The sequence below is a fragment of the Bacillus sp. 01N45 genome, assembly GCF_056399205.1.
The window spans coordinates 173,015-229,176 of sequence record NZ_JBFTQW010000004.1 but is presented as its reverse complement, the minus strand read 5'-3'; the positions used below and the strand labels follow the sequence as shown (position 1 = coordinate 229,176).

Sequence of the window (56,162 nt, the reverse complement as noted above, 5' to 3'; positions counted from 1 at the left end):
GGTATTGCAAAAATAGCCCTTGGCCAATGATGCATTTGTAAATGCAATCTTCTCCACGCTTGGCATATGTAACTGGCGACACTTGCATACATAAAACCACTGTAAAGTGGAACTCCAAAAATTTTTGAATACGCCTCTTCCGGATAACTCCACGAACCGAAATGTACTTTATATATTTCTAGTAAAAGCCCGATAAGGTGAAAAACAGTAATTACTTTTAGTTCGTCTTTTGTTTCAAGTCCAGTTTTGTACATAATCCACTGCATAAGAAGACATACGATGAGTATGAAATCATAGCGGTATAACCCTGGGATAGAAATGATTTTTGATAGGGCTAGTGTTAAGAAAATAACGACTGGGAATAAACAGGATAATGCTTGCTCGTAAGTGAAGTGTAGTAGTTGTTTTATATAGAACATTGTGTCACCTTCGATGTTTTTGTTGGAAAACTCAAAATAATGACTAAGTATACTACAATTTAAAAAATAAGCCAGTAGTTTATTTTTCATGTATTTGTAAGTTTTAGAAAGGAATTGTAATAAGTATTTTAATATTTAACGAAGTAAAAAAATAGTTTGCTATTTAAAAAAAGTGGGGATATAATATCTAAATGAAAATGATAATTATTATCAGTAATGATTATAAATTAAAAATAATTATAAAAAACAACTGCATATAAAGGATGAAATGAAACATGTTACATAAGTTTGCTGTACATGCTGGCAATAATCGCTGGATACATATTAAGTTCATATGTTTCATGAGCTTAACAATTTTATGTTTAATCGGATCTATATTTTTAGCTATTGCATTCGGTGCAAAGGATATCCATTTGCAAACCGTATGGGCAGCGGTTTTTGATTATAATCCGAAATTAACGCAGCACCAAATTATTTATGAATTAAGGCTCCCAAGGGTAATTGGCGCAGCAGTTGTAGGAGCAGCTTTTGCAGTCGCTGGTGCTGTAATGCAAGGGGTAACACGAAATCCTTTAGCTGATGCAGGTGTGCTTGGTATAAATGCAGGTGCGATGTTTGTAGTAGCACTTAGTTTTGCCTTTTTCCCGCATATGCCGTATTCCTATTTAATGATTGTTTCCTTTATTGGAGCGGTTTTAAGTACAGTACTCATTTTTATTATCGGATCAGCAACATCAGGCGGATTAACACCAATGAGGTTAACGATTGCAGGGGCAGTTATGGCCGCACTTTTGCATTCGTTAAGTTCAGGTGTCGCGATTTATTATGACTTAAGTCAAGATTTAGCTTTTTGGTACGCTGGTGGTGTTGCAGGCGTTAAGTGGGAACACTTGAAATTTCTAGTTCCTATTATTCTCATAACAATTCTTTTTGCTACAGTGATAGGGCGGTCTATTTCACTCATATCAATGGGGGATGACGTCGCTATAAATCTAGGAGTAAAAACGAACCGAACGAGAATACTAGGGATGATTATAGTAGTCATTCTTGCCGGTGTATCTGTTTCAGCTGTTGGTTCCATTGGATTTGTAGGACTTGTTATTCCGCACATCGCTAGAAAATTAGTTGGTGTGAATTATCGGCTTATTATTCCTATGTCAGCATTATTAGGAGCTATGTTATTAGTTTTAGCTGATTTAGGAGCAAGAACAGTAAATCCTCCTAAAGAACTTGCGATAGGGATTATGGTAGCTCTTGTTGGAGTTCCGTTCTTCCTCTATATAGCACGTAAAGTTGGGAGTGAGCTATAAGTGAAGAATCTTTTTAACACAGATAAAAAGAGGGCTATTACTGTAACTACAATTTTCGGATGTATAAGTATCGCTGTAGTTTTGATTAGCTTAAATACAGGTACACTGAGTATTGCACCATTCAAAGTAATTCAAACGCTTTTTGGCTATGGTGATTTTGAGAGTGCAACCGTGCTATACGATTATCGTATGCCAAGAATTATAATTACAATGTTAGCTGGTATTGGCCTTGGGATTTCCGGTGCGATTTTGCAAGGGTTATCACGTAATGCACTTGCAGACCCTGGTATTTTAGGATTACATTCAGGTGCATCTTTCGGGCTAATTATATTCGTTACTTTCTTTCATTCTATTGATGAGAATGCATCGATTTTAATACCGTTATTTACATTTGGCGGGGGAGTACTAGCTGCATTTTTAATTATTATACTTGCGAGTGATCGATCAAAAGGTTTACTTCCTATTAGAATTATTCTCGTTGGTATTGCTGTTTCAGCTGGCTTTAGTGCGATTTCGTTATTTTTCTCCCTCAAGTTAAATGATGAGACGTATACATTCGCTTCTAGATGGTTAGTTGGTAACGTGTGGGGAAGGGATTGGATTCATGTCCTTGCATTATTACCTTGGATTTTCATACTAACCCCGTATGCATGGCTAAAATCTAAAACGTTAAATGCATTGTCACTAGGTGATAGTGTGGCAGCAGGACTTGGTGTTTCTGTTCAAAAAGAACGGTTACTCCTTTTAGCTACAGCGGTTGGATTATCTTGCGCGAGTGTATCGATGGCAGGAGGGATTGGTTTTATCGGTTTAGTTGCTCCGCATATTGCAAGAAAGTTAGTAGGTACTACGTATCAACATTTCCTTCCACTAGCTGGCATTATCGGAATGATTGTTTTAGTACTAGCAGATACGATAGGTCGTTCTATATTCGAGCCAAATTCTATTCCAGCTGGTGTAGTAGTGGCAGCTTTAGGAGCACCGTATTTTCTTTATTTACTTACAAAAACAAAATAAATACTTCAAAGAGGAGAACATATGAAAAAGAAACTTACTATTTTATTTAGCATGATGTGTATTTTAGTATTAGCAGCATGTGGTCAAACGAAATCTAATGAAGAGGCAACGAAAAAAACGGAAAAAAGTAATGAGCCGAAAATCGCTTCTATGTCCATTCATTTAACGAATAATTTACTGGCATTAGGAATTACACCTGTAGGCTCCGTTATTGGTGGAGATTTAAAAGATTTCTTACCGCATGCAAAAGAGCAGTTGAAAGATACGAAGAAACTTGGTGTTGTAACGGATCCGAATATGGAAGCATTACTTCAATTGAAGCCAACTGACATTTATGTGGATGAAAAATACGCGGGCAAAGATTTAGCGAAATACGAAAAAATTGCAAAAACACATTCTTTCAATTTAGATGAAGGTACGTGGAGAGATCAGTTAAAACAGGTTGGTAAACTTGTAAACCGTGAGAAAGAAGCGGATACATATATTCAAGATTACGAAGAGCAATCAAAACGAGTAAAAAGTTTAATAGATAAAGAATTAGGTAATAACGAAAAAGTAATGGCAATTCGTGTTACTGCAAAAGAATTACGTGTATTTAGTACGAAAAGACCGATGGGACCAATTTTATTCCAAGACTTAGGATTACAACCTGCAAATGGTGTAGAGAAAATTGATGGAAATCGTCCTTTCGAAGTCATTTCACAAGAAGTATTACCTGACTTTGATGCAGATGCTATTTTCGTTGTTGTAAATAGAGACGATAAGGCAAAAGCTGCATTTAAACAACTTCAAGAAACACCAATTTGGAAAGACTTAAAAGCTGTTAAAGGAAAGCACGTATACATTATTAATGACCAACCATGGCTTGACTATTCTGCTTTAGGTAACAAGATGGCAATGGATGAAGCAGAGAAAATGTTTACGAAATAATATCGATTCGTCGTTAGGAAGATCCTCTAAATTTTGAGGGTCTTTTATTATTGTTAGAATAAATGAAAAATTATACAATGAATGTAATTTAATGTAGAGGAGATGTGCCAATGTCAGCGCTTATTGTAAGTATCCCGTGTATAAAGCAGTTTATAGAATAAGGGGATAAATAGGCTAAAATAAGTATCCCCGTTATTAAAAAAGTGGGAGTTTGAAATGACAATGAATCTTTTTCAAAATAAAACGATTAAATTATCAGTTATGAGAGAAAACGACGCTGAAGTAATGGCTAAATGGCAAGAAGATAGTGAGTATTTAAGAAACGTCGATACAGATATAGCATTTCCGCAATCGTTACATGAAATAGCGAGTGATGGGCTATTAAAGGGACGAAGATCGAATAGTGTTTCTTTTATGGTAAGGACAGTTCAAGATGATCGCTTAATTGGTTTTGTTGCAATTCATGGCATAGAGTGGAATAACAGAATGGGTTTATTAGCCATTGGTATAGGAGATGCAAATGATAGAGGGAAGGGATATGGAAGAGAAGCGATCCATCTTATCTTAAAATATGCTTTCTATGAATTGAATTTGCACCGCGTTGGTCTTGATGTTATTTCTTATAACAAAGCTGCTATTGAGTTGTATAAAAAGATGGGGTTTCAGATGGAAGGTTGTATGAGAGAAGCGGTTCAAAGAGATGGGAAGTGTTTTGATCGTATCATTATGGGGATATTAAGGGATGAATGGATGGAGCTGCAAGGTTAGAAAGTACATTCGAAATTATATATGTAGTATGCAGGAGATATAATGATAATTGGCGAAAATTTACAGTGTGTTGATTGAATTTATAAGGAGTATGAAAAATGAATTTAGAAAAAAGTAAACCAGTAAATGAAGAGGTCGCTGAATTGAAGGAACTAATTAAAGAATTACACGGAAGTGTACATCAACTTCAAAGTGAAGTGCAGCAACTAAGGCACGAAAGACCAGTTGTTGAAGTGCGAAAGGGTGTTCAACTATCACCAACAATCGTTGGACAAATTGGTGGTATGATTTTAGGTGGTTTAGCAATTATCGGTATATTTTGGTGATGAAAAAAAGGTTTGAAGCATAGTGCTGCAAACCTTTTTTATTTGACGATATAATTTCATGCAATACAACTTTTACATTAAATAACGTAAATATATGTAAGCATGCAATACAACTTTTACATTAAATAACGTAAATATATGTAAGCATGTGATAACAATAGCGCAATGATTGTTAACGGTAAACCAATTTTTAAGAAGTCCATATACGAGAAAGCATGTCCTTCACGTTTTGCAATACCAGCAACGACTACGTTTGCGGATGCTCCGATTAATGTTCCGTTTCCTCCTAAGCAAGCTCCAAGTGATAACGCCCACCAGAGTACTTCAATTTGCGGAGAATCAACAGATAATCCGAGTCCTGTAGCTAAGTCTTGAATAAGCGGGATCATCGTTGCGACAAAGGGGATATTGTCAATTGTCGCAGATGCGATGCCTGATACCCACAAGATAAGTATCGCAGCGAAACCGATATCGCCATTTGTTACGTCGAGTACTTCTTTTGCTAGTGAAGAAATAAGTCCGATATCAATTAACCCGCCAACGAGAACGAATAGTCCAGCGAAGAAGAAAATGGTTACCCATTCAACGTGGGCAAATACATCTTCAATATCGTGTTCTTTTACTCCAATTAGCATAAGAAGTGTAGCGCCTGTCATCGCGATAACCGCAGCGTCTACATGAATAATCGAATGAAGTACAAAGCCTAAAATAGTTAGTCCTAAAATTGAAATGGATTTTAAAAGGAGGCTTTGATCTTTAATATAATCTTTTTCGTTCAATGCCATTAATATTTTAATTTGCTCAGGTGTTGTTTTTAGTTTGTTGCGATACATGAAGTAAATAATACCAAGTGTAACGATAGAGATAATGATTACGATTGGAGCTAAGTTTAGTAAAAAGGCATTAAAGTCTAAATGCTTATTTGCTGATCCGATCATAATGTTCGGTGGGTCACCGATTAATGTTGCTGTTCCACCTATATTTGAAAATAGTACTTCTGAAATCAAATAAGGAACAGGGTTTACTTTTAAAATACGTGTAATGGACAGTGTAACAGGAACGATTAGTAGAACGGTCGTTACGTTGTCCAAAAAGGCAGAACCGACAGCAGTTAATAGGGATAGTAATAATAAAATGCGGATTGGTTTTCCACCAGCTGCCTTCGCTGCTTTAATGGCCACAAATTCAAATACGCCTGATTGACTCGTAATATGTACGAGAATCATCATCCCAATTAAAAGGGTAATCGTTTCCCATTGAATATGTGATGTGAAAGCAGTATGTAAATCTACAACTCCAAAAATAATCATAATAGCAGCGCCGAATAGTGCGATTACAGCACGATTCAATTTCTCAGAAATAATAAATCCGTACGTGATTAAAAATACGGCAATTGCAAAATAATATTGCCAATTTGCTACTTCATGTGCTGATTGTTCCAATCATGTCACCTTCTTTAAAGTATATATTCAATTGTCAAAATGTATCTCGCTGCATAAATACGGGATAAAATATATTGTAGCAAATTCAAAAAAGAAAGAAAACTATTTAACAAAGTGAAGGAAAAAATATATTTTTTACATATCATATAAAAAATATAAAAAACACAGTGCAAATTATTAGGAAAAGTGGGCGTTGTCCTCTAATATAGAGATAGCAATTTACATTATTTTTGCGTAAAATGGTTTAAAGAGGTGAATTCCGATGGAAATAGTAAAAGATAGTTCTCTTATTCAAAATGAAATTGAACGTTTTGTAAATAAAGATGTATATATTCATTTAGAAACAACGAACGGAGCGTATGCGTCACACTTTAACGAAAAGATGATGACAGTTGGAGCATTCATTCGAAATGCAATTATTCGCTTTGAACGTGGGAAGATTACTGGAACAAATCCATACCGAGTTGGTTTGAAAATGGATCATGGCTGGGTATATGCAGAAGGTATTACGCACTGGGAAGTAGACGATAAAGAGCGTTTATTACTTGCAGGGCATGATAACCAAGGCCGCTTAGCAGTTGCACTTGAGTTAAGCTTAACGCCATTTAAGTAAGAAGGAGGGAAACTTATGGAGAGACATGTACTTGTTGTATTTCCGCATCCAGATGACGAAGCATTTGCTGCTGGAGGAACAATTCGCTTATTAACAGATCAAGGAGTACCTGTAACGTATGCATGTGGTACTTTAGGACAAATGGGACGTAACATGGGGAAAAACGTATTCGCTAACCGTGAAACGATTCCAAATATCCGTGAAAAAGAATTAAAAGATGCATGTGAAGCGATGGGAATTCAAGATTTAAGAATGCTTGGTTTCCATGATAAAACGTTAGAATTTGAAGATGTTGATTTCGTTGCAGATAAAATTGAAGCAATCATTCAAGAAGTAAATCCATCTCGAATTATTACATTTTATCCAGAGCACGGCGTACATCCAGATCATGATGCATTTGGCCGCGCAGTTGTTCGCGCTGTATCACGTATGCAAAAAGAAGAGCGTCCAGTCATTCATGCCGTTGCGATTACGAGAAATCGCGAAGCTGTATTAGGTGAGCCGGATGTTGTAAATAATATTAGTGAAGTATTCGAGCATAAATTAGCTGCACTAGGTGCGCATCGTTCACAAACAGAAGCGATGTTAGAAGAAACACACGTAAAAATCAAAAACAAAGATGCAGCAACATTAAAATGGCTGCAACTGGAACAATTTTGGACTTATAAATGGGAGTAGGCTAGAAGGGGACCTTCTAGTAGCTCTTACATAGAAAAAGCACCGTCATTTGGACGGTGCTTTTTTAGTGAATAACTTTTAATTTCCGCTATTTGCGAGCAGATTTCACTTTATCCCGCATTAACGGGCAGTAAGCCTACCACCTGGAAATTCAGAAAAAGCAAAGAAGGTAGGTGGAGGCGGACTGCCCGTAAAAGCCCGATTGGTTCAACTAATAATCAGTGGGGATGAACAAAACCCACACTGATTAAAGTTTCACTTTATCTTGTACTCCATTCTTTTGTAAATTCATCATGGTATGCTTCGCTCCAATGGTATGGCTGCAACTCTTTTAACGGTTTGAAAATGATATCTTGTTTAGAATTTGTAATGGCGCATAGTACTTCTGGTCCCCAATAAAATAAACGTTCTTGGCATACACCACAAGGTGATAATACTTTTAATTCAGAATGCTCATTTTCCCTTGCAAGACAAATAGAATGTGTAACTTTCTTATGAAATTTATGTGCTTCTAAAATTGCACCTGTTTCCATACAAAGTTCTGTTGAAGCGTTTATTACGTCAGGGGCCACACTTGTATAAATGGATCCATCTTCTACACGGATTGCTGCAGCTCCGCCCCAATTATGTGGATATCTTTGGTCAATTAAATTTTTCACTGCATCATATAATTGTTGTTCAATGCTCAATTGTATGTCCTCATTTCTGTTTAATTTTCGATTCAATGACTGTTATTTTTTTAGTAATACCGTTAAAAAAGAATAGTCACTCAATTTTAAACTATAAATGCAAGAATTACTTTTCATCTGCATACTTTTCCTCTAAGGCAATTAATAGAGGAATTGATATAGTTACAAGAATGATTAAAGTGGTTATAAAAGATTTAGAAAGAGCAAAAGAACCTTCGATTAAAGGTGATAAAAACTTGAATGAAAGTATACTTGTTATTAAGGAAACTACTAAAAAGCTAAAAAGAGACACATTTTTATTTTTGATAGATGTTTCTATAAAATCTTTAAGACAGCTTATGACGACAAATATAGTTAATATAATAAGAGAAATAAAATAATGTGTTAAATTTGTCATACTAATAGTAGGACCGTCTATTATGTAAGCAAGTAACTTAGATACTAACATACCTCCAAATAATAAAATAATAAAAGCAAGTAATCCTTCCGATGTATAAGTGCTGAAATTATCTTTCTTGTTAAAGAGTTTATAATTCAGAGTAGATTGGCTTATTTGCATTAGGAATAGGATAATAATCCACACATAATATACAATTGGTAATTCTCCTGAGAATAGAGCGATCAGGAAATTTATTACTGTCCTTAAAATTTCAATCATTACGAAAGGCCTCCTGTTTGCAAGCTTTACGACATTAAAAATGCTGGTCTATCGCTTGATAATTAGAACTATTAATTCAAACTATTTCTAATTATTCCATAAAAAGGTGGTAGCTTCAAGTTATCTTTTTAACAAAGCTTCCAAGGCTCAACACTAGAAAAAGAAACGCAATATGTAATATAATTGAAAAAGTATATATTAAAATTAATGTTAATATTACCCTCCTATAAGTATTAACATACGTAATTGAGGTGTTTTCTTTGTTGTTTTATGATCGAATTTCTATAATGGCCCCTCCTGTTCCGTAGCTAAGGAAAGTCTTTTTATTTCTGAGATTTTCAAAGTTATAGGAGGGTATGAAAAATGAAAAAAGTCTCAGTACCATCACTTTTGTTAATGATCATTCTTGTCGCATTTCCGCAAATTAGTGAAACGATTTACACACCGTCTTTACCTGACATTTCAAAGGAGTTACACGTAAGTAATAATGAGGTACAGTTAACACTTAGTGTGTATTTTGCTGGATTTGCTTTAGGTGTATTTTTTATTGGATGGTTATCAGATATAATTGGCCGTCGCCCGGCAATGTTATTTGGAATTGTCGTATATGGCGTTGGGAGTTTCTTATGCTTTATTGCAAATTCCATTGAAGTTTTATTGCTAAGTCGTTTTATTCAAGCGTTTGGAGCAAGTGCTGGCTCTGTTGTTACACAAACGATTCTTCGTGAAAGTGTAGAAGGGCATAAGAGGCATGTTATGTTTGCTCAAATCTCGGCAGTCATTGCTTTTACACCAGCGATAGGGCCGTTAATTGGTGGTTTTCTTGATCAAATGTTTGGATTTAAAACCGTATTTTTAAGTTTAGTAGTTATGAGTATCGGGATTTTTCTGTATACGTTTGTTTCCCTTCCCGAAACAAAAACGGACTCAGTAACGAATAAAATAAATGTATTTTCTGTTTTAAAACGGTTAATTACAAATCCGAAAGTAGTAACATATGGGTTATTAATTGGAGGAGCGAATGGTGTTTTATTTAGCTATTATGCAGAAGCGCCGTTTATCTTTATTGAATACTTTCAGTTATCGCCTAGTATGTATGGACTTCTAGGAATTGTTGTTGCTTCCGCTTCTATTATTGGAGCCAAAGTTTCTAAACGATTGCTTGCCACGTATAAACCAGAGAAAATTATATATATCGGTTGTCTTGTAATGACAGGAGGAGCTATCCTTTTATCTGTTATTACGTTTGTTGGATCAAATCCGAATGTAATATATATGATTGTATTTTTAGTAGCGATGTTTATATTGCTATTAGGAATTGGGATAGCGTTACCTAACTGTTTAAGTTTAGCGTTAGTAGATTTTCAAGATGTCATTGGTACAGCCGGAGCTTTGTTTAGCTTAGGGTACTATGTAATTGTAACGATGACAGTTTGGGGAATGAGTCAACTTCATACGGGCTCGTTACTGGTGTTGCCACTTTATTTTCTGGCTATTGTAGTTATCATGATGGTGTTTACTAAAGTGTTTATTTTAGGTAAACAAACTTCAAAAATGATTTAAATATGAAATGGTAAAAGAGTCTCGTTTTTTAATGAGACTCTTTTATATTTTATCCTGCTGTTTTGAGGCAGTAAGATTCCTACCTCAAAATTGGGCTGGACTAAAGAAATCAGTAGTTTATTAATATATTAAATTTCTGGTTAGTATATGAATCGGACGTGTGGGAAATTACGTTATCAACTATAAAGATTGAAGTACATGAGATGTGAAACCTAGGAAGAAATACTCTCCTCGGTTATTTATACTGTAATAATATTCATGCCGGAATCATATTGAATAGATGTATTTTATTGTTAATTTAGTTAAAAATTAATCAGACTTATGTATAATAATTTATTGAAAAAATAATTGAACTTTTCAGATAAATGAATTAATATAAGGTAAGTAATTTTAAGATTTATAGAATATTGGAAGATGAAAGGTTTTGAGAATTTTGTAAGAGGCAAAAAACGATTTTAGGATAGCTTTAAAGCTAGTGTAAAATGACGTTTGCTTCATCATTTTCAGGGCCTAAAGGAATTAGGGGAAAGCATCTTGTTTTAAAATGCGGCTATGAATCATCTAAGAGGGGGAAGTGAAGTGGCAAACAAAGAATTGAAAAGGGGTTTAGAAGCACGTCATATTCAAATGATTGCTTTAGGCGGAACGATTGGTGTTGGCTTGTTTATGGGATCAGCCAGCACAATTAAATGGACAGGTCCATCAGTAATGCTTGCGTATGCAATTGCAGGTATTTTTATTTTCTTCATTATGCGTGCAATGGGTGAAATGTTGTATATGGAGCCGAGTACAGGTTCATTTGCGACGTTCGGTCATAAGTATATTCATCCGTTAGCTGGTTATATGACAGCGTGGAGTAACTGGTTCCAGTGGGTTATCGTTGGGATGTCAGAAATTATTGCGGTTGGGGCATATATGCAATATTGGTTCCCGGACTTACCAGCTTGGATACCAGGTGTAATCGCAATGGTTATTCTTGGCGCAGCTAACTTAATTTCTGTTAAGTCATTTGGCGAATTTGAATTTTGGTTTGCGATGATTAAAATCGTTACGATTCTATTAATGATTATTGCGGGATTTGGACTTATTTTCTTTGGAATTGGTAACGGCGGAGAAGCAATTGGTATATCAAATCTTTGGTCAAATGGTGGTTTCTTTACAGGTGGTTTTTCAGGGTTCTTCTTTGCATTATCACTTGTAGTTGGTGCATACCAAGGTGTGGAATTAATCGGTATTACTGCTGGTGAAGCGAAGGATCCGAAGAAGACACTTACAAGAGCAATTCAAAGTACAATTTGGCGTATTTTAATTTTCTATATTGGTGCTATTTTCGTTATTGTAACTGTGTATCCGTGGGATCAATTAAGTACAATTGGTAGTCCGTTCGTAGCAACTTTTGCGAAGGTTGGTATTACGGCAGCAGCTGGACTTATTAACTTCGTTGTTATTACAGCGGCAATGTCGGGTTGTAATAGTGGTATTTATAGTGCGGGCCGTATGCTTTATACGTTAGGTGTAAATGGACAAGCGCCGAAATATTTCACGAAACTTTCTGGAAATGGTGTACCTTTATTCGGTACAGTTGGCGTAATTATCGGTTTAGCGGTTGGTGTTGTTTTAAGTTATATCGCACCGAAAAACTTATTCGTATATGTATATAGTGCGAGCGTACTTCCTGGTATGGTACCATGGTTCGTCATTTTAATTAGTCAAATTAATTTTAGAAAAGAAAAGGGAGCAGAGATGAAAGATCATCCGTTCAAAATGCCATTTGCTCCTGTTACAAACTATTTGACAATTGCCTTTTTAATTATGGTATTAATCGGAATGTGGTTTAACGATGATACACGTATTTCATTAGTTGTAGGTATTGTTTTCTTAGCTATCGTCACAATTAGTTTCTATGCTTTCGGAATAGGGAAACGACGTCCGTTAGATGTTCCAAATGATCAGGAGATTTCAAGTAAATAAAGATAGTAAAAAGTCCGATTTCTTATATGGAAATCGGACTTTTTATTATTAAAATTTCTCTAAAACGATTTTCCCAATTGTACTTCCGCTTTCAAGCAGTGCATGTGCTTTCTTTACGTTTTCAGCGTTAATTGGTGCGAATGTTTCATTTAGAGTAGTCTTTAAAATGCCTTCATCTAATAGTTCGCTTACTTTATTTAATAGTTCGTGCTGCGTGATCATATCGCCAGTTTCGTACATCGCTTTTGTAAACATAAACTCCCAAACGAATGTAGCACTTTTACTTTTTAAAATACCCATCTCAAGAGGGTGTTCATTTTCTACGATAGAGCAAATTTTTCCTTGTGGTTTAATGAGGTCACAAATTGCTTGCCAATGTTCATCTGTATTGTTTAAGCAGAAAATATAATCTACATCTTTTAGCCCAAACTCTAATATTTGATCTTGTAAAGGTTGGTGATGGTTAATGATATAATCGGCACCAAATTTTTCAACCCAGTGTATCGTTTCATTACGGGATGCAGTTGTGATTACATTCAGTCCAGCCCATTTCGCCAGTTGAATGGCAATTGAACCTACACCACCAGCTCCGCCGATAATTAAAATGTTTTTGAATGTATTCTCATCTTTCTTATTATAATCAATGCTTAAACGTTCAAATAAACCTTCCCATGCTGTAATAGCTGTTAAAGGAAGTGCTGCAGCTTCAGCATCATTTAACGTTTTAGGTTTCTTGCCAACGATTCTTTCATCAACTAGGTGGTATTCACTATATGTACCTTGTCTCGTAATACTTCCAGCGTAAAATACTTCGTCGCCTTCTTTAAATAACGTACAACCTTCGCCCGTTTGTACGACGACACCACTAGCATCCCAGCCAAGTATTTTCGCTACATCTTCTTTTTTATCTTTCGGAGAGCGAACTTTTGTATCAACTGGATTAACGGAAATAGCGTTAATTTTAACAAGTATATCTCTTCCTGTAGCAACAGGTCTTTCAACTTCAATATCAATTAAACTGTTTTCTTCTTCAATAGGTAAGTATTCATGTAAACCAATTGCTTTCATTTCTATTCCCTCCATTAAAGTAAGAGTTTTTCTCTTTTATTATAGTAGGTAAAGCGTCATTATGTAAAAAAGTTGAGTTCTTTCCATTTTGTAAAAGAGCTGTTTCAACTTCATTTAGAACTTTGTAACTGGCGAGCAACATCCATCACTCTGATTTTATAAGCGTCGGATGAGAGGTATACTTATTTTTCCAGTGTACCTTGCAATGAACAATACCAAGTGTTATATTATACTTGTAGTTATTAGTTATAAAACAGTACTAAATAATAAACAGTAGTGGATATCAATTAGAATAGGGTGAATGAATATTGAATGTACAATTTAAAAAAGGAGTTTTAGAACTTTGTGTTCTTGTCTTACTGGATAAGCAAGACCGTTATGGATATGAATTAGTTCGAAATATTTCCAATCGAATTGAAATATCAGAAGGGTCTGTTTATCCTCTTCTTCGAAGGCTAACTAAGGAAGAATATTTTACAACGTATTTACAGGAGTCTTCAGAAGGCCCTTCAAGAAAGTATTATACACTGACGGATAAAGGTAGAACGTATTTGTATCAACTTTTGGAGGAATGGAATGAGTTTTCACAAGGTGTCAATCAATTAATTAAAGAAGGTGTAGGTAATGACGAAAGATAAATTTTTACAACAATTAAATGTATCTCTAAAAAGGTTATCTGATAAAGAGCGTGCAGATATTTTAAAAGATTATGAAGAACATTTTACTTTCGGATTAGAGGAAGGGAAAAGTGAAGAAGAAATTGCAACTTCATTAGGCTCTCCAGCTCAAATCGCCAAAGAGTTATTAGCAGATTATCATATTGAGAAAGTAACAGCAAGTGCAACAACAGGAAATGTTTTTCGGGCAATTTGGGCAGTAATTGGATTAGGTTTTTTTAATTTGTTAATCGTGCTTGGACCTGCAATTACATTAGTGGCATTAATTTTTTCAGGATGGGTTCTAGGTATCTCATTTTTAGGCGCACCATTACTTGTTTTAGTTGATACGATTATACATCCAAATACATTCTTGCTATTTAATCTTTTTGTTTCTTTAGCGCTTTGTGGACTTGGATATTTCATTGTTATTGCTATGTTATTTTTAACGAAGCTAGCAAAGAATGGATTTGTTCGTTATTTAAAGTTCAATATAGCATTAGTAAAAGGTGGTTTAAAGCATGATAAATAAAAAGAGTCTTTCAATCATTGCAGGTATTATTTTCATTATTGGTATTATCGGAAGTTTATTCACTTATCGTTCAATTGCTGCAGTACCAATTTCAGAAGAAAAGGTCGTTAATAATAATAATGTGTCAAGCGTCATTATTGATACAAATAACGTTCGTGTTAATATCAATCCTACAAAAGATAGTAACGTGAAAGTAAAATTAGATGGCGAGGTTAATCCAAACGTAAAAAGAACATTAGCTACGGATGAGGAAGATTCAACGCTTCTCATTTCTTATAAAGAAAAACAACAGAGCTGGTTCAACTTTAATATTTCTGAAGTATTGGCTCCATTAACATTAAATGTGTATCTACCCGAAAAACAATATGATTCATTAAAAGTTTCCAATAATAATGGCTACGTTTCTGCTAAAAAACTAAACGCAACACATTTTAATATAAATACAAGCAATGGACATGTTGAATTAAGAGAAATCAATTCGCCAAAAATTATCGCAGAAGCAAACAATGGAATTATGGATTTCAAAGATGTATTGGCACAAAATATTCATGTGAAATCGAACAACGGACGAATAATGCTAGACCATGTTGAAGGTGAAATAGAGGGGCAAACTAAAAATGGAAGTCTTACTCTTAAAACGAATGAACTGGATCGAAATCTCAATTTTATGACTCATAATGGGAAAATTAATATTGAAACCGAAAAAGAACCAACTAATGTTCAATTTAATGTTTCTGTCGACAACGGCAGCGCGAATATCCTGAATAAATATAACGGGAATACGGTTATTGGAAAGGGAGAAAATATAATTAAATTAAACACACATAACGGAAATATTACAGTGAAAAACCAATAGCATATTACCTTTTATAATCTCAGCTCGTCGCACATAAAGAGCAATAATAAATAAAAAAGAACCGACTCCTTTTTTCAACATATAGGTAGTCGGTTTTTTTTTATGTAACCTTCGTTTAAGTGTGTATCCTTTTCGTATTTCAAAATACAAACAGTTGATTTATTACCCTGGATTCTTAGAAAAATAACGAATAATAATTAATAGTGTAAGGAGAATTTGTGAATGACTCAAAAATAATAGCTGAAACAATGAAAAGTGAGAAGGAGTTTATTTCTAGCAAGAGGAATTCTTTACTGTATTGTTTTATTCAAAACTAAATTTAAAGGTGGATACATAATGACAGTAAAGAAGCTTTATTTCGTCCCAGCAGGTCGTTGTATGTTGGATCATTCGTCTGTTAATAGTACATTAACACCAGGAGAATTATTAGACTTACCGGTTTGGTGTTATCTTTTGGAGACTGAAGAAGGACCTATTTTAGTAGATACAGGTATGCCAGAAAGTGCAGTTAATAATGAAGGTCTTTTTAACGGTACATTTGTCGAAGGGCAGGTTTTACCGAAAATGACTGAAGAAGATAGAATCGTGAATATTTTAAAACGGGTTGGTTATGAGCCGGAAGACCTTCTTTATATTATTAGTTCTCACTTGCATTTTGATCATGCAGGAGGAAATGGCGCTTTTATAAATACACCAATCATTGTACAGCGTGCTGAATATGAGGCGGCGCAGCATAGCGAAGAATATTTGAAAGAATGTATATTGCCGAATTTAAACTACAAAATCATTGAAGGTGATTATGAAGTCGTACCAGGAGTTCAATTATTGCATACACCAGGCCATACTCCAGGGCATCAATCGCTATTAATTGAGACAGAAAAATCCGGTCCTGTATTATTAACGATTGATGCATCGTATACGAAAGAAAATTTTGAAAATGAAGTGCCATTTGCGGGATTTGATTCAGAATTAGCTTTATCTTCAATTAAACGTTTAAAAGAAGTGGTGATGAAAGAGAAGCCGATTGTTTTCTTTGGACATGATATAGAACAGGAAAGGGGATGTAAAGTGTTCCCAGAATATATATAGTACAAAAAGTCATGAGCTTATTCGCTCATGACTTTTTCGTTTAAATGATTTTTTTAAATAAGTTATAAACTTTTTTAGAACTATCTTCATTTAATTGATAGTACGTAAGGTTTACATCATTAGGAGTATCTTGTTGAGCAATCATCACTTCGTTACTGTGATGGTCAACTACCCATATGAAATATTTTTTATAAGTCCCATCCTCGAAAGTAATCCACATATCACAGTCTATTAAATCTGATCCTTCTTCATCTAATGTTAATTTTCCTTTTTTGGCGGTATCCATACTGTTAATGAATGTTTTTAATTCATCTGTTTTTGTGAGAAAGATATCTTTTTTTGTTTTAATTGACTCGACATGTATATCTTTTATTTCCTGTTTCCCTAAAAAGACAGGGGGCCCATTTGGATCTCTTTGAGTTGAAATGATAGTAGCTTTCTTCTTTGGTTTATTTGCTGTATAGAAATCTTGAATAGATTTCCCAGAGTTGAAAAACCATGCGATTCCAAAAATAATCAATGCACTACCTAGCAGTAAAATGATTTTTTTAATAGAATATTCTCCTCTCTATCACTTCGTATGAAGAGCTTTTCTATTAATATATGATAGGGAAGCGTAAAGTATTATAATTGAACTTGTTTATTCTGCACAGTTTTAACAGGGCGATCTACGAGTAAATTGTAAGTGAGTCCGATTAGTACGAAAATGCCACCGACAACCTTTCCTATAGAGAGTTCGTGTGACAAGATGAAATCAATGATAGTCCCCGCAAATAATTGTCCGATAAAGATGAGTAACGTTAAATAAAATGCTGATATTTTAGGTGTAATATAGTTCGATAACGAGATGACGATAACGCCTACTAATCCGCCTAAGTAAACAGCGATAGGAATAGATTGCAACGTATGACTAGGAATGTACATTGAATCTGAACTGAAAATTAAAAATAACATAGAGAAAAATAATCCAGTAATATAATTAAAAAACGTACCTTCCCAATTACCGATTTTCGCTGCTAAATTTGCGTTAATAATTCTAGCAACAACGATAGAAACACCAGCTAAAATAGCGATAGTAATATATAACATTTTCTTGCCCCCATTAATAAATTGTCATGATTATAATTCCGGAAGAGATGAAACATAATCCAATTAGTTTTTTCTTTTCAAACTTTGCAACTTTCATTCCTAATAAGCCGAAATGATCAATAACGATGGAAGCAATGGATTGACCAAGTAAACTTAATGCGATCGTAATAGAGGCACCAAGGACGGAGAAACTTATATTATTAAAAAGGACAGTGAATACCCCAATCGCTCCAGCGCTATATAAAAAAAGCGGAATGCTTTTATCAAAATAAATTTTATTTTTGTTTATGATTAAAACGAAAATAACTGCAATTAAACCGACAAGGTGAATGACAACGCTTGCTGTATACTTGCCAATTAATTCAGATAAAATCCCATTCAATGGAAGCATAACGGCGATGAGCACACCAATAAAGACAGAAAGAAAGTTGTACAATGTAATATCCCCTTTAATTTTCATATTTGTAATGACTGTATCATGCTGAAATTGTGAATTACTATGACATATGTCATAGTGGAAGGGGGAAATTTTGATTACAATGGGGAGTAGTTGTAAAGGCGGGGGAACTATGAAGAAAATATGTAATTCTATTAAATTAACAAATTATATGAAAGAAAATAATATTGACTCCTTTTTTAGTAATGATATGAAACCATATATGGAACTAATATTTTTTAAAAAGAATGAGTTTATTTGTAGAGAGAATGAAGAGATAGATTATTTATTTTTCTTCGTTGAAGGAAAAGCGAAAGCGTTTAATACATTAAGTAACGGGAAATCTGTATTGTTATGCTTTTATGATAGCTTGCAGCTGTTAGGAGATGTGGAGTTAATTCATTCTCAAAAGACAGCTTCAAACGTACAAGTGATGGCAGATTCATATTGTGTTGGTTTGCCTTTAGGGAAAGTGAGAAATCAACTATTTCATGATGCGAAATTTTTACGATGTATTTGCGGATCGTTAGCACATAAGTTAAATCGGCTTTCAAAAAATAGTACAATTAATTTACTATATCCACTTGAAAATAGACTTGCGAGTTACATGTTAGCAGCAGGGGAACGAGCGGTGCAGCATGGAAATAGAATTGTATTTAGTGGGAATTTAACGGAAACAGCGGAATTGTTAGGAACGAGTTATCGTCATCTATTACGTACATTAAATATTTTTTGTGATAAAGAGATAATAAAAAAGAACAATGGTTGCTTCGAAGTAGTAAATGTGGATGTTCTGAGGGAATTGGCAGCAGATGTTTATAAATAATATATTAAAGTGGGGATTTAGATGAAAATAGCAATTATTTCAGATGTTCATGGAAATAGTCAAGCTTTGAAATCCGTATTAGAAGATATTGAACGTCGCAAGGTCGAAATGATAATTAATTTAGGTGATAGCGTCTATGGGCCGTTAGATCCTTTAGGTACAATTGAAATATTAATGAATAACGAGATGATACATATTAAGGGAAACTGTGATCGCATGCTTTGGGAACCTATACAAGAGCAGTCTGCTACACTAACTTTTGTCCGAAATCAATTAACAGAAAATCATATAGATTGGTTAAAACAACATCCTTTCCAATTCATTGTTGACGATATTTTATTTTGTCATGGTACACTAACTTCAGATGAGGTGTATTTACTAGAAGAAATGGACGAAAATGGTGCAGTATTAAAGAGTGAAAAAAATATAATGGATCAACTCAAAAATATAGAACAAAAAATAATAGTATGTGGTCATACACATATTCCTAGAGTTGTTTATTTAGCGAACGGAAAAATCATAATAAATCCAGGGAGTATAGGGCTTCCAGCGTACAAAGATGAATTACCCATTGTGCATAAAATGGAATCAGGAACTCCGCATGCAAAATATGTAGTGATAGAAAAGGTTTTGGGAGAATGGGTAATTGAACAAATTTCAGTTCCTTATAATTGGGAGGAAGCTGCTGAGTTAGCTGTTCAACAGGAAAGACATGACTGGGCACAGGCACTAAAGACTGGGAAGATAGAATGAAAGGGAGTTTACCCCTTTTTTTATTTTGAGTAAATATTGAATGATGTAAAAATAAAATGTTATGATTATGGAAACGTATGAATATATGAACAAGTATTCATACGTTTAGTGGAAGGAGGGATTAGAATGAAAGACTTAATTATTATTGGAGCTGGTCAAGCTGGATTAGCAATGGGATATTACTTGAAGCAAGAAGGATATAATTTTTTATTACTTGAGGCAGGAAACCGAATTGGGGATTCATGGAGAAACAGATATAATTCTTTACAGCTCTTCACACCGAGAGAATATAGTAGTTTACCAGGTATGGTAGTAAAAGGAGAAGGAAATGGATTTCCATGTAAAGATGAAATGGCAACATATTTAGAAGAATATGCAAGGCACTTTACATTACCGGTCCAATTGCAAACTGAAGTTTTTAAAATAAAGAAAGAAAAAGATATATTCGAATTACATACTCCTACAGAAATTTTACAATCAAAAAAGGTTGTTATCGCAACAGGTGGTTTTCAGCAACCGTACATCCCTTCATTTTCACAACATCTTTCATCGCATGTTTTTTAAATACATTCATCACAATATAAATCACCATCACAAATTCCTGAGGGGAAAGTATTAGTAGTAGGTGGCGGGAATTCAGGAATGCAAATTGCAGTAGAACTTGCAAAAACTCATGGAGTTACAATGTCTATTAGTCATCCTCTAACATTTTTACCGTTACGTCTTTTTAGAAAAAGCATTTTTAGTTGGTTAGAAAAATTGGGTTTACTGTATGCTGAATTAAATACAAAGAGGGGAAAGTGGTTTCAGAAGAGAAAGGATCCTATGTTTGGTTTTGAAGGCAAAGAACTTATTCGTAGTGGGGCAATTAAACTAGAGGGAAAAGTGGTTCATGCATCAGAAAATAGCATTATGTTTCAAAATGGTGGCACGTATAGTGCAGAAAGCATTATATGGTCAACTGGTTTTATTCAAAACTATAAATGGATTGAAATAGAAAAGGCAGTGAATGAGAAAGGATTTCCTAATCATGTAAAGGGAATAAGTCCCGTGAGAGGATTATATTATATCGGTTTGCCGTGGCAATCTCAAAGAGGCTCTGCACTTATTTGTGGTGTAGGAAAGGATGCATCATATTTACTTTCTGAGATCAAAAAAATAGATCAGTAGCAGCGACTACTGATCATCCATATGTACATGAATTAGGAGAGGTCAAACATTTATTAACTTTATTATAATTGATTTTCATAAGAATAAAAACTGAAAATTCTAATTTTATGTTGAGAAAGTTTTTTGTATCGAAATATATAAAAGAATAGGGGTTTTTAGTAAAAAGAAATATGATATTTATATTTTAATAAATTGTGATATAGTTTATAAAGAACAGATTACATAAAATGTTATTTTATTACATATAAAGTAAGGGGTAATGGTTGTGAAGTTTGATGATCAACGCCTACTAGGAGTACGATTAGGTTCTATACTTGTAACAGAGGAAAATCAATATTTAGTAATTAAGAAAAAAGATCATTATGCACTTTTAAATATACATAATTTAGAATGCACACATGTTGAAGTGCAGCTAGAACATATTGAAGAAATGTTGCAGGAAGATTTTCAAGAAAGTATAACGGAGATTATCGCACCAGAACATATAAAAATTGTTGCCAAAAATGTAATATAAAGAAAGAAGCTGGAAGGGAGAGCTTCTTTCTTTTCGTTAAAAGGATAACGTTTTTAACACGTCACCAATAATCCCTTCCATTTGATGAACGCCTAAGTCAGCGTTCGTCATTATCACAGCACCATTAACTCGGTATGGATAGCATATCATCATACATTGAAATCCAACGCCCCATCCAAGTGAATACATTTGTAAGTCTTTATTCGAATCATCTAGAAACACACCTAATCCAGTCCATTTTGAGCAACCTTGAGGAGAAATCATATCTTGTACTAATTTTTGAGAAAGTTTTAGTTTGCCCTTTCCTTGTAAGGAATGAATGATTTCAATTACTAAAGTTGATAAGTCTGTTGGTGTTGTCCAAATACCTGAAGCGGCTGCGAATGGATAAAATGGATACTTCTCATTTGTAACGGTGCCATCTTTATTATGCCCGCAAGCAAAGGCCTCCATTTTATTTATATCTTTAGTAGAGAATAGCATACTATTTTTCAGTTGTAGTGGATGAAAGATATATTCTTCAAGTAAAAGATTGAATGGTTTTCCAGTTATATCTTCAAGTAGTAGTTCAATAATACAAAAGTTTGCATCAGAGTAGTGAAATTCGCTTTCTGGTTTATAAGTTATTTCTATCGGTACTGGACAATATGATGTTTTACCGGCAAGGATTTCAGACATGTTTGGTCGCCCTTGTGCAAGTGTATAATGCTCAAAACTATTAGGAGGATCAATGATTCCAGATTGGTGGCTTAATAAATTTCGCAGGGTGACTTTTTTCTGTGAGGTAAATAGACTGGTAGGTATGTTCCAAGATGTGAGTCTATCATTTACGTCTTCATCTAAATGCACGATCTTTTGATCTGATAACGTTAGTACGAGCATTGTAGTGAAGAATTTACTAATAGAACAAGAATTGAATATGGAATTCGTAGTGACAGTTTTAGTTGTTCCAGATTCAAGTGTTCCGCAGGCAGTTGCTTCATCTAGTTTACCATCACGTATAACGGCAAGGCTTAAACCTTCAACGGAATATTGGTTCATTTTCTCGTATATAGTGTTACTTTTTAAGTTCATAGTGACTCCTTTCTTATGAAAGACAGAATATTAGTTCTATTATACAGTAGTTAATAGAGAGAATGAGAGAAAAAGAAAAAACTTCATCTTTTATCGATGAAGTTCTTTTAGTTAATTCGAAGTGAATGCTTTAAAAAATTTATCTCGGTACATGTACATTAGCCATGAGGTTGTTAGTAAATAAATAATGATTTGTTTGTTTTGAATTGGCGCATTGAAAACAAGCCAGCCAACGATATCAAATAATAAATGTAGTGCAATTGAAAGAACTACAAATTGTAGTAACGTCTTAAAAAATCTTTTCATAAAGTATCCCCCTAAAATAAAAGGTTTTATCAACAGTGTTGTATATTACTATTATACATTAAATGTGTTTCATGGTAAAATTTACATAAGTTAGTGAAATAAAACAAATGAAAGCTAATGAGGAGGAATAGTCATGGAATTTTGGATGATCATACCGATAGCGGTCTTTGGGTTTATTTATATTGCTGAAAAATTAAATAGAATCGAAAAGAAAACGGATGCACGTTTAAAGAGGATGGAAGATAGATTACAGCTAATTACGAAAGAAATGGGAATTATAGATAGAGAACCTGAAATTAATAAAGAGTTACGCCAGCTTATGGAAGAAGGAAAAACAGTTACAGCAGTTAAGAGAGTAAGAGAGGCTTTTGGGTTTTCTTTACTAGAAGCGAAGCAATATGTTGATAAATTATAAAAAAGATCATCCATTTGGTTGATCTTTTTTCAATGCACCATGCGTGTATTTACATAAGCAGCGATTATAACGTGGCCAATTATAATGATAGGAAATAAGATTTTGACATTAGGAGTAGTGAAGACACTACCAATTGTGGCAATAGCACCGGCAGTTAAATTATAAAGACCAACTATTTTTGATAACTTACCTTTATCTGGCACACGGCGTTCATTGAATCCTGATAAGAGCCAAGTGTATTGTTTAACTCCGATGAAATAGGCTAGTGCAAATGAAATAATTGCTAGTATGAATAATGATGGGGAAGCGAAGAGAGTCATTGAAAACACCTCCGTTAAAGGGTTATAAATAAATTATAGTATGAATGTTATAATTTAACAAAATATAAGTGTAATAGAAAACGGAGTATTTATCATGAAGGGAGATTAAGTATGAATATTGTGGAATTCCAGAGATATGTATTAAATTTCAGTAAAGAAAAAGGATTTCAAGAGACAACGATTGAAGAGCGAACGATGTATGCGATGGCGGAATTGGGTGAATTAGCGGAAGCTATATTAAAACGTGAATGGTAAGTGGAATATTAATGTGTAAAGATGGGGGATACGAATGAAAAAGAAGCTTATTATAGGAGGAGTCTTTACCTTAATTAGTGTAATGAGTGTTTTCGCTTATTTAGTCTTTCAAGGCATATTTATTCCGAATCAAATAAGTGCGGATAAGTATGAAATAAAAGGTGTAGATGTTGCGTCATACCAAGGAGATATAGATTGGAGAGAGTTGGAAAAGCAAAATATGAAGTTTGCGTTTATAAAGGCTACTGAAGGAAGCTCGTTTGTAGATAAGTACTTTTCGGAAAATTGGACGAATGCGAATAAGACAGGTATGCGCGTCGGAGCGTATCATTTTTTTAGTTTTGATAGTAAGGGTGAAACACAAGCAGAGCAATATATACGAACTGTTCCAAAGTATAAACAAGCATTGCCACCCGTAATTGATGTTGAGTTTTATGCTAACAAAAAAGATAATCCCCCTAAGCGTGAAGATGTTGTGAAAGAGTTGTCGGTCATGATAAAAATGCTAGAAAAACATTACGGTAAGAAAGTAATATTGTATGCAACTCAAGAGGCATATGATTTGTATATAAAGAATGCGTATCCCCAATGTGATATATGGATTCGTAGTGTCTTTACAAAACCGAGTTTATCTGACGAGAGAAAATGGACGTTTTGGCAATACACGAACCGTGGGAGATTAAATGGTTATAATGGAAAAGAGAAGTATATTGATTTGAATGTATTTTATGGTAACGAGGAAGAGTTTGAGAATTATGGAATAAAAGGTTAAGTTTTAAAGCGTACAAAATTTTGTACGCTTTTTTGTTACTTACATAAAAATATACAAGTAAAGATGGAACAAACATTTAAGATGAATTGTCTATTATAGGTAATAACTATTCCATTTGAAAGAAAGGGTGGAGAAAATGAAAAATACATTATTAAAAGTAGGGGTATGTGTTAGTTTATTAGGAACAATGCAATTTGTTAGTACAATTTTTTCTGTGAAAGCGGAACAAAAGCTAGAGCAAAAAGTAATAAAAAATGAGACAGGAACTATTTCAATTTCTCAGTTAAATAAAAATGTATGGGTTCATACGGAGTTAGGTTACTTTAACGGAGAAGCAGTTCCTTCGAACGGGCTAGTTCTTACTACTTCTAAAGGGCTAGTACTTGTCGATTCTTCTTGGGATGATAAGTTAACGAAGGAATTAATAGAGATGGTAGAAAAGAAATTTAAGAAGCGAGTAACGGATGTCATCATTACACATGCGCACGCTGATCGAATTGGCGGAATAAAAACGTTGAAAGAAAGAGGCATTAAGGCGCATAGTACAGCACTAACTGCAGAACTAGCAAAGAAAAGTGGATATGAAGAACCGCTTGGAGACTTACAATCCATTACAAATTTGAGTTTTGGAAATATGAAAGTAGAAACATTTTACCCAGGGAAAGGACATACAGAAGATAATATCGTCGTATGGTTACCGCAATACAACATTTTAGCTGGAGGCTGTTTAGTGAAATCTGCGGAAGCTAAAGATTTAGGGAACGTTGCTGATGCCTATGTAAATGAATGGTCCGCATCGATTGAGAATGTGCTGAAGCGATATGGAAACATCAATTCAGTAGTGCCTGGTCATGGGGAAGTAGGGGACAAAGGATTGCTTTTACATACATTGGATTTGTTGAAATAAGAAACTGTGGGAATATAAAAGCGAGGAGAAACAATTTTCTCCTCGCTTTCTTCTAGCTATATTTAAATGCGAAGCCATCAATTATGCCTGCATACGTTACTGAGATTTTAATTCCAAGTATACAAATACCAGTACCGTCATAATTGCTATAACAACATAAGTAATATCGAGCATTATAAGTGTTTTTAAAGTTTCAGTCATCCTAATTCACCCCTGGTATGAAAATATAACATAATCTCTTATCAATCAGATCAGAGATTATAGAGATAACAATGTATATGAAATTTATTAAGTAGTGTCTATATAAATATATCATATAAATAATGTAAGTAATGTTAAGGTAGTGTAAATGTATTGTAAATAAAGTGATTTTTCATAAAATATTTAATCAAAAAATTGATAGTTCTTCAAAATGAAAAGAAGCTATTCTTTCTGTTGCATAATAAAAAGAAAGAATAGCGTTTTTGTATGTCTATTTCTGTTTGCTTAAGAGATTTATAGTACGAAATTGTTCTTTCGTACTATGAACTAGAAAGTTAAATATGTGATTCAGCAATAGTCTAGCTATTTGAAAACTTGAACAACAGGGGTATGTAATGTTTTTTTGTGTCAATAAAAATATTATGTAAACAATATAAGTTGTCACAAATTTATACATATTATTGTGATTGATATCACATCTCTTTTCCTCAATGGGTATTATGCTTAGGTTGTAAGGAATGATTGGGAGAGGGTGGGATGATCATGTTTTGTTATCAATGTGAACAAACGCCAACAGGTGGATGTAAAGTGATGGGTGTTTGCGGTAAAAATGAAACAATTGCAAGTTTACAAGATACGATTGTGTTTGGGCTAAAAGGAATTGCAGCTTATCGTACGCATGCTGCTCAGCTAGGGTATACTGATGCATTTGTAGATGCTACGACGCAAGAAGCACTGTATATGACATTAACAAATTCCAACTTTAATGAACAAGAACATATTGATATGGCTATGAAAGTAGGGAAATCGGCTTTACGAGTAATGGAGTTATTAGATGAGGCGCATACGAATCACTTTGGTGTTCCAGAGCCTGTTCAAATTACGCAAAACCATGTAGAAGGTAAGGCAATTGTAGTTACTGGACATAATTTATTTGCGTTAGAAGAATTATTAAAACAAACAGAAGGAAAAGAAATTAATATTTATACGCATTCTGAAATGTTACCAGCACACGGTTATCCGCAGCTGAAAAAATATAAACATTTAAAAGGAAACATCGGTAAGGCATGGTATGATCAACGACGTCTTTTTGAAAAATTTACAGGTGCTATATTAGCGACAACGAACTGTGTTATGCCAATTAAAGGGTCGTACTCTGATCGATTCTTTTCATATGATATTGCAGGTTTAGAAGGTGTACAAAAAATTGAAAATGATGATTTTGCACCATTGATTCAAAAAGCGCTAGAACTTCCAGAAGTACATATGGAGTCGGATGAACAGTTAGTAACAGGGTTCCATCATAATACAGTATTATCATTAGCTCCTGAAATTATTGAGGCAGTAAAAGAAGGAAAGATTAAGCGTTTCTTTGTCATCGCAGGTTGTGATGCACCAGGAAAAGGCGGAGAATATTATCGTGAATTAGCAACGTCACTTCCGCCAGAAACAGTTATTTTAACGACTTCTTGCGGGAAATTCCGCTTTAATGATGTGGAGTACGGTGTTGTACCTGGTACAAAGATTCCGCGTTACATTGACTTAGGGCAATGCAATAATTCAATTTCAACAGTGAAAATAGCAGCCGCTTTAGCAGATGCTTTTCAATGCGAAGTGAACGAACTGCCAGTTAGTATTGTCCTATCATGGTTTGAACAAAAAGCGGTTGCCATTTTACTTGGGCTATTTAGTCTTGGTATTCAAGATATTCGCATCGGTCCAAAGGCGCCTGAATTTATTTCACCTGGCTTGCTTGATGTATTACAAGAAACGTTTGGTTTGAAACTGATTACAACTGCAGCAGAAGATATGGAAATGATTTTATCGTAACAAAAGAATGATCTGTCTTATTAAGAAGAAGAGCTAACCTATAGCGCTCCAAAACAAAAATGTAGAATATTTGTTTTGGGGTATTTTCTTTTCTTAGCGGGATAGGTAATAGTTGATTTTAGAAAAATATAAAAATCGAGTTGACATGTATAACTACTCAGTCATACAATGTAGGAGTAATAGGTGATACTGAGTAGTGTTGTTTCTCAAAATGTTTTCAGTAAACAATAGGTAAGAGCGGATTTTAGAAAAAATTTTAAAATCAGTTGACATCTATAGCTACTTAGTCATACAATGTAGTTGTAATAAGTAATACTGAATAGTGTGGTTTTACTCAAAAACTATTCAGTAAAAATTCGCCTTAGTACTCTGTGATACTGAATATAAGTCAGACAGAATAGGGGGTAAAGGAGGATCATAACATGGAAAATTTAACTGAAATGCTAAAAGGTTCACTGGAAGGGTGTGTGTTGGAAATCATTAGCCGCCGTGAAACGTATGGCTATGAGATTACCCGCCACCTGAATGATCTTGGGTTTACCGAAGTCGTAGAAGGGACGGTTTATACTATCCTCGTACGATTAGAAAAGAAAAAGCTTGTGAATATTGAAAAGAAACCATCAGATATGGGACCGCCTCGTAAGTTTTATTCATTAAATGAGGATGGCCGTCAGGAGCTTGAATTGTTTTGGAAAAAATGGGATTTTGTATCTTCAAAAATTAACGTCTTGAAGTCAAACTAGCCTCATAATATAAAATGTTCCGGCTCATATTTGGAGAGTTTCTTGTTCTGCTTTATAAAAAAGGAGGAAAATAAGATGTTGGAAATGTTTAAAAAATTAATTGGTGATAAAAAAGAGTACAAAATGATGATGGCACGTGTTGGAGCACTGCCAGAGGACTATCAGTTTGTGTTTAAGAAAATTCAAAACTACATGTGGAATTTCTCAGCGGGTAATGGAATGGATATGCTGCACATACAGTATGAATTAATCGATTTGTTTGAAGCAGGTGCAGCGGAAGGGAGACAAGTGCTTGACATTACTGGGGAGGACGTGGCATCCTTTGCTGACGAACTAGTGGCAAACGCTAAAACGTATGTCTCCAAGTATCGTGAAGATTTGAATGAAAGTATTATGAAGAAATTGAGAAAAAAATAAATGCAATTAGTAATACCGACTGATTAGCTGGTTACAAATGTGAATTGCCGCCATCGCTATTCAGTTATATTTTTAAACTGGTACTAAGTAATACAGATTATCAGTGATACTAAATAGAGGGTGTATGTAATCTAATTTTATAAGGGGGAAAAAGTATGAGCAATGCAGCGATTTCTATAAAAGGGTTAAAAAAATCTTTTAAAGATAAAGAAGTCTTAAAGGGAGTGGATTTTGAGGTGCAGCGTGGTGAAATTTTCGCGCTGCTAGGCTCAAATGGAGCTGGAAAGACGACAACGGTCAATATTCTTTCGACGTTAATGAAACAAGATGATGGTGAAGTGAGTATTTGCGGTTTTGACGTCCAGCGACAACCAGATCATGTTCGTCAAAGCATCAGTTTGACAGGACAGTTCGCAGCTTTAGACGGCATGCTTACTGGAAGGGAAAACTTGATAATGATCGCTAAGTTACGTGGTGTTTCCAATCCGGCACAAGTTGCTGATAATCTACTTGCAAGATTTAGCCTGACTGATGCGGCCAACCAGAGGGCAGACCAGTATTCAGGCGGGATGAAGCGCCGACTTGATATCGCGATGAGTTTGATTGGGGCGCCAGCAGTTATTTTTCTAGACGAACCAACGACTGGACTTGATCCGGAAGCACGGATCGAAGTGTGGGATACAGTCAAGGAACTTGCCGGCAGCGGCACAACGATTTTGCTCACGACTCAGTACTTGGAGGAAGCAGAACAACTGGCGGACCGTATCGCTATTTTGCATGGCGGAAAAATTATTACGACAGGTACTCTTACTGAACTGAAAGAGATGTTCCCGCCAGCAAAAGTAGAGTATATCGAGAAGCAGCCGACGTTGGAAGAAATTTTCCTTGCGATTATCGGTAAAAAGGAGGAGATGTAAATGAAAAGCAAAACAGGGGTATTACTAGGGCGCTTAATGCGTAATATTATGCGTAGTCCGGATACAATTATTACAGTAGCGATTACACCGATTATGATGATGCTATTATTTGTTTACGTATTTGGCGGGGCTATAAAGACAGGAACGGATAACTACGTTAATTATTTATTGCCGGGAATTTTGTTAATGGCTATCGCATCCGGTGTAGCGTATACTTCTGTACGATTATTTACGGATGTAAAGAGTGGGCTGATGGCACGTTTCATTACGATGCCTATTAAGCGCTCATCAATATTGTGGGCTCACGTTTTAACTTCTCTTGTTGCTAATGTACTTACTATCGTGGTGGTTATTCTTGTTGCGCTCTTAATGGGATTCCGTTCCAGTGCTAATATGTTAGAATGGCTTGCAGTAGCTGGGGTTCTAGGAACGTTTACGCTAGCGCTAACATGGCTAGCTATCATTCCAGGACTGAAAGCGAAGTCAATGGAAGGGGCGACAGCGTACTCGTATCCACTAATTTTCCTTCCATTTATTAGTTCAGCTTTTGTACCTACCGAAACGATGCCAAAAATTGTCCGTGCATTTGCAGAGAATCAGCCTGTAACTTCAATCGTGAATGCGATTCGTGCCCTTTTATATGAAGGAACTGTTGGCAACGATATTTGGATTGCACTCGCTTGGTGCGTAGGTATCATGATCATCTCTTACTTTTTCGCAAGTAAAACATTTAAACGTCAGTTAGGGTAAGTGAATTTAGTCATCCGAAATTATATATATTTTTGAAAAAGCACGGAAGGTTTTCTGTGCTTTTATTATTTATTGTGCTCTCATGGTAAAAAATATAGGAAACTGGTAACGAATAAACCTCAATATATTGAGGTTTAACCGATCACTGCTTATGGAGAATATAAACATAACCGCTCTTGTAAATCGTTTAATATTTCTTCAGGCATTTCCTTGATTGTAATATCTTTCCCTAGGAAAAGTAGCCAATTTGTTATCTCTGTCACTTCATCGGAATTGTTAACATCGATAAATGTTTTTAAAATGGCTGTAGATTGGTAAGGGTTTGTATAAGAAATTGAAATTTTTAAAGGATGGTATTTTTTGTACTGGGCAATCGCTTTTGGACCAAGTTCAAGTACAAGGTTAATTTCTTCGTCCTTCTTATTGAGTTTTTCTAAAATCTGTTTCGTATTTAACCTCTTTTTCGTCGTGTACGGTTCGATATTGACGAGGTCATCGACAGGAAACAGCAGTTTCTTTTCTTCTTTTAAGTCAAACCCTTCAATGATCCAACGGCTTTTTTCTTGATAAAGGTGTAATAGATAAATTGGGTAAGACTTGATTTCCTCTTCTTCTTTGACGGTAATCAATAAATGTCTATCCAAAAGAAGGATTTGGATGAGTTTTTCTAACATAGGGTGGGGGAGGTCAGAAAGCTCAAGTAGATCGGGATTATAAGGGTTAGTCCCTTCAAAAAGCAAGAGTTGATTTAAAAGAACGAGGTCATCTTGCTGGGTTTCTGAGATGAGTCCTAGTAGTTTTTCAGCTAAAGACTGGCGACTTTTTAGATAGGGAAGTTGTTGATTGCTTGTAGCCATAAAGGCAATAAAAAGAGCTTTGACTTCATTATCAGTAAAGCGAACAACGGGCAGGATAGAATTATGCATGACAAAATATCCACCAGTTCTCCCAACTTCAGCGACAAGTGGCATGCCCATAGCTTCAATTTCTCTAATGTCTCTAATAGCTGTCGATCGTGATACGTTAAATTCTCGTATGATTTCAGTAATTGTAAAGTGGGAGCGATTGTTGATATACCGCATAATTGTATTAATCCGTTCAACTTTTTTCATTGGAATCTCCTAAACAGTATCATTTTTTGACATGATTTAAAGATATTATAAACGTATCAGATGAAAAGTTAAATCGTTTGATTCATTTTAAAAAAGGAAGGTTTTGAATATGAAAAATTATACTATAGAAGAAAAAGATAGCTTTATTGTGTTAGGTATTGGAACTGAAATTAAGAGTGACTATACAGACTTTGCTGGAATCAATAAAGAAAAGGAAGACTTTTGGTCGGCTGTTAAAGAAGATGGAAGGTTGGATACTTTAAAAGCTTTAGCTACAAACGAATATATTTTTTCTGTGAGCGAAGCGGTGAATAACAAGATGATGTATTATGCTGGTGTCATGACAGAAGCACAAATAGAAGAAGAATCTAGAGTGATCCAGTTTCCGAAGGGAGAATACTTAGTAGTGGAAGGGGAAGACAAAACGGCTGAAGAGCTAAGTAATAAACTGACTGGCATCGCCTTCGGTCAAGCTTTACCAGAAGCAACAGATTTTGCTTATGTTGGTGGACCGAATACAACGGTTGAGATGGGACAGAGAGACGGCTTAGTATTTGGTGAAATGTGGATTCCAGTTGTAAGGAAGTAAAGTGATAAAAGGTACGAATATGGAAAGTAGAGGCTAACGATCTTGAATTGTTAGCTTTTGCAATTGTTTCACTTAGCATGGTTTGTTCACCGGGGCCTAATATGATTTATCTCATTTCTCGTTCCATTACGCAAGGGCGTATGACAGGATTTATTTCTCTCTTAGGCATTATGCTCGGAATTGAAGATTTTTTAATGATACGGTAGGAATACCGTCTTTTTTTATTTTAAGGGGATTTTGACTTGTTATCTTGATAGTCATGTGGCAAAAGCCCTATTACGTCTAAACTAAAATATGGTCATATTGTTTTCGGTACTTTTTTTATAATATAACCATATTATAAAAAGGAGGGGGAGATGAATGCCTAAAATAGTTGATCAAATACAAAGGAAGAATGAGATAGCCACCGCTACTTGGCGTGTAATATTAGAAAAAGGTATCGATAAAGCTTCCATACAGCAAATCGCTGATGAAGCAAACATGTCAGTTGGCCTTGTTCAGCATCATTTTTCGTCTAAAAATGCATTGATTTACTATGCAATGAATTTAGTATTGAATCGAATGGAAGGACGGGCGAAAACTCGTACAAGTGATTTTAAGGGAACGAAAGAAGAAGCGCTTAGAAGATTAATGAAATTTATTATTCCTATTAATAAGGAAGAAATGTTGGAAGGGAAGGTTTGGATTACATTCTTAGGAATCTCTTTTAGTTCCCCAGAGCTTATTGAACTTCGGAAGAAAATGGATGAGCATACGAGGTACCTAATGGGAATGATCCTAGATTTAATGGAGGAGTTAGGATACTTTACATCAGGATACAATAGAGAGTGTGAATTGGAGATACTGTACGGATTTATCGATGGGCTAGTAATTCATGTCCTTCAAACACCAGAATCATATCCAAAAGAAAAAGTGAATCAACTTATTGAGTATTATTTAGTAGAAAAAAAGAGGGATTGATCGCATGAATAAAGTTTTCATTATTATTCTTGTAGTTGTTATCGTATTGATCATTAGGCAGCTTATCCCTAAGAAAGTAGATAGTTTTGATCTTCTTGGTATACCCATCATGGCTATAATTAGAACTTATATCGGTCTTCCAAATAAATTGGACTTTATTATTACAATTGAATTAATTAGCTTGCTTATATTAGGAGCAATAGTTGGTTATTGGCAAGCTAAGAGGGTGAAAGTTTTTCATCATAACAATCAATTATGTAGTGTTGGGGGCTATTCGTATATTATCGGATGGATTATTATGCTTTTGGGAAGGCTGGTTATTTTATTGTTGTTCAACCTTACTTCTCTCATATCAGCATTTCATGCGGGACAGGAACAGTTTACGAGTGAAGTAATTAAAGTTCTTTCGCATACTGGAGATTGGTTAATATGGTCTACTATTCTTGCATCTTCCATCATGTATACTGTTACCTTATATAAGAATCACCCGGATATCAAAAAAATTATACATGCTCGTTTTAAAGAAATAAAACAGCGGATAAAATATTAATTTAACTAATACGAATTGTAAAAGCATGTATTTGTTATAGAGCTGCCGACTATACCTATCAACTTAATAAATAAATATTTTATAAAAAAATATTTTTTGACCCCCATAAAATTATATATTCCTCCGAATATGTATATTGAAGAAAATAAATAGAAGAAAAATGGTCATGAAAGAACATTGAAGTGTTAATAAAATTACTAGATTAAGTGTGGAATCCGAAATCAAAGGATGAAATTACCAATGGTAAAGAGAAGAGTTATTCAAGGATTGCAGATAAAATAGAAAAAGAGCAAGCAAAACAAGCGGAAGAAAACAAGAAAGTACATTAAAATACAAACTTAACTTTAGTGACGAGACAAAAGGAAATTCGTTAAGAAAACAGTGGGAAAAAGTTAGTCTCAAAAAATATAAGTAACAGCAAGAGGACAAACCAAAGGGAAAACACTTACAAAATATGGTTAAATGGTCACTTCTTTAGTGGCCTTTTTGCTATTTGAAGGAGGCTGGAAGATTACTAGTGTTGAGTTTAGTAATGAAGATCCTAAGAAAACCGAAAATAGAAGATATCGTATATAACATACAAAACAACGGAGGAGATAGGGAAGTATTTATCGTACAGTATCAGCCTTTTATTAGAAAATCCATATCGTCTGTCTGTCGCCGATATATTACAGAACAGGATGATGAATATAGTATTGGACTGTTTGCGTTTAACGAAGCAATTGAACAGTATTCATATAAAAAAGGGAAATCTTTTCTAGCGTTTGCTGATCTTCTTATAAAAAGAGATGTAATTGACTATATACGCAAGGAGTCTAAGCATAACTTTGTCTTTTTAAAAGAAGATGAGCAAGAGAAAATGTTAGAAATGCAAGTATCGCTTACGGAGTATATGAAAGAGATCGAAAATAGTAACCGTAAGGAGGAAATTCTTCATTTTCAAAGTGTGTTAGCTGAGTTTAAAATCACATTTTCAGAGCTTGCTAAAGAATCTCCTAAGCATCGTGATACGCGTGAACATCTAATAGAAATTGTGAARATWATTATAAAAGAAGAGGAAATGATGGAAGAGTTGTTCCGAAAGAAAAAATTACCACTAAAACATATTGAACCRCGTGTTAGGGTAAGTCGTAAAACGTTGGAACGACATAGAAAATACATTATTGCAATGTGCATTATTTTTGCAAACAACTATACATATATTCTTGATTACATAAGAGGGGAAAAGCATGATGAATAAAGGAATTGTGATGGATATAAAAAAGCATAACGTAGTTGTTTTAACTCCAAATGGAGAGTTTATTACATTTAAAAGAAAAGCGCACCCATACATGATAGGAGAAGAAATCTCGTTTAACAAACAGGAACAAAGAGCGCCGCGTTTTTCCATACCACCTTTCTTAAAGCCTACAACAGTAATTGTTGCTGGTTTTCTATGCGTATTGCTGTTTTTTTACAATCAACCAGAAGAAAAAGTGTTTGCTTATGTCTCAGTTGATATAAATCCAAGTTTAGAGGCGAGCGTAACGGAGGATCTTCGTGTTATAGATTTGCGGGCTTGTAATGATGACGGAAGGCGTATTTTAAAAGAAATGAAAGGGTGGGAAAATAAGCATCTGCAAGACGTAATACGTACGATTATAAAGCAGAGTCAAGAGGATAAGTACTTAACAAATGATAAGAAAGTTATGCTAACGGCTGTTGCAAAGGATAAATCGTTAGAACCACAGTTGGAAAAGGCTTTGCAGGAATTAAAGAAAGAGTATGAGATAAAACATATTACAGTTGAATATCAAAGCAGTACGATGCAAATACGGGAGGATGCCAAGAAAGCAGGAGTTGGAACGGGCGTTTATATAAAACAAGAGAATGAGAAGAAAAAATCGCTCACTCCATCTCATCAAGAGCAACCAAAGTCGCCATCTGACATATCACCAGATGCAACTCATGTAAATGAAGAAAGATATGAGAAAAAAGAGTATATAGAACAAAAGCAATCTAAGCAAATAAAAGAAAATCATGGGAACCAGCAAGAGAACAATGGTAGAGGATCCCAAGGGAATAGTGGAAATCAGGAAGGGAACAACGGAAGAGGATCCCAAGGAAATAATGGGCGCCAGCAAGAGAACAACGGAAGAGGGTCGCAAGGGAATAATGGAAATCAGGAAGGGAAAAATGGCAGAGGGTCCCAAGGAAATAGTGGACATCAACAAGAGAACAACGGAAGAGGGTCCCAAGGAAATAATGGAAATCAGCAAGGGAACAACGGAAGAGGGTCCCAAGGAAATAATGGGCACCAGCAAGAGAACAACGGAAGAGGGTCCCAAGGAAATAATGGGCACCAGCAAGAGAACAACGGAAGAGGGTCCCAAGGAAATAATGGAAATCAGCAAGGGAACAACGGAAGAGGGTCCCAAGGAAATAATGGGAATCAGCAAGGGAACAACGGAAGAGAATCGCAAGGAAATAATGGGAATGGTCAAGGAAACAACGGAAGAGAATCGCAAGGAAATAATGGGAATCAGCAAGGGAACAACGGAAGAGAATCGCAAGGAAATAATGGGAATGGTCAAGGAAACAACGGAAGAGAATCGCAAGGAAATAATGGGAATGGTCAAGGAAACAACGGAAGAGGTTCCCAAGGGAATAATGGACATCAGCAAGAGAACAATGGCAGAGGGTCTCAGTAAGGAAAGCTCCTACCACATAATATATAGTGGAAGAAAAATCTATAGAATATTGAACGGAGGGGAGATTCCTTCCATCTGAAGATATTTTTTAACATTTTTTTAAAATGACGGACATAAAATCGTATATCCTTTCGAATTATATATATGGATATCATTAATGTTTATATAAAAGGGGAGAAAAAATATGAAAGAAATGTATGAAGAAATCACTGAAGTATTGAAGGTATTAGCACATCCTGTCCGTTTATCATTAGTAAAAATAATGCTTGCAAAAGGTCCTATTAACGTAACGACAATGTATGAAACATTACAAATGCCTCAAAGTACAATTAGTCAACATTTATCTAAACTAAAAGCTACTAAAGTCGTTACAGGTACTCGGAAAGGATTAGAAATTTATTATGAGGTAACTGACAATCGCACAAAATCAATATTAGCATGTTTAGTTTAAATACTGATTGTCTAGACATTAAGAAGAGGATGCTAAAGTAATTGTGTGACTACAATTTTTAAGATTTTATACAAAAGTAATATGTATAAGTGTATGTGATTTTCTTACTAACATAAGTTGTATGTAGACTGGTTATTAATTTGTTATACATCTTAGTTAGATTATTTTATTTATTTAATAATATTGTATGATCTTCACCTTGTTAAAATTAACAAGGTGAAGGATTATTCATGTACACATGAAATATTTTATAAAGAGTACGACTTTACTCCAAAGTTACATTTTTAGTTTTTTATCTATAGATCTAATACTAAAGGGAAAATAACTGAAATATAAATGTAATTGAAAGGAGTGGAGTAACAATGGAGGTAAGCCTTTTTTTAGGATTTTTTTGGGGGTGGATAACGGTTATCATCTCAGGAATACTTTTTGTGCGACCATCTATACTACGTGAACTGAAAAAATTAGTGGTAGAAGACAGAGGATTTGGAATTATGTATGGCTTTCTATCAATTTTCCTAGGATTAGGTACTGTTATTCTACATAATGTTTGGGAACTTAATTGGCAGGGACTCATTACACTTATTGCATGGCTCGCACTATTAAAAGGGATTTATGTAATTGCATATCCTGAACCATCCAAGAAAACCGATTTCGAAGTAAGGGTACTATCTACTCGTATAGTGCTTGCTATCCTTGGTGCTTTATCTTTATGGATGCTTATCATACTTTATATGAAATAGAGACAAATATTTTTGATCATGGGAGTATGTAGGTGGGGAATTTTGGGTAGTCCTTTGGAACGGGATTTTATAGTTAACTGTAAGTGTAGTGTTTATTCCGTTGTAGATATGTTTTTATAAATAGTGAGATGGGCAAAACGAAGAGAGTCCTAAATAAATAGGATTCTTTTCGTTTTATAAAAGTGAATTTATCTTGTATCACTAATACAATTGATAATCATTTTTCTGGACTATTCGCAGTTTTAATGAAGTAGTAGTGGTTGTAACTCGACTTCAAATAATTCGCTTTCAATTTCATTAAGTGCATACATTGATACAGGATGTGGAGAGGTATTAGATAAGACTTGTGATGAAAGAAGTTCTCCTGATGATGAGTAAAATGTAACAAACACTTGAGAAAATGGAGGGACCATAATGATTACACGGTCAGTTTTTTGTAACGTATTAACCAACTCCAAAATAATATAGTTTTATAAAAATCAAAAAACAATAGATAAATATAAAGATATTATTATGGGTACTTTTCCGATAGTGAATTAAGCAAATTAATAAACTCTTTATTTTATTGTAAATAGTTTAAGAGCACACAAATATGCGTGCTCTTAGAATAGAAAGGTAGTTTTCTATGAGTAGGGAGTCCCCATACAATAAAATATGCTTGTCCAATTTAAATGTGAGAAGTTTTTTATAAAAATTCTATTTGGTAAGTTTATGTGAAAAATCACCTTGTACAGGAACTCTTTGCAAAGTATTTTGTCTGCAGTCATGATTATTAAAGTTGATGAGAGCTGTTATCCGAATAATAAAACCACATCTCAAATTGTTGACTATATGTCTAACAACTAGGATGCGGTTCAATGAATAAAAAGTGTCCGAATAAAATATAAGGTAAAAAGTATAGGATACTTTTGTTATAAAGAGTATTTATAGATGAATGTTATTGTTTTTTACTTTTGAAAGATTTGGGCTTCTAAATTACGAGTTGTTGGAGTACCTCTAATATAAAATTTCAGTAGAAATATTGAACTACTAATATGAATGTAGAAGATTTAATAAAGACGGTAATGTTCTTTTAGTCATGTAATCTTTTCATTTGATGATCTTTTCCCCATTCACATAGTTCATCCATAATTTGCATTAAAGATTTCCCGTATTCGCTTATTGTGTACTCAACCTTTGGTGGTACTTCTTGATATACAGTACGATGGATAATCCCATCAGCTTCAAGTTGGCGAAGTTGTTGAGTTAGAACTTTTTGCGTAATGTTTGGGATTTCTCGTCGGATTTCATTTGTTCGCATTTTTCCATCCATCAAAACACATAAAATATGAACTTTCCATTTTCCGCCGATTACATCGAGCGTCGTTGCAATTGGGCAGTCTTCATTTTGATTCATATAACACCTCCACAGGTACTTTAAGGTTCCTATAGCACTTTAAAGTACGTACTTTTCAATTATATGTGACTCACTCATACTAATACGTAAAGGATTGAATAATTTAAAAAGGGGATGGAAGATGATGAGAACACTTGTAATTGTAGCACACCCTGATATTGAAAAATCAAAAATTAATAAAAGATGGATCGAAGAACTTGAGGAACATTCGGATGAAATAACGGTGCATGAATTATATAAAGCGGCACCGAATTGGGAGTTTAATATTGAGGAAGAGCAAAAGCTATTAGTAGAACATGACAGATATATATTTCAATTTCCGCTTTATTGGTACAGTTCACCACCATTATTAAAAAAATGGTTTGACGATGTATTAACATATGGATTTGCGTACGGATCAAAAGGAGATAAAGTGAAAGGGAAAGAATTTGGTCTAGCTATTTCTATAGGTGGATTAGAAAAAGACTATAAAAATAGCGGAATTACAATGGATGAGTTAACGAAACCATTTCAAGCTACGTGCTTATATACAGACATGAAATTTATACCTTCATTTTATTTATATGGTGCCGAATATAAATTAAGTGATGAAGAGATTAATAAAAGTGCACCGGAGTATGTGCGCTATGTGATGAATAAGGAGTATTCTAATATATAAGAGGAAATAGCCATTTACTTGTTAAGTAGATGGCTATTTTTATTGATTTTATATTCACTAAGTGTAATCTTTAGTAAATTAATAGTTAATCTGGTAAAATAAAAAACCTAACATATATAAAGGGGAGTTTTACTTGAGAACGATGCAAAAGTTATTACAAAAAAGAGCAATGCAATCACCAAATTTGGAAGCGCTTGTAGGGGGAGAGAAAAGGTATTCGTTTCAGCAGTATAATGAACGAGTAAATCAGCTTGCACACTATTTGCTACATAACGGTGTACAAAGAGGAGATCGTATTGGAATACTATGCAAAAATAATCATCCGTTTCCAAGCGTTATGATGGCAAGTTTAAAAATTGGAGCTGTATGTATTCCGTTAAATCATCAGCTTACTGCTTATGAGTTAGAAACGATTGTAAAAGAAGCAAAATTAAAAGTGTTAGTTATTGATGAAGAATTTCATGAAGCTTTAAAGATTGATGCTGTTAAAGAAATTCCTTATGTAATTAAAACGACTGAAGAAGGATTTGGTTCATTTGAATTAACATTACAAGAACAGCCAATGACAGAACCGAATGTAGAAGTTCATGAAGAGGATGATGCGATTTACTTATTTACTTCAGGAACGACCGGACAGGCGAAAGCATGCGTAATTGGACATAAAAACTTACATCATTATTTTGCTGAGATTGCGGGCCAAAGAGAAATTCCTGCAGGTGAGCGCTTTTTATCCGTACATCCATTATTTCATATGAGTGGAGTGCTTTCTATTTTAAATTGTATTTATCATGGTGTTACGATGATCTTTTTAGCTGATTCGAATCCTGCTCTTATTTGGGATAAGATTGAAGAAGAGAAAATTACTACGATGCTTGCGTTCCCAGCTGTTTATAGCTACATGCTTGAGGAGCTAAATAAAAAAGAACGTAACATTTCAACTTTTAAAGTAGCACAAAGTGGTGGTACAAAAGTGCCAGAAACACTTATTCAAAAATATATGGAAAAAGGAATATATATGGTGCAAGGATATGGGAGTACAGAAGGTTGGGTTGTAACTTCATGGCATCCAATGATGGGAAAAGAAAAGATGTCTTCTGTAGGGAAAACTTTGAAACATGTAGAGTTAAAAATTGTTCATCCAGAAACAGGTGATGAACTAACAACAAATGAAGTTGGCGAGATTCATGTAAGAAGTCCATACATGTTTAAAGGGTATTGGAATAATGAAAAGGCGACAAAAAAGGTAGTAAAAGATAATTGGTTTAACATGGGCGATGCTGGCATGATAGATGATGACGGATTCCTGCATATTATGGGAAGATATAAAGACGTTATTATACGCGGTGGTGACAACGTATATCCAGATCAAGTAGAAGATGTTATTCATGAAATACATGGTGTTTTAGAAGTTGCAGTAGTTGGAGTTCCAGATGACTTTTGGGGAGAGATTCCGACAGCGCATATTGTAAAAGATATGCAAACGTCTTTAACGGAAGAAGAAATTATACGGCATTGTAAAGAGAAACTAGCAAGTTATAAAATACCATACGTTGTATTTATGGACAAATTACCGAAAAATGCTTTAGGGAAAGTGTTGAAGAGGGAATTAAGAGAAGGTGTACTTGTAAAATAAAAAACGATTAGATGATGAGGAATCCAGTTATGTACAAAGCATAACTGGATTTTTGTTTGTAAAGAACATAATAATTTACTAGATTTTGTATTTTGCGTAAGGTAATAAAGAATATTCAATCATTAATAAAAGGAAGAGATATAAATGAAGCTACCGTTATTACAAGTAGAGACAGGGAGGCTCATAATCCGTCCGTTCCAAAATGATGATTATGAAAGTTGGTTAGATGGATTTCATAAGAGGCTACCATCGCAGTATAAATATGACGATGGCCATCAAGTTATGGCATCATCAACAAAAGAATGGTTCACGGAATGGATAAGAGGTTTTGATGAAGCAGCAAATCGAGATGAGATGTATGTATTAGGTATTTTTCGTAAAGAAGATGGGGCTAATATTGGGAAGCTAGAGCTTATAAAAATTTTACGTATGGACTATCAATGGGCGATGATGGGGTATTCCATACATAATCAATACTGGAAAAATGGATATGGTATTAAAAGTGTGAAAGCTGCGTTATCGTTATTTTTTAATAGTCTTCATTTCCATAGAATTGAATTACATATACATGTTGATAATGAGCCATCCGTTCGTCTTGCGGAAAGAACAGGTTTTTCACTTGAATGCAAGAGAGAGGCGTTTTCTTTAGAGAATGGTAAATGGATGGACTTTCTTATTTATTTTAAAAATAAGGAGATGGATATATGAGAGTTCTAATTACAGGGGGAAATCGCGGGTTAGGGTTACAGTTAGTAAAAGTATTTCATGAAAATGGGCATATCGTTTATCCGTTAGTTAGAACTGAGGTTGCGGTAACGCAATTGAAGCAAATGTTTAGTTGTAGATGTTTTCCTATATTGGCAGACTTATCACTTGATGAGAGTACGGAGCAGATTAAGAACCAGCTCGAGGGATATACAGAGTATATGGATCTAGTTATAAATAACGCTGGAATTACTGGAAAGGAGACTGAGATTTTACATACAAATTCAGAAGAGTTAACGGACTTATTTAATATTCACTGCTTAGGCGTAATTCGAGCTGTAAAAGGTACATATGTGGCTTTAGCTAAATCGGATCAGCCGAGAATAATAAATATGTCCTCTCGGTTAGGATCACTACATAAAATGGCGAACAAAGAATTTCCGCAAGGTCAGTTCTCATATTCCTATCGAATTGCTAAAGCTGCGCAAAATATGCTAACACTTTGTTTACAACAAGAGTTTGAGAATAAAGGAATTCGTGTAACGGCAATTCACCCAGGAAAATTAAAGACTGATATTGGTGCCTTTGATGCGAATATGACTCCGGCTGAAGGAGCGCAAAATATATATGATTGGGTAATTGATTCAAATGAGGACGTTTCAGGGAAGTTTATTGAGCCAGGTGTGGGGGAATTGAAGTGGTGATATGCGATCTTACAATCATTCAGAATTTATTTGGCCCTTCTAAAAAAGTATTAAATGGCTTGCCAAATGCAGTAACGATTGAAGAGATAGAAGAAGATTTCTTTTATAACGTACAAACATATAAAGAAAAGATAAGTAGATTTGAAGAGATTTGTTTTGACTGGGAGTTAAAAAGAGCGAGTATTGTATTAAATAAAAGGTTTAGTAGTTATAACTCAAGTGTGAGGGTGTTACTTGATGCGGATTTTTCTTTACATGCAGCAAAGATAGAAGTGTGTAGAGAGTTAGACGATGTAGAGGCACTTGAAAAACAATTTACATGCCGTTCAATAGAAGAAACTTTATCGGCAAAAGATTTTAAATCCATTTGGGAGCAATGTATGTTGAACTCAGGAAACCAAACTTCAATTTTAAATATTGATGAGCATTTTTATTCAGTGCAAACAGAGTTAGGTAAAGGCTGGGAGAAGTCATGCATTGTTTTTTATGATAAAAATGATCCGATTGGTTTGTCCATACCGCATATAGAGTCTGGAACGGAAAATGAAGGACGATTATTTTACTTTGGGGTAATGCCTCATTATCGCGGGAAAGGAATCTCTTCCCAAATGCATCTTCAATCGTTACATATGTTAAAGGAAATGGGTGCTACTTATTACATCGGAAGTACACATACTTCAAATGAAAAGATGCAGAGGGTATTTTGGAGAAATCGTTGTTCGGTGAAAACGGAGATAGAGCTTTATTATAAAATTTTTAAAGAAGGTTAGGAGAAAAGAAAATGAAGACTATAAAGGTATTTCATTACGAGGCATTTACGAATAAACCAAATATGGGGAATCCAGCAGGTGTTGTATTAGAGGCGGATGGTTTAACAGCAGGGGAAATGCAGCGTATTGCTGAAAAAGTTGGATTTAACGAAACGTCTTTCGTTCTTTCTTCAAAAGTAGCAGATTTAAAGGTTCGCTATTTTACCCCTCGTTTTGAAATGGATTTATGTGGTCATGGAACAGTTGGAACAATATTTGCCTTGTGTGAAAGAGGTTTATTAGAAGAGAAAACAAGTTTTACGATTGAAACGAAGGCAGGGGTTTTAGCAATACAAATAGATGTAAATGAAAAGGGAGAAACCTTTATTAAAATGAGGCAGGCTACACCTCAGTTTAAAGAATTTGCATGTTCAAAAGAAGAATTAGCTCATAGCATTGGTTTGGACGTAAATGATTTAGATGTAAGTTTACCGATTGTATATGGAAGTACAGGAAACTGGACTGTAATTGTACCGGTTAAAAATCTAGATGTATGTGAGAGAATGAAGCCTAACAATGAGATGTTTCCATCGGTATTAAAAGAAATACCTAACGCTTCTATTCATCCAGTTTGCTTAGAAACTTATGATGAACAGGCACAAATGCATGGGCGTCATTTCTCATCGGCTTATGCTGGAACGATTGAAGATCCAGTGACAGGAACAGCTTCAGGTGTAATGGGAGCGTACTATGCGATGTATTTGGAGAAAGGTTTTGACCATAAAATGGAATTAATCGTTGAACAAGGACAGGAAATGAATAAAGATGGCCGTGTAACGGTATATGTAACGAAAGATGTAGAAAATGAGAAATTACAAATAGATATTGCTGGAACAGCGGTGTATGTGAAAGAGTTTAAAGTTTCAATATAAAGTGAAACTTTAATCAGTGGGGGTCTTACTGCCCGTTAATGTGGGATAAAAAAAGAAAGCCCGGAATACATCCAGACTTTCATTATCTGTTCAACACTTCAATATACGAAGCATCTCCAGTTGTTCTTAAAGCAGAGCGGAAATTGTTGTTTTCTAACGTTTTAGCGACTTGTTGTAATTGCTGTGCATCATCATGATGGATAAGTAAGCTGTCAGCACCGCTTTCTTCTATATGAATGTGTTCGACACTTCCAATGGCATCATGTACTGCTTTTAAAAATTCAGGTTTCATATTGTCCTCCTAATATGTATGTAACGTTGTTGTTAGTATTTCCTTATTTTTGAAATATAAAAGTAAATGAATTTTTGTTATATTAAGATTTTGGAAGGGGTTTCCTATTCGTTTGTCAAATAATAGTAAAGTTGTCTTTTGAATTGGGGGGATCTTCGAAATTAAAGGGTGAGAGAATGGACATTTCAATAATTGCTGCACAACTAGTTAAAGAGAAAGTTATTTCACATGCTCCAAATAGCGTAAAAGCGTTGAACGGAGGAACGACAAGTACTGTATATTTGTTGGACGAAAAATATGTAGTAAAGCTGAATGAAGCGGAAGTAATACGTGAAGAAGCTAATTTTCTTTCTTTTTATGAGGGGAATACTTTATTTTCAAAGCTTTTGTATAAGGAACCTTTACATACATATTTCGTGTATTCTTTCCTGGAAGGTAATACTTCGTGTAAACAAGGATATAAACGAAGTACGCTTCGTACACTTGTAAAAGAAGTTATCAATAAGTATAAAATGGTTCCAGAGGCAGAAGGCTGGGGATGGAAAGAAGGTCCGGTTCAATCTTGGAATGAATTTTTAACTGCAAATGTGATGGAAGCTTATGAAAATGTAAGATGTTACATAAGTGAAGAAGAATATAGAACGGTTCTTAAACTAGCAAATAGGGAAGCCGGAGTAAATCAACCCTTTTTATTACATGGTGATTTCGGATTTCATAATTTTATATTCCGGCAGAATAAGTTACATGGAGTAATTGATCCGTTACCAGTCCTTGGAGATCCTTTATATGACTTAATTTACGCATTCTGTTCAACTCCGGAAGATTTAACGAAAGAAACGATTGATTATGCGATGAAGCAATGTGTATTCCTTAAAAAAGATCGAGATTTATACGAGGAAATAGTCATAGGATTATATTTGCGTATAGACACATGTTTAAGACACCACCCGAAAGATTTAGAAGATTATTTACTAGCTTGGCGTTATTGGATAGGCAAAATTAAGCCGGCTTTATAGTACAAATAGTTTGGGGAGATAGTGAAATGAACATAGCAGAAGCAAAACGAGATTTAGCACAAAGAACGAAAAGAGGATTTCCAGTTATAATAGCTGGTATTTTATTTTGGATTGTAGCAAGTGTAACGGGTGTTCTTCTTTCAGAAAAGCAAGTTGTGTGGGTGTATTTAATTGGTATGGGTTGTGTATTTCCTTTTGGCTTAATAATAGCTGCTATATTGAAAATTGATATGTTTGCGAAAGGAAATCCGCTAGGAACTTTAGCTGGATTAATTGGCGGGATAAATGTATTAAATATTCCGTTTGTATTACTTGCCTATTTTCAATTTCCAGAGTGGCTACCTTTTGTAGTAGCGATGTTAATAGGGGTTCATTTTGTACCGTACGTATGGATTTATGAAAGTAAAAGTTATGGTGTATTGTCAGTAGGGACTGTGCTCGTAACGTCAGTTTGCGGGATTCTTTTTGCAGACAATGGATTTACTGCCATTCCATTGGCAGTTACAGTTGTCTACTTACTGACTCTAATCGGTTTATTAATTGAAAATAAAAAATTAGATCATTATCAACAAAAATCAGCTTCATAAAAATATAGGGATAGGGGGAATTATTATGAAAAATTTCGTTTGTACAACGTGCGGCGTACAGTATGCAGCGAGTGTCGAAGAACCGGTAAGTTGTGTTATTTGTGATGAGGAGAGACAATATGTGAATCCGAAAGGACAGTCTTGGACGACTTTAGAAAACTTGCAATCGAGTGGTACATATAAAAATGAAATGATAGAAGAAGAAAATGGGCTTTATAGTATTACGACAAAACCGACATTTGCAATTGGTCAAACAGGATATGTAGTAAAAACGGAAGCGTATCGATTACTATGGGATTGTATTACTTATTTAGATGAAACGACAATTGAGAAGATAAAGGAGTGGGGCGGGTTAGATGCGATAGCACTATCTCATCCTCATTATTATTCAACGCAAGTAGAATGGGCGGAAACGTTTGATGTACCAATCTATATACATGAAGACGATAAAGAGTGGGTAGTACGCCCGAGTAGTCGTATTATTTATTGGTCTGGCGAGTCTTTACAATTAGCGGACGGAATTACTATTCATCGTCTCGGAGGACATTTTAGCGGCGGTTCTGTATTACATTGGGAAGAAGGAAATGGTGGGAAAGGTATTTTATTAACAGGTGATATTATTCAAGTCGTAGCGGATCAGCAATGGGTGAGCTTCATGTACAGCTATCCAAACTTAATTCCATTACCGGCGAGAAAAGTGGAGGAAATGGCGAATCGAGTGAAGCCGTTACAATTTAATCGTTTATATAATGCTTTTCACCGAGTAGTGAAAGAGAATGCAAATGAGGCAGTGGAACGTTCTGCTGAAAGATATATAAAGGCGGTAGAAGGAAAGTTATTTCATACGTAAAAGGAGATTTAGTTTTTATGAATACGTTAGTATGCTTTGGTGATAGTATTACAGCTGATGAAACGTTTTTTGATGAAACGCCGAGGTTAACACCGCGTTTGCGGGAGATGTTTCCAAAATGGAAGGTGGTAAATGCGGGGGTTCCGGGTGATAATACGTTCGATGCGTTACATAGGATTGAAGATGATGTACTATCACATAAACCAGACTTCGTAACAGTTTTTCTTGGTACGAATGATTCGGTATTATTTGATCCAGTACCATTGCAAGTATACAAAGACAATTTAGCGAAAATTGTAAGTATGATTTCACCGGAAAAAGTATTACTTATTAGTCCTGCACCAGTTGATGAAGAACGCCAGCATAATAGAACAAATAAAGTACTTGGTCAGTATGCAGACGTAGTAGAGGAAGTGGCGAAGGAAACAGGAAGTTATTTTCTAAATTTATATGCTGAAATGATTCAAGAGCCTCATTATAAAAGATTAGTAGAAGATGATGAAAAAGACGGTTTACATTTTGGCCGACAAGGTTATGAATATGTAGCGGAGTTAATTGGTAAAAAGTTAAAAGGGATTTTGTAAGAAGCAAAGTGTACGCGCTTTGCTTTTTTTGTCCGCGTATTTCTTCCTACAATGCTGCTGTGCTCAATGCAGTAGCTTTTATTATGCTAAACATGTCGGGAAGAAATGAATAAAGTGGAATATAATTTATTTCGCTAATGGAATGCATCCAAGACTTAACAGTTGATTAATAGAACTGTAAAGTTTAAAATTACAGTATAGTTTTTAGAAGTGAGTTGCTATTGTTTGTAAAAAACAGATAAATTAAATATTCTCGAATAAAAAATATAACGTGTATTTCATTCTAAACTGTAATTTTTTTTAATACATTTCAATAATCTATATAATAATTTAAAAAGTAAAGGAGTGTGTGTAAAATATGGTGATTTTATATACGACAGCAAGCTGTAGTTCGTGCCGAAAAGCAAAAGCATGGCTTGAAGAACATCAAATTGATTATACCGAAAAAAATATCGTATCAAATTCGCTTACAGTTGATGAACTTAAATCCATTCTTCGTTTAACTGAAGATGGTGCTACCGAAATTATTTCAACTAGATCTAAAACTTTTCAGGAATTAAATATAAATATTGAGGCGCTTTCGCTTAATGAGTTTTATAAATTAATAATTGAGTATCCTCAAATGTTACGTCGTCCAATTATGCTGGACGAAAAAAGATTACAGGTTGGTTTTAACGAGGAAGAAATTCGCAAATTTTTACCGCGTAGCGTTCGAACATTTTTGAATATTGAATTGCAAAAAATGGCTAATTAATAAGTAATATTTTGAAAGGAGGAAATAGAAGTGATTGAAGTATGTGTTACAGTTAATTATAAAGATAGAAACTATCACACAAATGTTATTGTGAGTAAAGATACGATTTGGACAAAAATTAAACAATTGGCAGAAGAACAAGTTAAGAAACAGTGGACTGTTTAAATTTATTTGCAACTTAAAAAGCTACATGAAGTTAGGAGATATAGGGGAGTTCTGATAGAATATAAAGGGATTTATTTTTTCATGCTAAGCATGATTCTTATATATTTTAACGTTTGACTAACCTATCTGTAATATTTATGGTTACAGTATGTTACTAAGCGAGAAATCATATTTTTTATCGTAGGAGGACAACGATGAACAGCGACTTTACCTTGGCCATTCACAGTTTAACTTATTTAGCTTTACAGCCAGATCGGATGTCAACAAGTAATGCTATTTCAGAAAGTGCAGGTGTTCATCCAGTACGCATTCGCAAAGTGCTAAGTTTGTTAAAAAAACATAAGTTTATACAATCAAAAGAGGGAACTGGTGGAGGTTTTATTTTTGCCCGTGATTTAAGTGAAATTAATCTTTGGAATATGTATCAAATAACCTCTGAAGGTGCATTGCAGCCGAAGTGTCCAGAATCAAATGATCAGTGTATTGTAGGTTCGAACATGCGGAAAGTTCTTTTTGCTATTTTCTTAGGTGCGGAAGAACATCTAGGTGAATATTTAAAGAATTATACAATGAAAGAAGTTGTTGACCTTATTAATCAAGAACGTTAAGCGGCTTAATTATTATGTAGCCGTGAGTTCTTAAAAAACAACTGTAATAAAAAGAATTACAGTTAAAGTTAGTTTTTATATCTTTTTTATCGTTACAAAAAATATTTATAAGAAGGTGAAAAGTATGATGTCAAATAATAATCATGTTTTAAAAGTGGGAGATTGGGTTCGTGGAATATCAAATGAGGGTGAATTCATAGTTGGTTACATTGTATCACTTGATGAAGTGGAAGATGTAGTTACAGTTAGCATTGTGAAACGTGACGACAAGTACACAATGAACGAAGCGATTTTACTCTTTAGTAAACACGTTAACAAACTCCCTGAATCAAAAGTAATAAATAAGGAGCAAATCCTTTATCTTATAGACCTTGCATTATTAACAGGGGATGAAGAATGGTTTATTGAGCTCTCTGCAAAATTAAACTTGATAAAAGAGCTAGTTAATGAGGGGTTTTAAAGATTACATTATTCGTATTTAATAGGTTTAATGGTTTAATAATCAATAATATCATCTCTTTTGTTGCATTTTAATAAAAGAGGTGATTGATGGTATGAAAATAAAAATAATTAGCATCATATATCTTCTGAGTTTTTTATTACCCTGTATTTCTGCTCAAGCAATTGGAAAAAGTGAAAATGAAATCAACGAATATTTTGACATAGATTTAACTGGTTATGAACTTTATTCGTTTGGTGACTTTAATCAAATAGGTTATAAGATAACGCCGCTTACTCAACTGTTTTTAGGTATAGTTCAAACAGAAGGTGAATGGATTGATGAACCACGATTATATATTAAGGGGACTAAAGGTTATTTTCATCTTTGGAAAGAGGATGGTACGAATGTTCTTTATACCGTTGAACAGAAAAGTGGTTTTTGGAAAATTATAAATGTAAATAGAAAAAGGATTAACAGAATACCTGTACCAAAAAAAAATTTAAAAGAAGTAGTAATTAATCTTTTATTAGAACCAATAAGTAAAGAAGTTGAAAAATATTATAAGGAACCGAAGCTTTGGTACCGAGGTTCTGAAAAAATTGTTGAAATAACAAAAGACGAAGCAAATTATATTTTCTATGTAACTGTGCAAATTCAAACTTTTGAAGGGGCACACAATCCGCCTTATGGAGAGGACACAATTACTTTTCGTATAAAAGGAAATGAAATAAAACCCATTCAATACAAACATAGAAATATCCCTGAAGAAGATTTGAAAAAACTAAAATTAAGATGACATTGAAGTGATTCGTTTGCCTACACCTAACAATGATAATGATGTAAATAAGCTGTCCATATATGGGCAGCTTATTTTATTTTTTCGTTTAGCGAAGATTTTTGCGAAATGTTAGCGGTTCTCTTATTGTCATCAAGTTAAAATATGTATTTTCCTAAAAATGTATATGAATGCAATATTGATAATATATAACCTAAAAATTGGTTTATGCATTTAAAAAGAAATTTCTTTTTAACCACGTTAATTATTTATTAGAATATCTTTTTTAAATCAAAATAAAATTTTTAGATAAAGAAGAATATAAAAATTTTTAAAATGAGTATCTTGAATAAACAATATTTTACTGTGTTTTTTGCTGATTAATTCCGTTATAAGCGATAGGAACAAGGGTTGCATGCTAACTGTAAATTATTATCCATGTAAAATTATATCCATTGAATATTTCTGAAAATATAAAAATATTAATTTTATAAATATACACGTTATAATGAGGGCGTCGAGAGAAATTTTATGATCTCTGGAGAAAATATAAAAAATGCGATTAATAGAAAGAAAGGCGTGTGATTAGAGGCGAAATGTATGTAAAGTGCTTCAGTGGCTTGTGTAATCAATACCATAAATGCTGCCGAAGTTATGAAAGTGATGTATAGAATTGAGAAAGAAATGCCTCATAAATGAAGAGAGGCCGGTTTATCTAAAATTACTGTTACAAGTAAGTAAGAGAAACCATTAAAGTAACACACTGTTATTAGAAATGTTGCAACGTATTTATGAAGTCTATTCAATATTGTTCTCTTAAGCGGTCTTTATATAAAGAGCGGATAGTACGAGTAAACTTTTTTGTGAACGCTAACATTTATGTTAGGACGCTAACTAGCGAATGTTTCAATTTGGATTCATTATGATGAAGGACATACAATGTGGGGCAACTTGTAAGGAATTTATTTTCCGAAAAAAGGGAATGTTCGTTAGCTATAAAGAGATACGCAAGAATAGGATACAAGGGGGAGTTATTATATGAACGGGAATACTGCAAAGAAAATAGAAGTTCAAGCTGAAAATATCGCACTAGAAAATGAGCAATATGCAGATCCGAAAAAGTGGCATAAGCAGGATACTACATGGGCATTGAGCCTATTTGGAACTGCAATTGGAGCAGGGGTGCTCTTTTTACCGATTAATGCAGGTTCAGGTGGTTTATTATCATTACTACTAATTACATTGCTTGCATATCCAGTTATGTATTACTCACATAGGGCACTTGCTAAAATGATATACGCTTCTAATTCTGCTGATGAGGGGATCACAGGTACAATTAGAGAGTATTTCGGAAATAAAGCAAGTATCATTTTTAACATCGTATATTTCGGTTCAATTTATACAATCGTGCTAATGTATTCGGTTGCGCTTACAAATACTGCAAGTAGTTTTATCGTGCATCAATTGCACATGCCAGAGCCTCCAAGGGCTATTTTATCACTTGTATTAGTTCTTGGTCTTATCGCTATACTGAATTTTGGTCAAGATATTACTGTAAAGATCATGAGTATGCTAGTGTATCCTTTCATAGCTTCTCTACTGTTTATCGCAATATCTTTAATTCCACAGTGGAATACGTCAATGCTTAGCTTTTCAGCTGTTTCTACTGCTTCAACAGGAACAGGATATTTTGGAACGATACTGTTGATTCTACCAATCATCGTATTCTCATTTAACCATTCACCTATGATTTCATCATTTGTTGTGAAACAGAGAGCTACGTATGGAATAGAAGCTACTGATGCTAAATGTGCGCAAATACAAAAAGTTTGTTATATCATGACATTCGCTGTAGTTATGTTCTTCGTTTGGAGTAGTACATTAAGCTTGACTCCAGAGGATTTAAAAATGGCAAAAGAGCAAAACTTATCAATCCTTTCATATCTTGCTAATGAGCTTAATTCACCTGTAATTACGATTGCAGCTCCAATCATTGCTTTTGTGGCTATTACAAAATCTTTCCTTGGCCATTATATCGGAGCATTTGAAGTAATGCGTGACATGATTATTAAGTTCGGTAAATCACGTGGAAAAGTTATTGAAGAAAAAACAATTAAAACAATCGTCCTTACTTTTGTTGTATTATCATGCTGGTTTGTTGCTTATACAAATCCAAGTATTCTTGGACTTATTGATTCTCTAAGCGGTCCATTAGTTGCTGCTATCTTATGTCTATTACCGATGTATGCGATTCAAAAAGTACCAGTACTAGCTAAATACAAAGGGAAAATGAGTAACGTATTTGTTATTATTGTAGGTGTACTTACTGTTTTAGCAAGTATTAAATCATTATTCTAATTCACGATTGTTAGTTCTAATGCAAAATAGAACGATTTTGGGACAGGTTTCTCCGTTTGGAGAGTCTGTCCCTTTTTAATGCGTTACAGTTTGATCTTATTGATTTTATGAGGGATTCACGCATAATTGTAACTAAGGGAGATGATTTCAGATTGAGTAAACTGAATATTAGTACAACGGTTTCCGGAGATATAATTGTTACTCGTCTTATAGGCAAGATTAAAACAGATGATGTTTATGAATGGTTTAATGGCTTCGAGCAAGTTTGTCAGCAATTCATTTCCGAAGGGCGGAAATACAAATTGTTGATCGATAGAAAAGGATACATACCAGATCACTTTTCTGTTCAAAAAGCATGGAAAGAGAAGTTTTTCAATGAAACGATTTTGAAACACAGTAAGGCAATGGCTTTTCTTCTTGAAGAAGGAGAGATACTGAATTATTTACAACAATCTAATACAAAAAAATCTGTAAAATTTTTCGATGATTATGAACAAGCATTCCTTTGGTTGAATGAATATCCTAGATAAAACTTTTAGTGAACCAGTTGCTTAAGCAACTGGTTTTTTTATGCTTGTAAGTAGTAGCTGGAAGAAAACTTCTATACGAAATGTTTAGCGCTAGAGGACATACATTTTTAGTGCGTTAAATATAATTCATAATAGCAACAAGAAGAAAAGAATACGCTTTACGTTATTAGTTATATGGAAAGTCCGTACGGTAGGGTCGCATAATTTTAAAAATAGCAATGTGGCATAAAGTGAGTAAGGGGGATAAACATATGAGTACTTCAAATTTGAATGAAATAAGTAAACAAATTTTAATAGAGGAGGAAACACTTCAATTTTCCTCTTTTACAAATGAAGATGCACTGCAGATAGGTTTATTTATCGTTGAAACAGCGAAAAAGGAAGGGAAATTGATTGCTGTTGATATAGCGGAAAATGGTGTGCAATTATTTCATTTCAAGATGACGGGGACAACTGAGGAAAATACGAAATGGATTGAGCGTAAAAAACGAGTTGTTTCTTTGCACAATCATAGCTCGTATTATATGCAAATACAAAGTGAAATAACGGGTGTTCCATATAATGAAAAGTATCTTTTAGATAGGTCGGATTATGCTGCGTTTGGTGGTTGCGTTCCTGTGCAAATAAAAGATGTAGGAGTTATTGGAATGATAACAGTTTCAGGGTTACCACCAGAAGAAGATCATGAATTAGTTATAAGGGCAGTTAAAAATCATTTAAAGCAATAATAAAAAGGCAAAATCGAACAAGGATATGTTCGGTTTTGCCTTTTTATTATACTTTTTTATAAACAGCAAAGAGGATTCAATTATAGGAGGTATTTAATTATACACTGTTTTTGGGATTACATCGTCTTCTTTTACTTTGCGAAATTGTTGTATTAGTATCTCTTTTGTAAGGCATTGAAATTTTTAATGCCTCTGTCACTTTTGTTAAATGACAAAGGAGAGAAGCTTAAATGTAATAGGGTAGGTAATGAGTTATTAATGGTTCCTGTCTTTCTTGATGATTGAAATAGTTACACTTCATATTTGTGTAAATATGAAACACCTAGGATACATGAATAGAGAATGGGTAAAATAGTACCGAATGCTGATTAGATTTAATTAGTAATGTTATAAGCTTTTTTAGGTAAACTGAAGCGTCTTGGACAAGAAGTAGAGTGTTTATATTTAGAATGATTGGCAACTGGTGTTATGGAGTTCAATCATTAAAAATGAACTCATTTAAATTCATATTATCTTCGAGATTTATCATTTTTGAGGATATTAAAACTCACTCAGGAGGAAATAAATTATGACAAAAGATTTCTATACCGCACTGAAAGAAAGACGTACTTATTATGGAATTAATAAAGAGGTACAAGTATCAGATGAAAAAATTAAAGAAATTGTGGAGTTTGCTGTGAAATATACTCCATCAGCTTTTAATTCTCAAACTGCACGATTAGTTGTATTATTTGGTGAAGCTCATAATAAATTATGGGATATTACAACTGAAACATTAAGAAAAGTAGTTGGAGATGGAGATTTTTCAGGAACGCAACAAAAAATGGATTCCTTTAAAGCTGGCTATGGAACCGTACTATACTTTGAAGACGAAGCTATAGTTAAATCGCTTCAAGAAAAATTTGCTGCATATGCTGAAAACTTCCCGATTTGGTCAAACCAAGCATCGGGTATGCACCAATTAGTTGTGTGGGCAGCATTAGAAGCTGAGGGATTAGGGGCATCTTTACAACATTATAATCCATTAATTGATGATGAAGTGAAAAAAGAATGGGATATCCCTGCCAATTGGAAACTAATTGCACAAATGCCATTTGGTAATCCAACAGCTACACCAGGTGAAAAAGAATTCCAACCGCTTAAAGAGCGTGTGAAATTTCATAAATAATATTTAATGGATATCATCCGTAAGGAAATTGACTTTTTCATGAGTAAAAGATTCTAGTTATGAATGCAATGACAAGTGTAACTATATGTATATTTCAAAAAAACACGAAGACTTTTAAGTCTTCGTGTTTTTTGATTAATGTCTGAAAGAGAAGAATTAAAAGCGTAAAGGAAATTATATGATATGCAAACACTTGATACGAATTATATTTTATATAATCAATAATCGTGAATTAATGTAACTATACAAATGAGTAACTCACTGATCACGAGCATGGTGGAGTATACACGAACTCTAGCATTATTAATAAAGTAGCTTATCTTTAAGACCATTAGGATGAATTGTAAGCTCCGTTCTTTTGTTACGCATAGCATTTTATTTTATGTATCATTATTTCGTATTAATTGGTAATTAGGATAACCAATAATATGAGGATTTACGTTCAAGTTTTTGCGGGCAATAAAATTAATAGAGGTTTTAATAAATAGATAAAGACTAAATAGAATTACGAAACAAAGACCCTTCATTTTAAACCATTTTTCTTGACGATAATAATTTATAGGGTTAACATACTAGACATAAGATTATTTAATTACTAAAAGTAATTAAATATATAATACTATGTTAGGTCTGATAAGTAAGCTTTGTTAGAAATGCTTTGAATTGCCACTATTAATATTGGGGACAATTAGAAAGCGAAAGGTATAAAAAGAATTGGAATTTGATAACTCTTTGTTTTTTTATAAAAACAGGGGCTTCTGTACAATTCATTTTTAAAATATTGACAAGGATTATACAACAAGAGGGGGACTGAAATTGGAATCAATGACCTTTGTTTTATTTGGAGCGACAGGGGACTTAGCGAAACGCAAAATTTACCCCGCACTATATAACTTATATAGAGATCAAAAGCTTCCAGAGCAAATATCCGTTATCGGGCTTGGGAGACGTCAAGTATCTCATGTAGATTTTCAAGGAAGAATAAAAGAATCAATAGAGACGTTTTCCCGTCATAGAGAAGAAGGTACTCTAGAACTTGAAGGTTTTTTAGATAATTTTCGTTATTGTCCATTAGATGTGAGTAAGCCGGAAGACTATGAGAGATTATTACAAGTCGTTCGTGAAAGGGAAGAAGAACTACATATAAAAGGGA

At 34.3% G+C, this 56,162-nt stretch carries 65 protein-coding genes and 3 pseudogenes (2 of these 68 running past the window's edge); 54 read left to right on the top strand and 14 right to left on the bottom strand.

Annotation, left to right across the window (positions count from 1 at the left end; genetic code table 11):
- A protein-coding gene (locus AC1DMU_RS11710; RefSeq protein ID WP_088064108.1) for a DUF817 domain-containing protein crosses the window boundary here: on the bottom strand, positions 1-419 show its 5' portion. It extends 346 nt beyond the left edge of the window; the window shows 419 of its 765 coding nt (coding positions 1-419); it begins with the start codon at positions 417-419; its stop codon lies beyond the left edge, outside the window.
- Between the two features lie 275 nt (positions 420-694).
- On the opposite strand from AC1DMU_RS11710, the gene AC1DMU_RS11705 reads away from it, so the two are divergent.
- From AC1DMU_RS11705 to AC1DMU_RS11685, 5 genes are all read left to right on the top strand, one after another.
- The gene (locus AC1DMU_RS11705; protein WP_088064107.1) at positions 695-1,729 is read left to right on the top strand and encodes a FecCD family ABC transporter permease; all 1,035 of its coding nucleotides are present in this window, start codon (positions 695-697) and stop codon (positions 1,727-1,729) included.
- Entirely contained in the window at positions 1,730-2,746 is a 1,017-nt protein-coding gene (locus AC1DMU_RS11700; protein WP_088064106.1) for a FecCD family ABC transporter permease, read from the top strand.
- Between the two features lie 21 nt (positions 2,747-2,767).
- Positions 2,768-3,676 (top strand): iron-hydroxamate ABC transporter substrate-binding protein, encoded by a 909-nt coding sequence (locus AC1DMU_RS11695; RefSeq protein WP_060487827.1) that lies wholly within the window; start codon positions 2,768-2,770, stop codon positions 3,674-3,676.
- 216 nt (positions 3,677-3,892) lie between these two features.
- Positions 3,893-4,444: a GNAT family N-acetyltransferase gene (locus AC1DMU_RS11690; protein WP_088064105.1), complete on the top strand. Its 552-nt coding sequence runs from the start codon at positions 3,893-3,895 to the stop codon at positions 4,442-4,444.
- 98 nt (positions 4,445-4,542) lie between these two features.
- The gene (locus AC1DMU_RS11685) at positions 4,543-4,770 is read left to right on the top strand and encodes a coiled-coil domain-containing protein (RefSeq protein WP_001047525.1); all 228 of its coding nucleotides are present in this window, start codon (positions 4,543-4,545) and stop codon (positions 4,768-4,770) included.
- Between the two features lie 116 nt (positions 4,771-4,886).
- Here AC1DMU_RS11685 and AC1DMU_RS11680 read toward each other — a convergent pair whose 3' ends face one another.
- Positions 4,887-6,212 (bottom strand): ArsB/NhaD family transporter, encoded by a 1,326-nt coding sequence (locus AC1DMU_RS11680; RefSeq protein ID WP_088064104.1) that lies wholly within the window; start codon positions 6,210-6,212, stop codon positions 4,887-4,889.
- A 262-nt stretch (positions 6,213-6,474) separates the two neighbouring features.
- Here AC1DMU_RS11680 and AC1DMU_RS11675 point away from each other — a divergent pair, with 262 nt between their 5' ends.
- A complete protein-coding gene (locus AC1DMU_RS11675; protein ID WP_000407039.1) occupies positions 6,475-6,825 on the top strand; it encodes a YojF family protein in 351 nt (116 codons plus the stop codon).
- 15 nt (positions 6,826-6,840) lie between these two features.
- Positions 6,841-7,503, top strand: a complete 663-nt coding sequence (gene bshB2 / locus AC1DMU_RS11670; protein ID WP_088064103.1) for a bacillithiol biosynthesis deacetylase BshB2 — start codon at positions 6,841-6,843, stop codon at positions 7,501-7,503.
- A 260-nt stretch (positions 7,504-7,763) separates the two neighbouring features.
- Here bshB2 and AC1DMU_RS11665 read toward each other — a convergent pair whose 3' ends face one another.
- Positions 7,764-8,192, bottom strand: coding sequence for a cytidine deaminase (locus AC1DMU_RS11665; protein WP_000021272.1), 429 nt, complete (start codon positions 8,190-8,192; stop codon positions 7,764-7,766).
- 106 nt (positions 8,193-8,298) lie between these two features.
- Entirely contained in the window at positions 8,299-8,850 is a 552-nt protein-coding gene (locus tag AC1DMU_RS11660; protein ID WP_088064102.1) for a DUF5823 family protein, read from the bottom strand.
- 363 nt (positions 8,851-9,213) lie between these two features.
- On the opposite strand from AC1DMU_RS11660, the gene AC1DMU_RS11655 reads away from it, so the two are divergent.
- Together AC1DMU_RS11655 and AC1DMU_RS11650 are read left to right on the top strand one after the other, a co-directional pair.
- Positions 9,214-10,413, top strand: a complete 1,200-nt coding sequence (locus tag AC1DMU_RS11655; protein ID WP_088064101.1) for a multidrug effflux MFS transporter — start codon at positions 9,214-9,216, stop codon at positions 10,411-10,413.
- 579 nt (positions 10,414-10,992) lie between these two features.
- Positions 10,993-12,384, top strand: coding sequence for an amino acid permease (locus AC1DMU_RS11650; RefSeq protein WP_142291789.1), 1,392 nt, complete (start codon positions 10,993-10,995; stop codon positions 12,382-12,384).
- 48 nt (positions 12,385-12,432) lie between these two features.
- Here the strand turns inward: AC1DMU_RS11650 and AC1DMU_RS11645 are convergent, their stop codons facing one another.
- Entirely contained in the window at positions 12,433-13,452 is a 1,020-nt protein-coding gene (locus AC1DMU_RS11645) for a zinc-binding alcohol dehydrogenase family protein (RefSeq protein WP_088064099.1), read from the bottom strand.
- A 308-nt stretch (positions 13,453-13,760) separates the two neighbouring features.
- On the opposite strand from AC1DMU_RS11645, the gene AC1DMU_RS11640 reads away from it, so the two are divergent.
- The 4 genes from AC1DMU_RS11640 to aiiA all read left to right on the top strand — a co-directional run bounded on the left by AC1DMU_RS11640 (position 13,761) and on the right by aiiA (position 16,585).
- Complete coding sequence (locus tag AC1DMU_RS11640) at positions 13,761-14,090, top strand: PadR family transcriptional regulator (protein ID WP_001102638.1); 330 nt, start codon at positions 13,761-13,763, stop codon at positions 14,088-14,090.
- Entirely contained in the window at positions 14,077-14,640 is a 564-nt protein-coding gene (locus AC1DMU_RS11635; protein WP_088064098.1) for an HAAS signaling domain-containing protein, read from the top strand. Before AC1DMU_RS11640 ends, AC1DMU_RS11635 begins: the two co-directional genes overlap by 14 nt.
- A complete protein-coding gene (locus AC1DMU_RS11630) occupies positions 14,630-15,496 on the top strand; it encodes a DUF4097 family beta strand repeat-containing protein (RefSeq protein WP_000608748.1) in 867 nt (288 codons plus the stop codon). The genes AC1DMU_RS11635 and AC1DMU_RS11630 overlap by 11 nt, the downstream gene beginning before the upstream one ends.
- Positions 15,497-15,832: 336 nt before the next feature.
- Complete coding sequence (aiiA, locus tag AC1DMU_RS11625; protein WP_046954672.1) at positions 15,833-16,585, top strand: quorum-quenching N-acyl homoserine lactonase AiiA; 753 nt, start codon at positions 15,833-15,835, stop codon at positions 16,583-16,585.
- A gap of 40 nt (positions 16,586-16,625) precedes the next feature.
- On the opposite strand, the gene AC1DMU_RS11620 is transcribed toward aiiA, so the two are convergent.
- The 3 genes from AC1DMU_RS11620 to AC1DMU_RS11610 form a co-directional block, all read right to left on the bottom strand.
- Positions 16,626-17,120, bottom strand: a complete 495-nt coding sequence (locus AC1DMU_RS11620) for a hypothetical protein (RefSeq protein ID WP_142291788.1) — start codon at positions 17,118-17,120, stop codon at positions 16,626-16,628.
- An 89-nt stretch (positions 17,121-17,209) separates the two neighbouring features.
- Complete coding sequence (locus tag AC1DMU_RS11615) at positions 17,210-17,674, bottom strand: DMT family transporter (protein WP_088064096.1); 465 nt, start codon at positions 17,672-17,674, stop codon at positions 17,210-17,212.
- Between the two features lie 13 nt (positions 17,675-17,687).
- Complete coding sequence (locus AC1DMU_RS11610; RefSeq protein WP_070168987.1) at positions 17,688-18,134, bottom strand: DMT family transporter; 447 nt, start codon at positions 18,132-18,134, stop codon at positions 17,688-17,690.
- 109 nt (positions 18,135-18,243) lie between these two features.
- Here AC1DMU_RS11610 and yeiL point away from each other — a divergent pair, with 109 nt between their 5' ends.
- The 4 genes and pseudogenes from yeiL to AC1DMU_RS11590 all read left to right on the top strand — a co-directional run bounded on the left by yeiL (position 18,244) and on the right by AC1DMU_RS11590 (position 21,373).
- The gene (gene yeiL / locus AC1DMU_RS11605; RefSeq protein WP_048544259.1) at positions 18,244-18,936 is read left to right on the top strand and encodes a transcriptional regulator YeiL; all 693 of its coding nucleotides are present in this window, start codon (positions 18,244-18,246) and stop codon (positions 18,934-18,936) included.
- 21 nt (positions 18,937-18,957) lie between these two features.
- Complete coding sequence (locus AC1DMU_RS11600) at positions 18,958-19,689, top strand: metallophosphoesterase family protein (RefSeq protein ID WP_088064095.1); 732 nt, start codon at positions 18,958-18,960, stop codon at positions 19,687-19,689.
- Between the two features lie 126 nt (positions 19,690-19,815).
- A pseudogene (locus AC1DMU_RS11595) lies at positions 19,816-20,859 on the top strand (flavin-containing monooxygenase).
- 265 nt (positions 20,860-21,124) lie between these two features.
- Positions 21,125-21,373, top strand: a complete 249-nt coding sequence (locus AC1DMU_RS11590; RefSeq protein ID WP_000666938.1) for a hypothetical protein — start codon at positions 21,125-21,127, stop codon at positions 21,371-21,373.
- A 36-nt stretch (positions 21,374-21,409) separates the two neighbouring features.
- Here AC1DMU_RS11590 and AC1DMU_RS11585 read toward each other — a convergent pair whose 3' ends face one another.
- A complete protein-coding gene (locus tag AC1DMU_RS11585) occupies positions 21,410-22,447 on the bottom strand; it encodes a serine hydrolase domain-containing protein (RefSeq protein WP_476941503.1) in 1,038 nt (345 codons plus the stop codon).
- A 111-nt stretch (positions 22,448-22,558) separates the two neighbouring features.
- Entirely contained in the window at positions 22,559-22,753 is a 195-nt protein-coding gene (locus AC1DMU_RS11580; RefSeq protein ID WP_088064093.1) for a hypothetical protein, read from the bottom strand.
- Between the two features lie 133 nt (positions 22,754-22,886).
- Between AC1DMU_RS11580 and AC1DMU_RS11575 the strand changes: the two genes are divergently transcribed.
- Entirely contained in the window at positions 22,887-23,168 is a 282-nt protein-coding gene (locus AC1DMU_RS11575; RefSeq protein WP_061677629.1) for a hypothetical protein, read from the top strand.
- Positions 23,169-23,197: 29 nt separating this feature from the next.
- On the opposite strand, the gene AC1DMU_RS11570 is transcribed toward AC1DMU_RS11575, so the two are convergent.
- Complete coding sequence (locus tag AC1DMU_RS11570; protein ID WP_048543795.1) at positions 23,198-23,488, bottom strand: DUF3784 domain-containing protein; 291 nt, start codon at positions 23,486-23,488, stop codon at positions 23,198-23,200.
- 111 nt (positions 23,489-23,599) lie between these two features.
- Between AC1DMU_RS11570 and AC1DMU_RS11565 the strand changes: the two are divergent.
- The 8 genes and pseudogenes from AC1DMU_RS11565 to AC1DMU_RS11530 form a co-directional block, all read left to right on the top strand.
- A pseudogene (locus AC1DMU_RS11565) lies at positions 23,600-23,737 on the top strand (nucleoside triphosphate pyrophosphohydrolase family protein); the annotation flags it as partial.
- A gap of 40 nt (positions 23,738-23,777) precedes the next feature.
- The gene (locus AC1DMU_RS11560; RefSeq protein WP_088064092.1) at positions 23,778-24,515 is read left to right on the top strand and encodes a glycoside hydrolase family 25 protein; all 738 of its coding nucleotides are present in this window, start codon (positions 23,778-23,780) and stop codon (positions 24,513-24,515) included.
- Positions 24,516-24,651: 136 nt separating this feature from the next.
- A complete protein-coding gene (gene bla2 / locus AC1DMU_RS11555; protein ID WP_088064091.1) occupies positions 24,652-25,422 on the top strand; it encodes a BcII family subclass B1 metallo-beta-lactamase in 771 nt (256 codons plus the stop codon).
- Between the two features lie 744 nt (positions 25,423-26,166).
- Entirely contained in the window at positions 26,167-27,453 is a 1,287-nt protein-coding gene (hcp, locus tag AC1DMU_RS11550; protein WP_088064488.1) for a hydroxylamine reductase, read from the top strand.
- Between the two features lie 422 nt (positions 27,454-27,875).
- Positions 27,876-28,196, top strand: coding sequence for a PadR family transcriptional regulator (locus tag AC1DMU_RS11545; RefSeq protein ID WP_000429486.1), 321 nt, complete (start codon positions 27,876-27,878; stop codon positions 28,194-28,196).
- Positions 28,197-28,271: 75 nt separating this feature from the next.
- Positions 28,272-28,613 (top strand): DUF1048 domain-containing protein, encoded by a 342-nt coding sequence (locus AC1DMU_RS11540; protein ID WP_000891990.1) that lies wholly within the window; start codon positions 28,272-28,274, stop codon positions 28,611-28,613.
- 155 nt (positions 28,614-28,768) lie between these two features.
- Positions 28,769-29,530: an ABC transporter ATP-binding protein gene (locus AC1DMU_RS11535; RefSeq protein ID WP_046954684.1), complete on the top strand. Its 762-nt coding sequence runs from the start codon at positions 28,769-28,771 to the stop codon at positions 29,528-29,530.
- Complete coding sequence (locus AC1DMU_RS11530; RefSeq protein WP_088064090.1) at positions 29,531-30,280, top strand: ABC transporter permease; 750 nt, start codon at positions 29,531-29,533, stop codon at positions 30,278-30,280. It begins immediately after the preceding gene.
- 149 nt (positions 30,281-30,429) lie between these two features.
- Here the strand turns inward: AC1DMU_RS11530 and AC1DMU_RS11525 are convergent, their stop codons facing one another.
- Complete coding sequence (locus AC1DMU_RS11525) at positions 30,430-31,392, bottom strand: helix-turn-helix transcriptional regulator (protein WP_088064089.1); 963 nt, start codon at positions 31,390-31,392, stop codon at positions 30,430-30,432.
- 109 nt (positions 31,393-31,501) lie between these two features.
- Here AC1DMU_RS11525 and AC1DMU_RS11520 point away from each other — a divergent pair, with 109 nt between their 5' ends.
- The 8 genes and pseudogenes from AC1DMU_RS11520 (at position 31,502) to AC1DMU_RS11485 (ending at position 37,375) form a co-directional block, all read left to right on the top strand.
- Complete coding sequence (locus AC1DMU_RS11520) at positions 31,502-31,981, top strand: GyrI-like domain-containing protein (protein WP_088064088.1); 480 nt, start codon at positions 31,502-31,504, stop codon at positions 31,979-31,981.
- Between the two features lie 77 nt (positions 31,982-32,058).
- Positions 32,059-32,178: pseudogene (locus AC1DMU_RS11515) on the top strand (LysE family translocator); the annotation flags it as partial.
- A 163-nt stretch (positions 32,179-32,341) separates the two neighbouring features.
- Positions 32,342-32,941: a TetR/AcrR family transcriptional regulator gene (locus AC1DMU_RS11510; protein WP_088064087.1), complete on the top strand. Its 600-nt coding sequence runs from the start codon at positions 32,342-32,344 to the stop codon at positions 32,939-32,941.
- 4 nt (positions 32,942-32,945) lie between these two features.
- On the top strand, positions 32,946-33,491 hold the full coding sequence (locus tag AC1DMU_RS11505; protein WP_088064086.1) for a hypothetical protein: 546 nt from the start codon (positions 32,946-32,948) through the stop codon (positions 33,489-33,491).
- A gap of 517 nt (positions 33,492-34,008) precedes the next feature.
- On the top strand, positions 34,009-34,731 hold the full coding sequence (gene sigI, locus AC1DMU_RS11500) for an RNA polymerase sigma factor SigI (protein ID WP_088609564.1): 723 nt from the start codon (positions 34,009-34,011) through the stop codon (positions 34,729-34,731).
- Positions 34,724-36,181: an anti-sigma-I factor RsgI family protein gene (locus tag AC1DMU_RS11495; RefSeq protein WP_286675860.1), complete on the top strand. Its 1,458-nt coding sequence runs from the start codon at positions 34,724-34,726 to the stop codon at positions 36,179-36,181. The genes sigI and AC1DMU_RS11495 overlap by 8 nt, the downstream gene beginning before the upstream one ends.
- Positions 36,182-36,365: 184 nt before the next feature.
- A complete protein-coding gene (locus tag AC1DMU_RS11490; RefSeq protein WP_002167922.1) occupies positions 36,366-36,632 on the top strand; it encodes an ArsR/SmtB family transcription factor in 267 nt (88 codons plus the stop codon).
- 362 nt (positions 36,633-36,994) lie between these two features.
- Positions 36,995-37,375 carry a hypothetical protein gene (locus AC1DMU_RS11485; protein ID WP_088064083.1) on the top strand — a complete coding sequence of 127 codons (381 nt, stop codon included), beginning with the start codon at positions 36,995-36,997 and terminating at the stop codon, positions 37,373-37,375.
- Between the two features lie 1,072 nt (positions 37,376-38,447).
- Here AC1DMU_RS11485 and AC1DMU_RS11480 read toward each other — a convergent pair.
- On the bottom strand, positions 38,448-38,771 hold the full coding sequence (locus tag AC1DMU_RS11480; RefSeq protein ID WP_073515730.1) for a winged helix-turn-helix transcriptional regulator: 324 nt from the start codon (positions 38,769-38,771) through the stop codon (positions 38,448-38,450).
- Between the two features lie 124 nt (positions 38,772-38,895).
- Here AC1DMU_RS11480 and AC1DMU_RS11475 point away from each other — a divergent pair, with 124 nt between their 5' ends.
- From AC1DMU_RS11475 to AC1DMU_RS11450, 6 genes are all read left to right on the top strand, one after another.
- Positions 38,896-39,429 (top strand): NAD(P)H-dependent oxidoreductase, encoded by a 534-nt coding sequence (locus AC1DMU_RS11475; RefSeq protein ID WP_137035964.1) that lies wholly within the window; start codon positions 38,896-38,898, stop codon positions 39,427-39,429.
- A 133-nt stretch (positions 39,430-39,562) separates the two neighbouring features.
- The gene (locus AC1DMU_RS11470; RefSeq protein ID WP_142291787.1) at positions 39,563-41,062 is read left to right on the top strand and encodes a class I adenylate-forming enzyme family protein; all 1,500 of its coding nucleotides are present in this window, start codon (positions 39,563-39,565) and stop codon (positions 41,060-41,062) included.
- Positions 41,063-41,206: 144 nt separating this feature from the next.
- The gene (locus tag AC1DMU_RS11465; RefSeq protein WP_088064082.1) at positions 41,207-41,770 is read left to right on the top strand and encodes a GNAT family N-acetyltransferase; all 564 of its coding nucleotides are present in this window, start codon (positions 41,207-41,209) and stop codon (positions 41,768-41,770) included.
- Positions 41,767-42,471 (top strand): SDR family NAD(P)-dependent oxidoreductase, encoded by a 705-nt coding sequence (locus AC1DMU_RS11460; RefSeq protein WP_088064081.1) that lies wholly within the window; start codon positions 41,767-41,769, stop codon positions 42,469-42,471. The genes AC1DMU_RS11465 and AC1DMU_RS11460 overlap by 4 nt, the downstream gene beginning before the upstream one ends.
- Positions 42,468-43,241, top strand: coding sequence for a GNAT family N-acetyltransferase (locus AC1DMU_RS11455; RefSeq protein WP_142291808.1), 774 nt, complete (start codon positions 42,468-42,470; stop codon positions 43,239-43,241). Before AC1DMU_RS11460 ends, AC1DMU_RS11455 begins: the two co-directional genes overlap by 4 nt.
- Positions 43,242-43,252: 11 nt before the next feature.
- A complete protein-coding gene (locus tag AC1DMU_RS11450; protein ID WP_088064079.1) occupies positions 43,253-44,152 on the top strand; it encodes a PhzF family phenazine biosynthesis isomerase in 900 nt (299 codons plus the stop codon).
- An 82-nt stretch (positions 44,153-44,234) separates the two neighbouring features.
- Here AC1DMU_RS11450 and AC1DMU_RS11445 read toward each other — a convergent pair whose 3' ends face one another.
- On the bottom strand, positions 44,235-44,444 hold the full coding sequence (locus AC1DMU_RS11445; protein ID WP_044443258.1) for a hypothetical protein: 210 nt from the start codon (positions 44,442-44,444) through the stop codon (positions 44,235-44,237).
- Positions 44,445-44,620: 176 nt separating this feature from the next.
- Here AC1DMU_RS11445 and AC1DMU_RS11440 point away from each other — a divergent pair, with 176 nt between their 5' ends.
- The 14 genes from AC1DMU_RS11440 to zwf form a co-directional block, all read left to right on the top strand.
- On the top strand, positions 44,621-45,460 hold the full coding sequence (locus AC1DMU_RS11440; protein WP_088064078.1) for a phosphotransferase family protein: 840 nt from the start codon (positions 44,621-44,623) through the stop codon (positions 45,458-45,460).
- 26 nt (positions 45,461-45,486) lie between these two features.
- Positions 45,487-46,047, top strand: a complete 561-nt coding sequence (locus AC1DMU_RS11435) for a DUF7010 family protein (protein WP_088064077.1) — start codon at positions 45,487-45,489, stop codon at positions 46,045-46,047.
- 25 nt (positions 46,048-46,072) lie between these two features.
- Entirely contained in the window at positions 46,073-46,897 is an 825-nt protein-coding gene (locus AC1DMU_RS11430) for an MBL fold metallo-hydrolase (RefSeq protein WP_087984118.1), read from the top strand.
- A gap of 17 nt (positions 46,898-46,914) precedes the next feature.
- Entirely contained in the window at positions 46,915-47,481 is a 567-nt protein-coding gene (locus AC1DMU_RS11425; protein WP_088064076.1) for an SGNH/GDSL hydrolase family protein, read from the top strand.
- A 358-nt stretch (positions 47,482-47,839) separates the two neighbouring features.
- Entirely contained in the window at positions 47,840-48,235 is a 396-nt protein-coding gene (spxA, locus tag AC1DMU_RS11420; protein ID WP_000236196.1) for a transcriptional regulator SpxA, read from the top strand.
- Between the two features lie 30 nt (positions 48,236-48,265).
- The gene (locus AC1DMU_RS11415; protein ID WP_000573513.1) at positions 48,266-48,400 is read left to right on the top strand and encodes a BA3454 family stress response protein; all 135 of its coding nucleotides are present in this window, start codon (positions 48,266-48,268) and stop codon (positions 48,398-48,400) included.
- Between the two features lie 194 nt (positions 48,401-48,594).
- A complete protein-coding gene (gene saiR, locus AC1DMU_RS11410; RefSeq protein WP_001083471.1) occupies positions 48,595-49,008 on the top strand; it encodes an Rrf2-family transcriptional regulator SaiR in 414 nt (137 codons plus the stop codon).
- A 124-nt stretch (positions 49,009-49,132) separates the two neighbouring features.
- Positions 49,133-49,468 carry an IDEAL domain-containing protein gene (locus AC1DMU_RS11405; protein WP_000987459.1) on the top strand — a complete coding sequence of 112 codons (336 nt, stop codon included), beginning with the start codon at positions 49,133-49,135 and terminating at the stop codon, positions 49,466-49,468.
- Between the two features lie 94 nt (positions 49,469-49,562).
- Positions 49,563-50,246, top strand: coding sequence for a DUF3888 domain-containing protein (locus AC1DMU_RS11400; RefSeq protein ID WP_142291786.1), 684 nt, complete (start codon positions 49,563-49,565; stop codon positions 50,244-50,246).
- 1,017 nt (positions 50,247-51,263) lie between these two features.
- Positions 51,264-52,583, top strand: coding sequence for an aromatic amino acid transport family protein (locus AC1DMU_RS11395; protein ID WP_046954708.1), 1,320 nt, complete (start codon positions 51,264-51,266; stop codon positions 52,581-52,583).
- A 107-nt stretch (positions 52,584-52,690) separates the two neighbouring features.
- Positions 52,691-53,113, top strand: coding sequence for an STAS/SEC14 domain-containing protein (locus AC1DMU_RS11390; protein ID WP_088064486.1), 423 nt, complete (start codon positions 52,691-52,693; stop codon positions 53,111-53,113).
- Positions 53,114-53,331: 218 nt separating this feature from the next.
- Positions 53,332-53,841, top strand: a complete 510-nt coding sequence (locus tag AC1DMU_RS11385) for a heme-degrading domain-containing protein (protein WP_179196847.1) — start codon at positions 53,332-53,334, stop codon at positions 53,839-53,841.
- Between the two features lie 568 nt (positions 53,842-54,409).
- A complete protein-coding gene (locus tag AC1DMU_RS11380) occupies positions 54,410-55,009 on the top strand; it encodes a nitroreductase family protein (RefSeq protein ID WP_088064073.1) in 600 nt (199 codons plus the stop codon).
- Positions 55,010-55,825: 816 nt separating this feature from the next.
- On the top strand, positions 55,826-56,162 hold the start of the coding sequence (gene zwf, locus AC1DMU_RS11375) for a glucose-6-phosphate dehydrogenase (protein ID WP_088064072.1). It continues 1,148 nt past the right edge of the window; only the first 337 of its 1,485 coding nucleotides appear in the window; it begins with the start codon at positions 55,826-55,828; the stop codon falls past the right edge of the window.

Excerpts from the sequence above, each read along its gene's own strand:
- AC1DMU_RS11685 (WP_001047525.1), top strand. The coding sequence starts at position 4,543 with ATGAATTTAGAAAAAAGTAAACCAGTAAATGAAGAGGTCGCTGAATTG.
- AC1DMU_RS11390 (WP_088064486.1), top strand. The coding sequence starts at position 52,691 with ATGAGGGATTCACGCATAATTGTAACTAAGGGAGATGATTTCAGATTG.
- bla2 (WP_088064091.1), top strand. The coding sequence starts at position 24,652 with ATGAAAAATACATTATTAAAAGTAGGGGTATGTGTTAGTTTATTAGGA.
- AC1DMU_RS11440 (WP_088064078.1), top strand. The coding sequence starts at position 44,621 with ATGGACATTTCAATAATTGCTGCACAACTAGTTAAAGAGAAAGTTATT.
- AC1DMU_RS11490 (WP_002167922.1), top strand. The coding sequence starts at position 36,366 with ATGAAAGAAATGTATGAAGAAATCACTGAAGTATTGAAGGTATTAGCA.
- AC1DMU_RS11635 (WP_088064098.1), top strand. The coding sequence starts at position 14,077 with ATGACGAAAGATAAATTTTTACAACAATTAAATGTATCTCTAAAAAGG.
- AC1DMU_RS11570 (WP_048543795.1), bottom strand. The coding sequence starts at position 23,488 with ATGACTCTCTTCGCTTCCCCATCATTATTCATACTAGCAATTATTTCA.
- AC1DMU_RS11585 (WP_476941503.1), bottom strand. The coding sequence starts at position 22,447 with ATGAACTTAAAAAGTAACACTATATACGAGAAAATGAACCAATATTCC.
- AC1DMU_RS11505 (WP_088064086.1), top strand. The coding sequence starts at position 32,946 with ATGAATAAAGTTTTCATTATTATTCTTGTAGTTGTTATCGTATTGATC.
- hcp (WP_088064488.1), top strand. The coding sequence starts at position 26,167 with ATGTTTTGTTATCAATGTGAACAAACGCCAACAGGTGGATGTAAAGTG.
- saiR (WP_001083471.1), top strand. The coding sequence starts at position 48,595 with ATGAACAGCGACTTTACCTTGGCCATTCACAGTTTAACTTATTTAGCT.
- bshB2 (WP_088064103.1), top strand. The coding sequence starts at position 6,841 with ATGGAGAGACATGTACTTGTTGTATTTCCGCATCCAGATGACGAAGCA.
- AC1DMU_RS11535 (WP_046954684.1), top strand. The coding sequence starts at position 28,769 with ATGAGCAATGCAGCGATTTCTATAAAAGGGTTAAAAAAATCTTTTAAA.
- AC1DMU_RS11435 (WP_088064077.1), top strand. The coding sequence starts at position 45,487 with ATGAACATAGCAGAAGCAAAACGAGATTTAGCACAAAGAACGAAAAGA.
- AC1DMU_RS11525 (WP_088064089.1), bottom strand. The coding sequence starts at position 31,392 with ATGAAAAAAGTTGAACGGATTAATACAATTATGCGGTATATCAACAAT.
- AC1DMU_RS11695 (WP_060487827.1), top strand. The coding sequence starts at position 2,768 with ATGAAAAAGAAACTTACTATTTTATTTAGCATGATGTGTATTTTAGTA.
- AC1DMU_RS11405 (WP_000987459.1), top strand. The coding sequence starts at position 49,133 with ATGATGTCAAATAATAATCATGTTTTAAAAGTGGGAGATTGGGTTCGT.
- AC1DMU_RS11450 (WP_088064079.1), top strand. The coding sequence starts at position 43,253 with ATGAAGACTATAAAGGTATTTCATTACGAGGCATTTACGAATAAACCA.
- AC1DMU_RS11660 (WP_088064102.1), bottom strand. The coding sequence starts at position 8,850 with ATGATTGAAATTTTAAGGACAGTAATAAATTTCCTGATCGCTCTATTC.
- AC1DMU_RS11655 (WP_088064101.1), top strand. The coding sequence starts at position 9,214 with ATGAAAAAAGTCTCAGTACCATCACTTTTGTTAATGATCATTCTTGTC.
- AC1DMU_RS11495 (WP_286675860.1), top strand. The coding sequence starts at position 34,724 with ATGAATAAAGGAATTGTGATGGATATAAAAAAGCATAACGTAGTTGTT.
- AC1DMU_RS11690 (WP_088064105.1), top strand. The coding sequence starts at position 3,893 with ATGACAATGAATCTTTTTCAAAATAAAACGATTAAATTATCAGTTATG.
- AC1DMU_RS11485 (WP_088064083.1), top strand. The coding sequence starts at position 36,995 with ATGGAGGTAAGCCTTTTTTTAGGATTTTTTTGGGGGTGGATAACGGTT.
- AC1DMU_RS11465 (WP_088064082.1), top strand. The coding sequence starts at position 41,207 with ATGAAGCTACCGTTATTACAAGTAGAGACAGGGAGGCTCATAATCCGT.
- AC1DMU_RS11560 (WP_088064092.1), top strand. The coding sequence starts at position 23,778 with ATGAAAAAGAAGCTTATTATAGGAGGAGTCTTTACCTTAATTAGTGTA.
- AC1DMU_RS11510 (WP_088064087.1), top strand. The coding sequence starts at position 32,342 with ATGCCTAAAATAGTTGATCAAATACAAAGGAAGAATGAGATAGCCACC.
- AC1DMU_RS11630 (WP_000608748.1), top strand. The coding sequence starts at position 14,630 with ATGATAAATAAAAAGAGTCTTTCAATCATTGCAGGTATTATTTTCATT.
- AC1DMU_RS11600 (WP_088064095.1), top strand. The coding sequence starts at position 18,958 with ATGAAAATAGCAATTATTTCAGATGTTCATGGAAATAGTCAAGCTTTG.
- AC1DMU_RS11615 (WP_088064096.1), bottom strand. The coding sequence starts at position 17,674 with ATGTTATATATTACTATCGCTATTTTAGCTGGTGTTTCTATCGTTGTT.
- AC1DMU_RS11530 (WP_088064090.1), top strand. The coding sequence starts at position 29,531 with ATGAAAAGCAAAACAGGGGTATTACTAGGGCGCTTAATGCGTAATATT.
- AC1DMU_RS11460 (WP_088064081.1), top strand. The coding sequence starts at position 41,767 with ATGAGAGTTCTAATTACAGGGGGAAATCGCGGGTTAGGGTTACAGTTA.
- AC1DMU_RS11380 (WP_088064073.1), top strand. The coding sequence starts at position 54,410 with ATGACAAAAGATTTCTATACCGCACTGAAAGAAAGACGTACTTATTAT.
- AC1DMU_RS11385 (WP_179196847.1), top strand. The coding sequence starts at position 53,332 with ATGTGGCATAAAGTGAGTAAGGGGGATAAACATATGAGTACTTCAAAT.
- AC1DMU_RS11545 (WP_000429486.1), top strand. The coding sequence starts at position 27,876 with ATGGAAAATTTAACTGAAATGCTAAAAGGTTCACTGGAAGGGTGTGTG.
- AC1DMU_RS11480 (WP_073515730.1), bottom strand. The coding sequence starts at position 38,771 with ATGAATCAAAATGAAGACTGCCCAATTGCAACGACGCTCGATGTAATC.
- spxA (WP_000236196.1), top strand. The coding sequence starts at position 47,840 with ATGGTGATTTTATATACGACAGCAAGCTGTAGTTCGTGCCGAAAAGCA.
- AC1DMU_RS11645 (WP_088064099.1), bottom strand. The coding sequence starts at position 13,452 with ATGAAAGCAATTGGTTTACATGAATACTTACCTATTGAAGAAGAAAAC.
- AC1DMU_RS11520 (WP_088064088.1), top strand. The coding sequence starts at position 31,502 with ATGAAAAATTATACTATAGAAGAAAAAGATAGCTTTATTGTGTTAGGT.
- AC1DMU_RS11400 (WP_142291786.1), top strand. The coding sequence starts at position 49,563 with ATGAAAATAAAAATAATTAGCATCATATATCTTCTGAGTTTTTTATTA.
- AC1DMU_RS11445 (WP_044443258.1), bottom strand. The coding sequence starts at position 44,444 with ATGAAACCTGAATTTTTAAAAGCAGTACATGATGCCATTGGAAGTGTC.
- AC1DMU_RS11580 (WP_088064093.1), bottom strand. The coding sequence starts at position 22,753 with ATGAAAAGATTTTTTAAGACGTTACTACAATTTGTAGTTCTTTCAATT.
- AC1DMU_RS11425 (WP_088064076.1), top strand. The coding sequence starts at position 46,915 with ATGAATACGTTAGTATGCTTTGGTGATAGTATTACAGCTGATGAAACG.
- AC1DMU_RS11675 (WP_000407039.1), top strand. The coding sequence starts at position 6,475 with ATGGAAATAGTAAAAGATAGTTCTCTTATTCAAAATGAAATTGAACGT.
- AC1DMU_RS11705 (WP_088064107.1), top strand. The coding sequence starts at position 695 with ATGTTACATAAGTTTGCTGTACATGCTGGCAATAATCGCTGGATACAT.
- AC1DMU_RS11430 (WP_087984118.1), top strand. The coding sequence starts at position 46,073 with ATGAAAAATTTCGTTTGTACAACGTGCGGCGTACAGTATGCAGCGAGT.
- AC1DMU_RS11395 (WP_046954708.1), top strand. The coding sequence starts at position 51,264 with ATGAACGGGAATACTGCAAAGAAAATAGAAGTTCAAGCTGAAAATATC.
- aiiA (WP_046954672.1), top strand. The coding sequence starts at position 15,833 with ATGACAGTAAAGAAGCTTTATTTCGTCCCAGCAGGTCGTTGTATGTTG.
- AC1DMU_RS11575 (WP_061677629.1), top strand. The coding sequence starts at position 22,887 with ATGGAATTTTGGATGATCATACCGATAGCGGTCTTTGGGTTTATTTAT.
- AC1DMU_RS11610 (WP_070168987.1), bottom strand. The coding sequence starts at position 18,134 with ATGAAAATTAAAGGGGATATTACATTGTACAACTTTCTTTCTGTCTTT.
- AC1DMU_RS11475 (WP_137035964.1), top strand. The coding sequence starts at position 38,896 with ATGAGAACACTTGTAATTGTAGCACACCCTGATATTGAAAAATCAAAA.
- yeiL (WP_048544259.1), top strand. The coding sequence starts at position 18,244 with ATGAAGAAAATATGTAATTCTATTAAATTAACAAATTATATGAAAGAA.
- AC1DMU_RS11540 (WP_000891990.1), top strand. The coding sequence starts at position 28,272 with ATGTTGGAAATGTTTAAAAAATTAATTGGTGATAAAAAAGAGTACAAA.